Annotated in this window: 54 protein-coding genes and 1 tRNA gene (2 of these 55 cut by a window edge); 24 read left to right on the forward strand and 31 right to left on the reverse strand. The window is 65.9% G+C overall.

Annotated elements, in window-relative coordinates:
- Window positions 1–1104, forward strand: the 3' portion of a protein-coding gene (locus QXZ94_RS11410; RefSeq protein ID WP_315720482.1) for a tetratricopeptide repeat protein. It extends 744 nt beyond the left edge of the window; the window shows 1104 of its 1848 coding nt (coding positions 745–1848); its start codon lies beyond the left edge, outside the window; the stop codon is at window positions 1102–1104.
- Here the strand turns inward: QXZ94_RS11410 and QXZ94_RS11415 are convergent.
- Window positions 1101–1889, reverse strand: a complete 789-nt coding sequence (locus tag QXZ94_RS11415) for a YdcF family protein (RefSeq protein WP_315726204.1) — start codon at window positions 1887–1889, stop codon at window positions 1101–1103. The genes QXZ94_RS11410 and QXZ94_RS11415 overlap by 4 nt on opposite strands.
- A gap of 130 nt (window positions 1890–2019) precedes the next feature.
- On the opposite strand from QXZ94_RS11415, the gene QXZ94_RS11420 reads away from it, so the two are divergent.
- From QXZ94_RS11420 to QXZ94_RS11430, 3 genes are all read left to right on the forward strand, one after another.
- Window positions 2020–2961 (forward strand): acetamidase/formamidase family protein, encoded by a 942-nt coding sequence (locus QXZ94_RS11420; RefSeq protein WP_315720483.1) that lies wholly within the window; start codon window positions 2020–2022, stop codon window positions 2959–2961.
- Window positions 2962–3958: 997 nt separating this feature from the next.
- Complete coding sequence (locus tag QXZ94_RS11425; protein ID WP_006614936.1) at window positions 3959–4156, forward strand: hypothetical protein; 198 nt, start codon at window positions 3959–3961, stop codon at window positions 4154–4156.
- 83 nt (window positions 4157–4239) lie between these two features.
- Window positions 4240–4719 (forward strand): GcrA family cell cycle regulator, encoded by a 480-nt coding sequence (locus QXZ94_RS11430; RefSeq protein WP_172109694.1) that lies wholly within the window; start codon window positions 4240–4242, stop codon window positions 4717–4719.
- A 376-nt stretch (window positions 4720–5095) separates the two neighbouring features.
- On the opposite strand, the gene QXZ94_RS11435 is transcribed toward QXZ94_RS11430, so the two are convergent.
- Complete coding sequence (locus QXZ94_RS11435) at window positions 5096–6064, reverse strand: SDR family NAD(P)-dependent oxidoreductase (protein WP_315720484.1); 969 nt, start codon at window positions 6062–6064, stop codon at window positions 5096–5098.
- A 225-nt stretch (window positions 6065–6289) separates the two neighbouring features.
- On the opposite strand from QXZ94_RS11435, the gene QXZ94_RS11440 reads away from it, so the two are divergent.
- The 8 genes from QXZ94_RS11440 to QXZ94_RS11475 all read left to right on the forward strand — a co-directional run bounded on the left by QXZ94_RS11440 (window position 6290) and on the right by QXZ94_RS11475 (window position 16318).
- Complete coding sequence (locus tag QXZ94_RS11440; RefSeq protein ID WP_315720485.1) at window positions 6290–6445, forward strand: hypothetical protein; 156 nt, start codon at window positions 6290–6292, stop codon at window positions 6443–6445.
- Between the two features lie 497 nt (window positions 6446–6942).
- Window positions 6943–8052, forward strand: coding sequence for a BMP family ABC transporter substrate-binding protein (locus tag QXZ94_RS11445; protein ID WP_315720486.1), 1110 nt, complete (start codon window positions 6943–6945; stop codon window positions 8050–8052).
- Entirely contained in the window at window positions 8049–9158 is a 1110-nt protein-coding gene (locus tag QXZ94_RS11450; RefSeq protein ID WP_315720487.1) for an ABC transporter permease, read from the forward strand. The genes QXZ94_RS11445 and QXZ94_RS11450 overlap by 4 nt, the downstream gene beginning before the upstream one ends.
- 3 nt (window positions 9159–9161) lie before the next feature.
- Entirely contained in the window at window positions 9162–10088 is a 927-nt protein-coding gene (locus tag QXZ94_RS11455) for an ABC transporter permease (RefSeq protein ID WP_315720488.1), read from the forward strand.
- Window positions 10089–10287: 199 nt separating this feature from the next.
- Complete coding sequence (locus QXZ94_RS11460) at window positions 10288–10971, forward strand: isochorismatase family cysteine hydrolase (RefSeq protein ID WP_315720489.1); 684 nt, start codon at window positions 10288–10290, stop codon at window positions 10969–10971.
- A gap of 50 nt (window positions 10972–11021) precedes the next feature.
- Entirely contained in the window at window positions 11022–12497 is a 1476-nt protein-coding gene (locus QXZ94_RS11465) for an ABC transporter ATP-binding protein (RefSeq protein WP_315726206.1), read from the forward strand.
- A gap of 550 nt (window positions 12498–13047) precedes the next feature.
- Entirely contained in the window at window positions 13048–14643 is a 1596-nt protein-coding gene (locus tag QXZ94_RS11470; RefSeq protein WP_315726207.1) for an oleate hydratase, read from the forward strand.
- A 115-nt stretch (window positions 14644–14758) separates the two neighbouring features.
- On the forward strand, window positions 14759–16318 hold the full coding sequence (locus QXZ94_RS11475; RefSeq protein WP_315720491.1) for an oleate hydratase: 1560 nt from the start codon (window positions 14759–14761) through the stop codon (window positions 16316–16318).
- A 519-nt stretch (window positions 16319–16837) separates the two neighbouring features.
- Here the strand turns inward: QXZ94_RS11475 and QXZ94_RS11480 are convergent.
- Complete coding sequence (locus QXZ94_RS11480) at window positions 16838–17719, reverse strand: AraC family transcriptional regulator (RefSeq protein ID WP_315720492.1); 882 nt, start codon at window positions 17717–17719, stop codon at window positions 16838–16840.
- A gap of 110 nt (window positions 17720–17829) precedes the next feature.
- Window positions 17830–18705: a class I SAM-dependent methyltransferase gene (locus QXZ94_RS11485; protein ID WP_315720493.1), complete on the reverse strand. Its 876-nt coding sequence runs from the start codon at window positions 18703–18705 to the stop codon at window positions 17830–17832.
- A gap of 236 nt (window positions 18706–18941) precedes the next feature.
- Between QXZ94_RS11485 and QXZ94_RS11490 the strand changes: the two genes are divergently transcribed.
- Complete coding sequence (locus QXZ94_RS11490) at window positions 18942–19094, forward strand: hypothetical protein (protein WP_315720494.1); 153 nt, start codon at window positions 18942–18944, stop codon at window positions 19092–19094.
- Window positions 19095–19146: 52 nt separating this feature from the next.
- Here the strand turns inward: QXZ94_RS11490 and QXZ94_RS11495 are convergent.
- From QXZ94_RS11495 to QXZ94_RS11525, 7 genes are all read right to left on the reverse strand, one after another.
- Window positions 19147–19224 (reverse strand) — tRNA-Pro (locus QXZ94_RS11495).
- Between the two features lie 233 nt (window positions 19225–19457).
- Window positions 19458–20021, reverse strand: coding sequence for a MerR family transcriptional regulator (locus QXZ94_RS11500; protein WP_315720495.1), 564 nt, complete (start codon window positions 20019–20021; stop codon window positions 19458–19460).
- A 114-nt stretch (window positions 20022–20135) separates the two neighbouring features.
- Entirely contained in the window at window positions 20136–20492 is a 357-nt protein-coding gene (locus tag QXZ94_RS11505) for an integration host factor subunit alpha (protein WP_172109709.1), read from the reverse strand.
- Between the two features lie 134 nt (window positions 20493–20626).
- Complete coding sequence (locus QXZ94_RS11510) at window positions 20627–21601, reverse strand: beta-ketoacyl-ACP synthase III (protein WP_172109710.1); 975 nt, start codon at window positions 21599–21601, stop codon at window positions 20627–20629.
- Window positions 21598–22659, reverse strand: coding sequence for a phosphate acyltransferase PlsX (plsX, locus tag QXZ94_RS11515; protein ID WP_315720496.1), 1062 nt, complete (start codon window positions 22657–22659; stop codon window positions 21598–21600). Before plsX ends, QXZ94_RS11510 begins: the two co-directional genes overlap by 4 nt.
- A gap of 340 nt (window positions 22660–22999) precedes the next feature.
- Window positions 23000–23623: a DUF177 domain-containing protein gene (locus QXZ94_RS11520; protein WP_315720497.1), complete on the reverse strand. Its 624-nt coding sequence runs from the start codon at window positions 23621–23623 to the stop codon at window positions 23000–23002.
- Window positions 23624–23628: 5 nt separating this feature from the next.
- The gene (locus QXZ94_RS11525) at window positions 23629–24165 is read right to left on the reverse strand and encodes a ubiquinol-cytochrome C chaperone family protein (RefSeq protein ID WP_315720498.1); all 537 of its coding nucleotides are present in this window, start codon (window positions 24163–24165) and stop codon (window positions 23629–23631) included.
- Window positions 24166–24295: 130 nt separating this feature from the next.
- Between QXZ94_RS11525 and QXZ94_RS11530 the strand changes: the two genes are divergently transcribed.
- The 3 genes from QXZ94_RS11530 (at window position 24296) to QXZ94_RS11540 (ending at window position 27229) form a co-directional block, all read left to right on the forward strand.
- Window positions 24296–24757 (forward strand): outer membrane protein assembly factor BamE, encoded by a 462-nt coding sequence (locus QXZ94_RS11530; protein ID WP_172109714.1) that lies wholly within the window; start codon window positions 24296–24298, stop codon window positions 24755–24757.
- Between the two features lie 156 nt (window positions 24758–24913).
- Window positions 24914–25921 carry a tripartite tricarboxylate transporter substrate binding protein gene (locus QXZ94_RS11535; RefSeq protein WP_315720499.1) on the forward strand — a complete coding sequence of 336 codons (1008 nt, stop codon included), beginning with the start codon at window positions 24914–24916 and terminating at the stop codon, window positions 25919–25921.
- Between the two features lie 225 nt (window positions 25922–26146).
- On the forward strand, window positions 26147–27229 hold the full coding sequence (locus QXZ94_RS11540; protein WP_315720500.1) for a DUF2336 domain-containing protein: 1083 nt from the start codon (window positions 26147–26149) through the stop codon (window positions 27227–27229).
- A gap of 77 nt (window positions 27230–27306) precedes the next feature.
- Here the strand turns inward: QXZ94_RS11540 and QXZ94_RS11545 are convergent, their stop codons facing one another.
- From QXZ94_RS11545 to QXZ94_RS11605, 13 genes are all read right to left on the reverse strand, one after another.
- A complete protein-coding gene (locus QXZ94_RS11545; RefSeq protein ID WP_315720501.1) occupies window positions 27307–29427 on the reverse strand; it encodes a sodium-translocating pyrophosphatase in 2121 nt (706 codons plus the stop codon).
- Between the two features lie 202 nt (window positions 29428–29629).
- Complete coding sequence (gene thiL, locus QXZ94_RS11550) at window positions 29630–30622, reverse strand: thiamine-phosphate kinase (RefSeq protein ID WP_315720502.1); 993 nt, start codon at window positions 30620–30622, stop codon at window positions 29630–29632.
- A gap of 188 nt (window positions 30623–30810) precedes the next feature.
- Window positions 30811–31317 (reverse strand): transcription antitermination factor NusB, encoded by a 507-nt coding sequence (nusB, locus tag QXZ94_RS11555; RefSeq protein WP_315720503.1) that lies wholly within the window; start codon window positions 31315–31317, stop codon window positions 30811–30813.
- A gap of 1 nt (window position 31318) precedes the next feature.
- The gene (ribH, locus tag QXZ94_RS11560) at window positions 31319–31810 is read right to left on the reverse strand and encodes a 6,7-dimethyl-8-ribityllumazine synthase (RefSeq protein WP_315720504.1); all 492 of its coding nucleotides are present in this window, start codon (window positions 31808–31810) and stop codon (window positions 31319–31321) included.
- A 184-nt stretch (window positions 31811–31994) separates the two neighbouring features.
- Window positions 31995–32603, reverse strand: coding sequence for a riboflavin synthase (locus QXZ94_RS11565; RefSeq protein WP_315720505.1), 609 nt, complete (start codon window positions 32601–32603; stop codon window positions 31995–31997).
- A complete protein-coding gene (gene ribD, locus QXZ94_RS11570) occupies window positions 32603–33754 on the reverse strand; it encodes a bifunctional diaminohydroxyphosphoribosylaminopyrimidine deaminase/5-amino-6-(5-phosphoribosylamino)uracil reductase RibD (protein WP_315720506.1) in 1152 nt (383 codons plus the stop codon). Before ribD ends, QXZ94_RS11565 begins: the two co-directional genes overlap by 1 nt.
- The gene (gene nrdR / locus QXZ94_RS11575) at window positions 33751–34236 is read right to left on the reverse strand and encodes a transcriptional regulator NrdR (RefSeq protein WP_011927287.1); all 486 of its coding nucleotides are present in this window, start codon (window positions 34234–34236) and stop codon (window positions 33751–33753) included. Before nrdR ends, ribD begins: the two co-directional genes overlap by 4 nt.
- A 14-nt stretch (window positions 34237–34250) precedes the next feature.
- Window positions 34251–35555 (reverse strand): serine hydroxymethyltransferase, encoded by a 1305-nt coding sequence (gene glyA / locus QXZ94_RS11580; RefSeq protein WP_172109723.1) that lies wholly within the window; start codon window positions 35553–35555, stop codon window positions 34251–34253.
- Between the two features lie 185 nt (window positions 35556–35740).
- The gene (locus tag QXZ94_RS11585) at window positions 35741–36223 is read right to left on the reverse strand and encodes a hypothetical protein (protein WP_315720507.1); all 483 of its coding nucleotides are present in this window, start codon (window positions 36221–36223) and stop codon (window positions 35741–35743) included.
- A gap of 107 nt (window positions 36224–36330) precedes the next feature.
- Window positions 36331–36552: a hypothetical protein gene (locus QXZ94_RS11590; protein ID WP_006612770.1), complete on the reverse strand. Its 222-nt coding sequence runs from the start codon at window positions 36550–36552 to the stop codon at window positions 36331–36333.
- 18 nt (window positions 36553–36570) lie between these two features.
- Window positions 36571–36795, reverse strand: coding sequence for a hypothetical protein (locus tag QXZ94_RS11595; protein WP_315720508.1), 225 nt, complete (start codon window positions 36793–36795; stop codon window positions 36571–36573).
- A 200-nt stretch (window positions 36796–36995) separates the two neighbouring features.
- Window positions 36996–37508 (reverse strand): transcriptional regulator LdtR, encoded by a 513-nt coding sequence (ldtR, locus tag QXZ94_RS11600; protein WP_008962376.1) that lies wholly within the window; start codon window positions 37506–37508, stop codon window positions 36996–36998.
- Between the two features lie 359 nt (window positions 37509–37867).
- Window positions 37868–38335 (reverse strand): DUF6163 family protein, encoded by a 468-nt coding sequence (locus tag QXZ94_RS11605; protein ID WP_172109725.1) that lies wholly within the window; start codon window positions 38333–38335, stop codon window positions 37868–37870.
- A 243-nt stretch (window positions 38336–38578) separates the two neighbouring features.
- On the opposite strand from QXZ94_RS11605, the gene hemB reads away from it, so the two are divergent.
- The 3 genes from hemB to QXZ94_RS11620 all read left to right on the forward strand — a co-directional run bounded on the left by hemB (window position 38579) and on the right by QXZ94_RS11620 (window position 41216).
- Window positions 38579–39640, forward strand: coding sequence for a porphobilinogen synthase (gene hemB, locus QXZ94_RS11610; protein WP_315720509.1), 1062 nt, complete (start codon window positions 38579–38581; stop codon window positions 39638–39640).
- 162 nt (window positions 39641–39802) lie between these two features.
- Window positions 39803–40351: an RDD family protein gene (locus tag QXZ94_RS11615; RefSeq protein ID WP_315720510.1), complete on the forward strand. Its 549-nt coding sequence runs from the start codon at window positions 39803–39805 to the stop codon at window positions 40349–40351.
- Between the two features lie 88 nt (window positions 40352–40439).
- Window positions 40440–41216 (forward strand): arginyltransferase, encoded by a 777-nt coding sequence (locus QXZ94_RS11620; protein WP_315720511.1) that lies wholly within the window; start codon window positions 40440–40442, stop codon window positions 41214–41216.
- 87 nt (window positions 41217–41303) lie between these two features.
- On the opposite strand, the gene QXZ94_RS11625 is transcribed toward QXZ94_RS11620, so the two are convergent.
- Window positions 41304–42686, reverse strand: coding sequence for an Nramp family divalent metal transporter (locus tag QXZ94_RS11625; protein ID WP_315720512.1), 1383 nt, complete (start codon window positions 42684–42686; stop codon window positions 41304–41306).
- A gap of 680 nt (window positions 42687–43366) precedes the next feature.
- Between QXZ94_RS11625 and QXZ94_RS11630 the strand changes: the two genes are divergently transcribed.
- Window positions 43367–44593, forward strand: coding sequence for an MFS transporter (locus QXZ94_RS11630; RefSeq protein WP_315720513.1), 1227 nt, complete (start codon window positions 43367–43369; stop codon window positions 44591–44593).
- Here QXZ94_RS11630 and QXZ94_RS11635 read toward each other — a convergent pair.
- The 4 genes from QXZ94_RS11635 to dmeF are packed head-to-tail and all read right to left on the reverse strand — an operon-like array spanning window position 44590 to window position 47810.
- Complete coding sequence (locus QXZ94_RS11635; RefSeq protein ID WP_315720514.1) at window positions 44590–45024, reverse strand: universal stress protein; 435 nt, start codon at window positions 45022–45024, stop codon at window positions 44590–44592. The two genes, QXZ94_RS11630 and QXZ94_RS11635, sit on opposite strands and share 4 nt — an antisense overlap.
- A 60-nt stretch (window positions 45025–45084) precedes the next feature.
- Complete coding sequence (locus tag QXZ94_RS11640) at window positions 45085–46359, reverse strand: adenylate/guanylate cyclase domain-containing protein (RefSeq protein WP_315720515.1); 1275 nt, start codon at window positions 46357–46359, stop codon at window positions 45085–45087.
- Between the two features lie 20 nt (window positions 46360–46379).
- Window positions 46380–46784: an arsenate reductase (glutaredoxin) gene (gene arsC, locus QXZ94_RS11645; RefSeq protein WP_315720516.1), complete on the reverse strand. Its 405-nt coding sequence runs from the start codon at window positions 46782–46784 to the stop codon at window positions 46380–46382.
- Window positions 46785–46820: 36 nt separating this feature from the next.
- The gene (gene dmeF, locus QXZ94_RS11650) at window positions 46821–47810 is read right to left on the reverse strand and encodes a CDF family Co(II)/Ni(II) efflux transporter DmeF (RefSeq protein ID WP_315720517.1); all 990 of its coding nucleotides are present in this window, start codon (window positions 47808–47810) and stop codon (window positions 46821–46823) included.
- A 210-nt stretch (window positions 47811–48020) separates the two neighbouring features.
- Here dmeF and QXZ94_RS11655 point away from each other — a divergent pair, with 210 nt between their 5' ends.
- Window positions 48021–48842 (forward strand): sulfurtransferase/chromate resistance protein, encoded by an 822-nt coding sequence (locus QXZ94_RS11655; protein ID WP_315720518.1) that lies wholly within the window; start codon window positions 48021–48023, stop codon window positions 48840–48842.
- Window positions 48839–50230, forward strand: a complete 1392-nt coding sequence (chrA, locus tag QXZ94_RS11660; RefSeq protein ID WP_315720519.1) for a chromate efflux transporter — start codon at window positions 48839–48841, stop codon at window positions 50228–50230. Before QXZ94_RS11655 ends, chrA begins: the two co-directional genes overlap by 4 nt.
- A 12-nt stretch (window positions 50231–50242) precedes the next feature.
- On the opposite strand, the gene QXZ94_RS11665 is transcribed toward chrA, so the two are convergent.
- Both QXZ94_RS11665 and parC read right to left on the reverse strand, forming a co-directional pair.
- Window positions 50243–51205, reverse strand: a complete 963-nt coding sequence (locus tag QXZ94_RS11665; RefSeq protein WP_315720520.1) for a cation diffusion facilitator family transporter — start codon at window positions 51203–51205, stop codon at window positions 50243–50245.
- Between the two features lie 266 nt (window positions 51206–51471).
- Window positions 51472–53724: a DNA topoisomerase IV subunit A gene (parC, locus tag QXZ94_RS11670; RefSeq protein ID WP_315720521.1), complete on the reverse strand. Its 2253-nt coding sequence runs from the start codon at window positions 53722–53724 to the stop codon at window positions 51472–51474.
- 1052 nt (window positions 53725–54776) lie between these two features.
- On the opposite strand from parC, the gene QXZ94_RS11675 reads away from it, so the two are divergent.
- Both QXZ94_RS11675 and QXZ94_RS11680 read left to right on the forward strand, forming a co-directional pair.
- A complete protein-coding gene (locus QXZ94_RS11675; RefSeq protein ID WP_172114050.1) occupies window positions 54777–54995 on the forward strand; it encodes a hypothetical protein in 219 nt (72 codons plus the stop codon).
- A gap of 317 nt (window positions 54996–55312) precedes the next feature.
- Window positions 55313–56354: the 5' portion of an ABC transporter substrate-binding protein gene (locus QXZ94_RS11680; protein ID WP_315720522.1), read on the forward strand. Its footprint extends 170 nt past the window's final position; the window shows 1042 of its 1212 coding nt (coding positions 1–1042); the start codon lies at window positions 55313–55315; its stop codon lies beyond the right edge, outside the window.

The following is a 56354-nucleotide window of genomic DNA, read 5'->3' on the forward strand; positions in this document are numbered from 1 at the left end:
GTCTGGTTCGACAGGGCATTGGCGCTGCGACCGGACTTCGTCGACGTACTGCACAACAAGGGCTTCGCGCTGCTGCAAGCACTGCGTTTCGAGGAGGCGATCGCGGTCTACCGCAAGATCCTTGCGCTCGAACCGGACAACGCCAAAGCAGAATGGCAGCTCGCCCATATCGAGCTGCAATGCGGCGACTATGCCGCCGGCTGGGCGCACCGCGAGGCGCGCTGGAACATGCCGGATTTCTCGCCCGACTATCCGCGCTTCACGCAGCCAAAATGGTTGGGCCAGGAGGATATCTCCGGCAAGACCATCCTGGTCGAGGAGGACGAAGGCTTCGGCGACAACATCCAGTTCGCGCGCTATCTGCCGATGGTCGCGGCGCGCGGCGCCAAGGTGATCCTGGTCGTCCGCGAGCCGCTGCGGCGGCTGATGGCCGGCATCGACGGCGTGTCGCAGTGCCTCGCCTTCACGCCGGACCTGCAGCGGCCGGCCTTCGACATGCATTGTCCGATCATGAGCCTGCCGCTCGCCTTCGGCACCACGCTCGACACCATCCCACCGGCCAACTATCTGCCCCCGCCGCCGGCCGATCGCGTCGCCGCCTGGGAGCAGCGGCTCGGTGGGCACGACCGGCTGCGCGTCGGCCTCGTCTGGTCCGGCAATCCGCACCAGGCCAACGACGGCAACCGCTCGATGCCGCTGTCGACGCTGCTGCCGCTGCTCGATGTCGCGGCGGATTTCATCAGCCTGCAAAAAGAGCTGCGGCCAGCGGACCGGGCGCTGCTCGCGCAGCAGAGCCGCATCCGCGACCTCACGGCTGATCTGGCCGACTTTGCCGAAACGGCGGCCCTCATGTCCTGTCTCGACGTGGTCGTCACCGTCTGCACCAGCACCGCGCATCTCGCCGCGACGCTCGGACGGCCGACCTGGATCATGCTGCCGCACCTCGCCGACTGGCGCTGGCTCAGGGATCGCGACGACAGCCCGTGGTATCCGAGCGCGCGGCTGTTCCGCCAGGACGCCGGTCGCAGCTTCGAGCCGGTCGTGCACGCCGTGCGCACCGAGCTGGCGGCGATGATCACCGGCTTCAACAAGACGACGGCCTAGGTCGGTCCCGGAAACAGATCGTCGGTGCGACCGCGCAGGCGGTAGGCCAAGAGCCCGACCCATTCGCGCACGGCGATGTCGGCGCGCCGCAGGCCGAGCAGCGAGATGCCGTCGAATTCGAGCACGCGGCCGACGCGCCAGTCGACCGGATAGGGCTCGACCGGAAAGCCCGCTTTCCGGAACAGCCCGACCGAGCGCGGCATGTGATAGGCTGAGGTCACCAGCAGCCAGCGCTCGCCCGGCTTCGGCGCAATCATCCCCTTGGAGAAGATCGCGTTCTCGTAGGTGTTGCGCGATTGCCGCTCCAGCAGCAGGCGCTCCTTGGGCACGCCGAGGCTCTCCAGGATTTCTGCGCCGACGTCGGCCTCTTTGGCCTCGGTCGCGATCAGGTTGGCGCTGCCGCCCGTGAACAGGATTCGCGCATTCGGATAGCGCCGCGCCAGCACCGCGGCCTGGATCACCCGGTCGGCGCCCGCCACCGTCACCGGCATGCCGTACATCACCGAGAGGTCGGAGTCGACGGGACCGCCGAGCACGATGATGCCGTCCGGCGCGCCCTTCGCCGGGTCCCATTTCGGAAACCGGCTCTCCAGCGGAGAGAGCATCAGGCTGCCGAGCGGCGTCAGGCCGACGATCGCCAGCAGCAGCATGGCCGTGACGACCAGCCTGCGCCCCAGCACGGTGAACCGCGTCGGCATCAGGATGGCGCCGACGAGGCCCAGCGCAATCATGAAATTGGTCGGCAGTGCCAGCAGGCCGAGCGTCTTCGACAGCACAAAGAACATTGCGAGCTCCGGCGCGGGGTGAGAGGCCACGGCCGTCCTCATACACGACAGCCGCCATGCGTCGCCATCTCTCTGCGGCGGGCTTTGAATGCGCTATGGTCGTGGCCGAACCGGAGAGAATGAGAGGACCATGGCCCATCACCATCTGCACGCCAGCCCCGAGACCTGCCATTGGGGCTTCTTCGAATCCCGGCTGAAGCCGGTGCTCACGGTCGACAGCGGTGACGAGGTCACGATCGACTCGATCAGCGGCGGGCCCGACGTGGTGCCCGATACCAGCAAATTCCACGTGCCGCCGGAACTGTTCGACGTTCACGCCCGCAGTGAGCGCATGGTGCCCGGCCACATCCTGACGGGGCCGATCGCGGTCCATGGCGCCGAGGTCGGTGACGTGCTGGAGGTCGACATCCTCGACGTGCAGCTGCGCCAGGACTGGGGCTACAATTTCATCCGTCCGCTGGCCGGCACCCTGCCCGACGATTTCCACGAGAGCCGGCTGATGAACATCCCGCTCGACCGGGAGCGCATGGTCGGCAAGATGCCGTGGGGGCTGGAGCTGCCGCTGGCGCCGTTCTTCGGCGTGATGGGCGTAGCGCCGCCGCCGGCCTGGGGCCGCATCACCTCGCTGATCCCGCGCGCGATGGGCGGCAATCTCGACAACAAGGAGCTTAGGCCCGGCGCGAAGCTCTATCTGCCGGTGTTCGTGCCGGGCGCGCTGTTCTCCTGCGGCGACGGCCATGGCGTGCAGGGCGATGGCGAGGTCTGCGTCACCGCGATCGAGACCGCGCTTCAGGGCCGCTTTCGTCTCACCGTGCGCAAGGATCTCAAATTCGACTATCCGCGCGCCGAGACCGCCACGCATTACATGACGATGGCGATGGACCCGGATCTCGACCAGTGCGTGGTGCGCGCGCTGCGCGACATGATCGTGCTGCTCGGCGAGAAGCGCAATCTGTCGCGCGAGGACGCCTATACGCTGTGCAGCCTCGCGGCCGACCTGCGGGTGACCCAGACCGTCAACGGCTCCAAGGGCATTCATTGCATGATCGCGAAGTCGGTCGTGCACGGGTGAGGTCGTCGTGGGCCGCGCTCGCGCGGCTCGCTCCATTGTCGTCGCCCGGCTTGACCGGGCGACCCAGTACTCCGCGGCCATGGTGGGTCCTCGATAGGCCGCGGCGTACTGGATCCCCGCCTGCGCGGGGATGACGATCGAATGTGACGCGCCCTCGCTTATCCCAACAGACAAGCGTTTTCATCCTCGCGCGCCGCTCGCGCCGAGTCATGCCGCTCATCTCACCCTCACGAAGTTCGGAGGGCGCAGGGAAGGCCAGGCGTCGGCTGACGCCTGCGGCCCGCCTGCGAGAAAAAATGCAGGCGGCAGGTACCACAGGTGCAGCCGGACAACGCCCGGCCTTCCCTGCGCGATGGTCTTCACGCTTATACGCAGTCTGCCTGGTGCGCCGGGCTTGTTGGCCACCATTGCCCGCGCGGCGCGCAAGCGCCGTCACGAACGTAGCACCAGCATCGGGGTGCCAGCACGCTGCGACTTCACGTCCGCGCCGAACCGTTCGTCCGCGCATCCTCTCGGACGCGCTGCGGCTCGCTCGCGGCCATCGCTCCCCGCCTCGCGTGTCGTGACGATCGCGCGCAACGCCCCTTCCGAATGAGGCGGGATGCGTGCAATAGAGCATGATTTCCGGAAAAGCGAAAGCGTTATTTTCTGGATTATAGAAATTTGACCCGGCGTGGCGCCGCGGCGAGCCGTCCCATGGCTGCTGGGCGGGAGGACCGTCGCGCAGGGCGCGGTCGGACGGCCCGGACCGATGTCCGGAAGGAGTCCCGACAGTTGCGCCGCGAATCCTCTCCACCCGCTCGTGCACCGTACCATTCCGGGCCCGGACTCGCCGAGCGCGCGGAGAGTCACCGCCGCGACCCGCCCGATTCGTCAGATTTCCATAAAATTCAATAGTTTAACCACTTATCCCCAGGACGCTGTACAACCTATTGGATTCCTAATAGAGTCTAAAAAGTTACTTTTCTGTACACCGGTTACGGACTAGCTTTTAGGCATGGCGACGGAAAAAGCCGAAACTGACCGCATCCCCGTAACCCTGGCCCTGGCAACCATTGGCTATCTCGAAAAGCTCGTGAAACAGGGCACCCACGGCACCAGCGTTCCGGGTGTCTGCAGAACGTTGATTGAAGAAGGCATCCGGCTCGCCATCAAGGACGGGCTGCTGTCGATTCGCGACAACGGACGGGCGTAACAGGGACACGACACGCGGAGACAGTTTCGGTGCGGCCGTCGGCCAGGACGATCCAGGACGGATCAAACTTGGAAGCGACAACAATGCCCGCCGAACGACAGACCCAACCCACCTGGACCGAGGAACGCCTCCGGGCCCTGAAGCAGCACTTTGAAGCCGGGCTGACCTGCCGCGAGATCGCCGCCGAGCTCGGCGTCAGCCGCAATGCCGTGATCGGCAAGATCTCCCGCCTCGCGCTGACGCGCGACAATGGCGGCGACTCCAGGCGCGTGGTGCGCGCCGAGACCACCCGCGACGGCGCGCGCCGCCCGGTGCCGAAACTGCGCCGCCGCATCCTGCGCGCGGTGAGCAACGATCCGCCGCCGATCATGGTCGAGGAGCCGCCCGCCGGCCCCGTCGAGAACGGCTGCTCGCTGTTCGAACTCTCCAAGGAACGCTGCCGCTGGCCGATCTCGACGCCCGGCGCGGATGATTTCTGCTTCTGCGGCTCGAAGCCGATCGAGGGTTTGCCGTATTGCCCGAGCCACACGCGGATGGCGTATCGGGTGGCGTCGTCGCGGTAGATATCCCGTTTAGCGCAAACCTCGATCACGATCGGTCCTGGGGCGCCCCTTCACTGTTTGCTCGGTCGCCGCGTTCTGCGGGGACGGTGCGGCGGTCTCGTCTCCCCTCCCCTCCAGGGCAGGGCTATCGCATATGGTCAATCTAGGTGTGTCGCGAAACCGTCTCCACATCGTCATGCCCGGGCTCCGTCCCGGGCATCCATGTCGTTCTCAGCATGCTGGACGACGTGGATGGCCGGGACAAGCCCGGCCATGACGACGCGGAGGGAGATGGGCGCAAAACATCGATCGCGATATGCGATAGCCCTGCCCGCAAGGGGGAGGGGAGCTCACTGTCCGCGCCGTACGAGCGATGTCCACAACTAACAGGTATTCCCTACCCCAGCTTCCACCCCGCCTCCTGCGCGAAGCGCTGGAAGAATTCCGGCTCGTAGGCCTGCTCCGGCGACTGCCGCACGCGCATGTCCAGGAGCTTCGCATCCTCCCCGACCAGGATGCGCCACTGCTCGGCTTTCACGCCGTCGAGGATGATCTTCGCCGCCTGCGCGGCCGTGGTCGGCGCGTCCTCGAGGAAGCTGCGGGCGCGTTCGCGGGCGGCGTTCTGGATGTCGGCATCGCTCATCGCTGACACGTCGATGCCCATGCCCTTCATGCGCTGGCGGGCCTGGGCGAGCTCGGTCTCGCTGAGCTCGTCCGACTCGCCGCCGCTCTGGACCTTGCGCGAGTTCGAGACGATCGACGTGCCGATATGGCCGGGCATGACCACCGAGCATTTGATGTGCGGAGCGTTGAGGCGGAGGTCGTTGATCAGCGCTTCGGTAAAACCCTTCACCGCAAATTTCGCGGCGCTGTAGGCGGTGTGCGAGACGCCCATGCCGACCGAGGCCCAGAAGCCGTTGACGCTGGACGTGTTGACGATGTGGGCTTCGTCGGCCTTCAGCAGCATCGGCAGGAAGGTGCGGACGCCGAGATAGACGCCGCCCCAGCAGATGTTGAAGGTGCGCTCCCACTGCTCCCGGGAGTTGGTGAACAGGCTGCCGCCGCCGCCGATGCCGGCATTGTTGAACAGCAGATGGATCTTGTCGGTCGCCTGCTGCTCGATGAGCTCATCGCGGAAACGCTGCAGCTGCGCCTCGATCGAGACGTCGGCGACGTGGGTGGTGACGCGCAGGCCCTGCGGCAGTCCCTCCGACTCGCACAGCCGCTTGGTCTCGGCCATCGCCTCGGCCGAGACGTCGCACATCGCGACGTTGCAGCCCTCAGCGACGAGCTGGCGCGCCAGCTCGCGGCCCATGCCCGTGCCGCCTCCGGTGATCACAGCGATCCTGCCGGCGAAATCCTTCATCGACGTCTGTCCTTCCCTGCTGCGGGTCGGCCGCGGCCGTCCCGGCGACTTGCTCGTTCTCTTCTCGGAACGCGGGGATGAGCTTAGGGCGTTTGGCGCGCCTGACCAGAGCCGATGTCGACGATCTCCGTTGCAGCGCGGAAGCGAAACATTTCACGCCCGGGTTGAACCCGCGCGGCAGCGCTCCGACTTATTCCGTGGGGAGGCAGGCTCGAGGAGGTTCGCATGGCGTACCAACAGGGGCACTGGCAGGACGAGAGCTGGCGCGACACGATGGTCGATCCGGCCGGTCCCGGCGACGGCGCCTATGTCACCGGCTGGACCATCTCAGGGCTCGCCGTGATCGGCACCATCGTCGCCGTCTGGCTGCTCGGCATCTGATCGGCGCGACGCGCATCGTCATGACGTGACAGAAGGCCTCGCCAAGCATGGCGTGTGGACACGTGCGCGCCGCTGCTTCCTCCGTCATTGCGAGCGCAGCGGAGCAATCCAGGGCTCTTGACGGGACTCTGGATTGCTTCGTCGCTACGCTCCTCGCAATGACGTGGAGAGAGCAGACCCGTTTCCCGTCTCCGGACCAAGTTCTCACAACCGCGTTTCAGAACGCGCGCTGACCGCAGAGGTCTCGCTACGGCAGTCTCGCTCCGCCGAACTTGTTGCATACAATTGAAGTCGATTGATTAAAAATTAGGCCACATTTCGTTCGCAGCAATCGTTGCCCAATTCGCAGCCAATCACAAAGCAGTGGTCCGTCAGTGGCTTAGGTTTCCTGCCGGGCCAAAAGCCCCTGGCACGAAGCTTGCGATCCCCGCCGAGGCTGCGCCGTGCCGGCGAAGCCGAGAGGCGCGGGCACGATAGCCCGCCGAGGGAGCACACCAATGGACTTTGGCAGGATTTCACGACGGCATCTGTTGCAGGGTGGCGCGGCGCTGACGCTCGGCGCAGCCGCGGGCCTGCGGCCGGCCTTCGCGGCGGAGACGACGATCGGCTTCATCTATGTCGGCTCGCGCGACGACTACGGCTACAACCAGGCGCATGCGCAGGGCGCGGCGGCGCTGAAGAAGCTGCCGGGGCTGAAGGTGATCGAAGAGGAGAAGGTGCCGGAGACCGACGCAGTCGAGAAGACGATCGAGTCGATGATCAATCTCGACGGCGCCACGCTGCTGTTCCCGACCTCGTTCGGCTACTACAATCCGCACATGATCAAGATGGCCAACAAGTACCCGAAGCTGCGCTTCGAGCACTGCGGCGGCCTGTGGAGCGAGAAGGACCCGAAGAACGCCGGCTCCTATTTCGGCTACATCGACGAGGCGCAGTACATCGCCGGCATCGTCGCGGGCTACACCAGCAAGAGCGGCAAGCTCGGCTTCGTCGCCGCCAAGCCGATCCCGCAGGTGCTGCGCAACATCAACGCCTTCACGCTCGGCGCCCAACTCGCCAATCCCAAGGCCACCACCCAGGTGATCTTCACCGGCGACTGGTCGATGCCGGTCAAGGAGGCCGAGGCGACCAACAGCCTGATCGACCAGGGCGTCGACGTGCTGACCTGCCATGTCGACGGTCCGAAGACGATGGTCGAGAACGCCGCGCGCCGCGGCGCCTTCGTCACGGGTTATCACGTCAACCAGTCGCCGCTGGCACCGAAGGCCTATCTGACCGGCGCCGAGTGGAACTGGGAGGCGCTGTATCCGAAGTTCGTCAAGATGCTGGCCGCGGGTGAGAGCATTCCGAACTTCTATCGCGGCGGCTTGAAGGAAGAGCTGGTCAAGGTGTCGCCCTATGGCGAGGCCGTCTCGGAAGCTGCGCGCAAGCATGCCGACGAGATCAAGGCCAAGTTTCTCGGCGACGGCTATACGATCTTCAAGGGCCCGATCAAGGACAACAAGGGCAACACCGTGATCACCGCGGGCACCGAGCGCGGCCAGAAGGATCCCGAGCTCGAGAAGATGGACTATCTGGTCGAGGGCGTGATCGGAGCCACGTCGTGACCACGGAGGCGGCCGATCCGGTTGATGCGGCCGCCATCGCGCCGGCCGCCGACGCAGGCTTCCTGCAGCGTTACGGCGCGAGCATTGAATACATCCTCATTCCGGGCGCGGCGCTGGTCGCCGCGCTCCTGGTGTTCGGCGGGTTCGTGGCGCTGTTCGGCAAGAACCCGCTCGATCTCTATTGGTACATGTATTACGGCGCGTTCGGCACCTGGTTCTCCTGGCAGAACACGCTGAGCCGCGCCGCGCCGCTCATTCTCACCGCGCTGTGCACCGCCCTGCCCGCGCAATTGGGCATGGTGATCATCGGCGGCGAAGGTGCGCTGTTGATCGGTGCGCTGTCCGCCACATCAGCGGCGCTGGCGCTGCAAGGGATGCCGCCGCTCGTCGTGCAGATCGCCATGGTGATCGCCGGCATGACCGGCGGAGGATTGTGGATTCTGCTGTCCGGTGGCCTGCGTCAGTATCGTGGCGTCAACGAGACCATCTCCAGCCTGCTGCTGGTCTACATCGCGCTCGCGATCCTCAACCATCTCGTCGAAGGCGTGATGCGCGACCCGGCGAGCCTCAACAAGCCGTCGACGCGCGAGATCGGCGCCGCCAACATGATCGGGACCATCCCGGGCACCGACGTACATTGGGGCCTGGTGTTCGGGCTGATCCTGGCGGTCGCGTCCTACGTGCTGATCTATCACACCACGTTCGGGTTCGCCGCGCGCGTGGCGGGGGGCAACATCCGCGCCGCGAAGATCGTCGGTCTCTCCGTCGGCAAGCTGATCCTCACCGTGTGCTTCCTCGCCGGCGCCTGCGCCGGGCTCGCCGGGATGGTCGAGGTCGCCGCGGTGCAGGGCCGCACCAATGCGAACCTCGCGGTCGGCTACGGCTTCACCGGCATCCTCGTGGCATTTCTGGCGCGGCAGAATCCGCTGGCGATCATCCCCGTGGCGATCCTGCTCGGCGGCATCAACGCCTCCGGCGGCCTGCTGCAGCGCCGGCTCGGCCTGCCCGATGCCTCCGTGCTGGTGCTGCAGGGGATCATCTTCATCTCGGTGCTGGCGAGCGACGCGCTCTACGGGCGTATCGGCTTCCTCAAGGGAAAGTCCTGAGACATGGCTGACGGCAACATTGGACTCTGGACCGTCCCGCTCGCGGTGCTCGGGGGCGCCATCCGCGTCTCCACGCCGTTCCTGTTTGTCAGCTTGGGCGAATGCATCACCGAGCGCTCCGGCCGCATCAATCTCGGCCTCGAGGGCACGCTGGTGATGGGCGCGATGAGCGCCTATGGCATCTCCTATCTGTCGGGCTCGCCCTGGCTCGGGGTGCTCGCCGCAGGCCTCACCGGCGCGCTGCTCGGGGCGCTGCATGCCGGCATCTGCTCGCTGCCGCGCGTCAACGACGTCGCGGTGGGCATTTCGCTGATGCTGTTCGGCACCGGGCTCGCCTTCTTCCTCGGCAAGCCGCTGATCGAGCCGACCGCGGCGCGGCTGCCGGCCATCGATTTCGGCTGGTGGAGCGACGTGCCGCAGGTGCGCGCCGCGCTGCGCATCAACGTGCTGTTCCTGCTCGGCGTCGCGCTGGCGCCGATCCTGTTCTGGGCGTTCAAGACCACGCGCTGGGGTCTCCTGATCCGCACCGCCGGCGAGAGCGCCGATGCGGCACGCGCGATGGGCCACTCCGTGCTGATGATCCGGCTGCGTGCGACCATGGCCGGCGGCTTCCTCGCCGGCATCGGCGGCTCGTTCCTGTCGCTGTTCTATCCCGGCAGCTGGAACGAGGGCCTGTCATCAGGACAAGGCATCACCGCGGTCGCGCTCGTGATCTTCGCGCGCTGGGACCCGATGCTGTGCCTGTGGGCCTCGCTCGCCTTCGGCGGCGCCGCAGCGCTCGGACCGGCGCTGCAGTCGGTCGGCGTCACCTCCGGCTATCATCTGTTCAACGCCGCGCCCTACATCCTGACGCTGCTGATCATGATCATCACCTGCTCGCCCAAGCGCACGCTGAGTGGCGCGCCGGCCGAGCTGTCGATCACGCGGTGATATCAGTGGGCAGGCTGAAGATGTTGAAGCAGGCAATCTTGCTGCGGCCATCCTTCGAGACGGCCGCCTTTGGCGGCCTCCTCAGGATGAGGAGTCTTTGCGCGGCGACCGGCCAACCAAACCCTCATGGTGAGGAGCGTCGCCCTTGCGACGCGTCTCGAACCATGAGGCCCCAACACACGCTAACGGGAGCCTCAGCATGACAACGCGCACCATCCGCTCCGAGCCCTACGCCTGGCCCTATAACGGCGATCTGCGCCCCGAGAACACCGCGCTGATCGTCATCGACATGCAGACCGATTTCTGCGGCGTCGGCGGCTATGTCGACAAGATGGGCTATGATCTGTCGCTGACCCGTGCCCCCATCGAGCCGATCAAGAAGCTGCTGACGGTGATGCGGGCGCAAGGCTTCCTGATCATCCACACCCGCGAGGGCCATCGCACCGATCTCTCCGATCTGCCCGCCAACAAGCGCTGGCGCTCGCAGCAGATCGGCGCCGGGATCGGCGATCCCGGACCGTGCGGCCGCATCCTGGTGCGCGGCGAGCCCGGCTGGGAGATCATCCCGGATCTGGCTCCTCTGCCTGGCGAAATCATCATCGACAAGCCCGGCAAGGGCTCGTTCTGCGCCACTGATCTGGAGCTGATCCTGCGCCTCAAGGGCATCCAGAACATCGTGCTCACGGGCATCACCACCGACGTCTGCGTCCACACCACGATGCGCGAGGGCAATGATCGCGGCTTCGAATGCGTGCTGCTGTCGGACTGTTGCGGCGCCACCGATCAAAGCAATCACGACCACGCGCTGAAGATGATCAAGATGCAGGGCGGCGTGTTCGGCGCGGTCGCAACCTCCTCCGCGCTGATCGAGGCGCTGTCGTGATCGGCGACGATCCGACACCAACGGGCGCGTTCGGCGTCGAGGCCATCGCGATGACGATGCGCTTCGGCGCGTTCACCGCGCTCGACAATGTCGAGCTCAAGGTCAAGCCCGGCTCGTTCCACGCGCTGCTCGGCGAGAACGGCGCCGGCAAGTCGACGCTGGTCAAATGCATCATGGGCTACTACCGGCCGACCGAGGGCGACGTGCTGATCGCCGAGCGCGAGCGCGCGATCAGCAACCCGAAGGACGCCCACGCGCTCGGCCTCGGCATGGTCTATCAGCATTTTACTCTCGTGCCGGCGATGACCGTGGCCGAGAACCTGGTGCTGGCGCGCGACGATGTGCCGGCGGTGGTGAATTGGCCTAAGGAGAAGCAGCAGCTGGAGGCGTTCCTGTCGCGCATGCCGTTCCGCGTGCCGCTCGACGCAAAGGTCTCTGACATTTCGGCCGGCGAGCGGCAGAAATGCGAGATCCTCAAGCAGCTCTATCTCAAGCGCCGCTTCCTGATCCTGGACGAGCCGACCTCGGTGCTGACGCCGGGCGAGGCCGACGAGGTGCTGGGCATGCTGCGCAAGATGGTCGAGGCCGGCGAGCTGACCATCCTGATGATCACGCACAAATTCCGCGAGGTGATGGCGTTCGCCGACGAGGTCACCATCCTCCGACGCGGCAAGCTCGCGGGCCGCGGCAAGGTCTCCGAGCTGACGCCCGATGACATGGCGCGGATGATGATCGGCGCCGAGCAGCTGACGGTGCAGCCGTCGCGCACCGGCGAGGCCGGCAAGGTCAGGCTCGAAGTCGAAAAGCTGGTCGCGCGCGACGACGCCGGCGGCCTCGCCGTGCACGATCTTTCGCTCACCGTGCGCGCCGGCGAGATCGTCGGCATCGCCGGCGTCTCCGGCAACGGCCAGCGCCAGCTGGTCGAGGTGCTCGCCGGCCAGCGCGAGGCCGAGAGCGGCGCGGTCCTCGTGTCGGGCGCGCCCTATTCCGCGAGCCGCGAGGAGATGCGGCGGCACAAGATGTCGCTGCTGCCCGAGGAGCCCTTGAAGAACGCCTGTGTCGGCGGCATGAGCGTCGCCGACAACATCGCGCTGCGCGAGTTCGACCGCGCCCCGTTCGCCAGCGGCGGCTGGTGGCTGAACAAATCCGCCTTCCGCAAGGACGCCACCAGCAAGATCAACCGCTACAAGATCAAGACCCGCACGCCGGATACGCCGATCTCGGCGCTCTCGGGCGGCAACGTGCAGCGCGCCGTGCTGGCGCGCGAGCTCGGCCACGACGTCGAGGTCCTGATCGCCGCCAATCCCTGCTTCGGCCTCGACTTCGCGGCGGTGGCGCAGATCCACGCCGAGATCATGGCCGCCCGCAACCGCGGCGCCGCGGTGCTGCTGGTCAGCGAGGATCTCGACGAGTTGCTGGAGCTGTCCGACCGGCTGGTCGTGATGTTCCACGGCCAGCTGGTCTACGAGACTCGCGCCGGCGAGGCCGACCTGACTGAGATCGGCCGGCATATGGCGGGGCATTGAGGGCGAGGTTGATGCCTGGCGAGAAGCAACGTCCTCAGGCTCTCGCGCTGCTATTGGCATGGCTCGCTCTCCGCGTCATTGCGAGCGCAGCGGTAACTGCCCAGCTCGCGCAACGACCAACGGTGTCGTCCCGGCCTTGAGCCGGGACCCATACTCCGCGGCCGTCGTGATGGCCGCGATGTGAACGACGCGCCTGCCCCGAACTATACCCTGTGGCTCTGGGTCCCGGCTCGAGGCCGGGACGACAGCAGAGCTTGCCGCTCCTGCATTCGCAGTCTCACATCATGTGAGCGCGCGAAGCCATCGCCTCACCGTCATTGCGAGCTCAGCGGCGCAGCGAAGCAATCCAGAGTCCTCACACCATCCTGGATTGCTTCGCTGCGCTCGCAATGACAACGGAAAGACTGGCGCGTGCCCATGCCGGGACATTGCGCCGCCCCCGGGCAAACGACCTCAGCGTGTTGACGACTAATTCATCCCGCTGCGGTAAATTGCGCTCCGGCGGGCTTTGTTTGGCCGGTGACCGGCCGCGCCTGCCGGCATTTTTCCTATTTTCCTTCAAACCTTTAAACAGCAGGTCGACATCATGAAGGCCTATTTCATCGGCGGTGGCATCGGTTCACTCTCAGGCGCAGCATTCATGATCCGCGACGGCGGCGTGGCCGGGCGCGACATCACTTTGTTCGAGAAACGCCTGCCCTATGGCGGCAGTCTCGACGGCGCCAGGCTTGCGGACGGCTCCTACTCGATGCGCGGCGGGCGCATGCTGACGACAGAGCAATACGAGTGCACGTGGGATCTGCTGTCGACGATCCCGAGCGCTTCGCAGCCGTCCGAGAACATCCTCAGCGAAACCGAGATGTTCAACAAGCTGCACGTCACGCATGCGCAGGCGCGGCTGGTCGACCGCAACCGGCACAAGGTCGACGTCTCCACCATGGGCTTCTCGATGGAGGACCGCATCGAGATGACCAGGCTCACCGAAACCCCGGAGGACAAGCTCGGCAACTCGCTGATCTCCGACTGGCTGTCGCCGCCGTTCTTCACCACGAATTTCTGGCTGATGTGGCAGACGGCGTTCGCGTTCCAGCCGTGGCACAGCGCGGTCGAATTCAGGCGCTACATGCGCCGCTTCATGAACGAATTCCCGACGATGAATACGCTCGGCGGCGTCAAGCGCACGGTCTACAATCAGAACGACTCGATCGTGAAGCCGCTGATGCGCTGGCTCGAGGAGCACGGCGTCAACTTCGTCGGCGGCGCCGATGTCACCGACATCGCGCTCGTCACGGAGAACGGCAGGCATCGCGCCACGCGGCTCGACCTGACGCAGAACGGCGCCAGCCGCAGCATCGATCTCGCCCCCGACGATCTCGTGTTCTACACGGCGGGCTCGATGACCGATGCGACCAGCCTCGGCAGCCACGACAGCCCGCCGAAGCAATTGACCAAGGAGGACAGCCGCGGCTGGGCGTTGTGGGAGAAGCTCGCCGCCGACCGGCCCGAGTTCGGCAATCCCGCGATCTTCAACTCCAACATCCCGGAATCCAGCTTCGAATCCTTCACGGTCACCTGCCGCAATCCGCGCTTCTTCGATGCGATGCAGAACTTCAGCGGCAATGTCGCCGGCACCGGCGCCCTCGTGTCCTTCACCGACTCCAACTGGCTGATGTCGATCGTGCTGTACACTCAACCCTATTTTCCGGACCAGCCGGAGGGCATCCAGATCTTCTGGGGCTATGGACTCTACCCCGACCGCGTCGGCAATTTTGTGCCCAAGCCGATGTCGGAATGCAGCGGCGCCGAGATCCTGAAGGAGCTGTGCGGGCATCTGCGCTTCCCGCTCACCGTGTTCGACGAGGCCACCTGCGTGCCGTGCTGGATGCCGTACATCATGAGCGAGTTCATGCCGCGCAGCATGGGCGACCGGCCGCTGCCGGTGCCGGCCAATTCGCAGAACCTCGCCTTCATCGGCCAGTTCGTCGAGCTGCCGGAGGATGCCGTGTTCACCATCGAATATTCGGTGCGCGGGGCCATGCACGCGGTGTATCAGCTCATGAAGATCGATCGCGCCATTCCGCCGGTCACACCGTGGGACAAATCGCTGAAGGTGCTGGCGCAGGCCGCCATCAAATCCTTCGCCTGACCTCGCGCGCGAGATCGTGATCGTCAGTGTCTCGCCGCGGTTGATCTGAATCAGTTCCGTCGGGACACACGGCCGCTAATCCCCGGATCGGTACAGACGATCCGGGTGAACCATCATGAAGGCCTATTTCATCGGCAGCGGCATCGGCGCGCTGGCTGGCGCCGCATTCCTGATCCGCGACGGCGGCGTGGCAGGACACGACATCACGATTTTCGAAAAGCATCTGCCGTTCGGCGGCAGCCTCGACGGCACGCAACTGCCCGACGGCTCGTTCTCGCTGCGCGGCGGCCGCATGCTGACGACCGACCACTACGAATGCACGTGGGACCTGCTCTCGACCATTCCCGGCGCGAGCGATCCCAGCCGCACCGTGCGCGACGAAACCATCGCCTTCAACAGGGACCACGTCGCGCATTCGCAGGCGCGCCTCGTCGATCGCAACCGGCACAAGATCGACGTGTCCACGATGGGATTCTCGATGCAGGACCGGCTCGAGCTGGTCAGGCTGACGGAGGCGTCCGAGGAAAAGCTCGGCAAGTCCCGCATCACCGACTGGCTGTCGCCGCCGTTCTTCACCACGAACTTCTGGTACATGTGGCAGACGACGTTTGCGTTCCAGCCGTGGCACAGCGCGGTCGAGTTCAAGCGCTATCTGCATCGCTTCATGAACGAGTTTCCGCGCATCGAGACCTTGGCCGGCGTCAAGCGCACCGTGTTCAATCAGTACGATGCGATCGTGGTGCCGCTCGTCAAATGGCTCGAGGGTCACGGCGTCCATTTCGCCGGCGGCGTGGATGTCACCGACATCGCGATCGAGACGGAGGGCGGCAAGCACGTCGTGAAGCGCCTTGTGCTCGATCGCAGCGGCAGGCCGGAGACGATCGCACTTTCGAGCGACGACCTGGTCTTCCTGCAGAACGGCTCGATGACGGACGCGACCAGCCTCGGCACCCAGGATGCGCCGCCGCCGCGGCTCAGCAAGCAGGACAGCCAGGGCTGGGCGCTGTGGGAGAAGATCGCGAGGGGGCGTCCGGAGTTCGGCAATCCCGCCGCGTTCAACTCATCAATCCCGGAATCCTGCTGGGAGTCCTTCACCGTCACCTGCCGCAATCCGCGCTTCTTCGACGCGATGGAGACGTTCAGCGGCAACGCGGCCGGCACCGGCGGGCTCGTCACCTTCACCGAGTCCAACTGGTTGATGTCGATCGTGCTGTATCACCAGCCGCATTTCGCCGGTCAACCTGACGATGTGCAGGTGTTCTGGGGCTATGCGCTGCATCCCGACCGCATCGGCAATTTCGTTGGGAAGGCGATGGCCGATTGCGGCGGCGCCGACATTCTCAAGGAGCTCTGCGGTCACCTCAACTTCGATCTGGCGGTGTTCGAAGCGGCGACCTGCGTGCCCTGCCGCCTGCCTTACATCACCAGCATGTTCATGCCGCGAAGCAGGAGCGACCGCCCGCTGCCGGTGCCGGCGAATTCGAAGAACCTCGCTTTCGTCAGCCAGTTCGTCGAGATCCCCGACGACGTCGTGTTCACGGTGGAATATTCGGTGCGCGCGGCGCAGATGGCGGTCTATCAGCTGCTCGGCATCACCCGGGCGATTCCGCCGATCACGCGCCATGACAAATCGTTCCGCGTGCTGATCGAAACCGTGGAGAAGGCGTTCGCGTAGAACCGGAGCGCTCCTCTCGCATCCGCAAAAACAAGCGCGCCCGGATCAGGCTTGATCCGGGCGCGCCTTGCAGGACATGAGACGCCGGTGCGTCTCTATGCATCATTCCGTGAACTTATCAGTAGCCGAGCAGCGCGAGACCCACCCAGCCGACGGCGAATAGCGACACCACCGACGTTGCAGCGGCGAAAACGGACAGCGAAACTTTCAAAGTCCTGAGGACCATACGCGCCTCCTTGAACGACAATGAGCAGCACATCGAGGTGAACCCCGACGTCCGTCTGAAATTTCCTGAAAACCCGACTCTGCGGCGAGTCGAACACCAAGTTGGTGCGCGCGTGCGCGCAAAGGTTCAATGCCAGGGTGTGGGCCCCGGCTTCTCCGGCGCATCAACGCGAAGGCACCGGCCCCGGTTCCGCGGATGGAACTGGAACCTTTCAAAAGTGCGCCGGCACTGGTCGAAACGGATCGACGAAGAGGCCCGCCGCAGGTCTTCAGACGGACGGGCCGCCTCGAACGCTATTTCAACGGTAGGAACAGGTCAGCCACCGTCTCGTGCTCTGGAACCTCCGGGAAGAAGCTCAGCCGCTGGCAATAGATCGGGAAGTCACGGGCCTCCTCGCCGCTGGCCGGAAGCCAGTCGCGATAGAGAAAGAGGGCGGCCGGCTCCAGATTGTGGGTGTTGCCGACGACGCGGAGCACGGCGCAGCGTCCGCCGGGGATTTCGCCGACCTTGACGTCCTCGCCATGCGCCGCGATCGGCTGGTCCGTCCCGACACAGAGGTCCACGCTGTAATCCGCAGGCGATGCCGGACGACGCTCGGAGCGCCAGACATTGAAGGTCGGGCTGGTCCTGGGGTGCAGGCCGGCGGTCTTGCGCCACGCGATGAAGCGCTGGATCGTGGCGCCGAGCGTCGCCGGATCGCCGCGGTGCTCGATGATGGCCACGCGCGTGGCAGACACGTCGCGCACCGTGACGTCATGGGCGGTGAAGGTTTTCTGCATCAGCTTGCTCCTCGCATCGTCGAAAGGCCCGAAGGCCGCAAGCCACGGCTCCCAGTCGGGAGACTTCCGAAACGACGACGGCGTCTGCCCGAACCGTTGCCGAAAGGCGCGGGCGAAGGCATCCGGTGCGTCGTAGCCGGCATCCATCGCGACATCGGTGACGCTCCGGGCATCGCTGTAGGCCAGCTGGTAGGACGCACGCTTCATGCGGGCGAGCTGGATGTAGCGATGCACGGACAGACCGAAGGTCGCGGTGAACTGCCGGTGGAAGTGATATTTCGAGTAGGCTGCGATGCCGCTCAGCGTATCGAGATCCAGATCATCGTCGAGGTGCCGGTCAATGTGATCGAGCACCCGTTGCATCCGGGCATGGTGGTTTCGCAGCGCCGCCTTCATCGTTCCGAGCTCCGTGGCAGCACAAGCTAATCGCGCCCGGATATCGCGCGCTCGACCGATCTTGCGGCGTTGTCGAGGGTGCAGAGCGCGCCGGTGGTCTCCGGCCCGTGTCAGGGATCGACGGCGGTCACGGTCCAGAACGAAGCGGGCACCATCACGCCGTGCGCCTTGGCGTACCGCCCGAGCGCCTTTCTCACCGCCGATGTCGCGGCCTCCGCCGCCTCGGTCGGTTGCCCGGCGACGGTGCGGCCGGCGGGCCCGATCGCGAGCGCCGTCTGCACGGCGGCATCGAGACCGCCGCCGGCGCCGAGATCCAGCGTGACGTCGCAGCGCTCGAGGCGGACGCGGCGCAGCCCCGCGTCGGTCAGCACCTTCTCCACCCACTCGGCCGCGCCAAACGCAAAATCGTCCGGCGCGTGCGGCCGCAGACCCGGCAGCTTCGGCACGTGATCATAGGCCGCCTGCAGCGGCTCCAGCGCCCATGGGTTGTCGCGCAGCTCACCCCAGCAGGCGAATGCGACCCGCCCCTCGGAGCGCAGGGCCGTGCGAATGTTCAGCACGGCGCGCACGGGATCGGCGAAATACATCACGCCGAGACGCGAGATCACCAGATCGGCACTCGCGGCCTTGAAGTGATGCACCATGGTATCGGCCTGCACGAAGCTGACGGGCGCCTCGGCCGGCGCCTGCTCATGTGCCGCGGTCAACATGGCGGCGGAGACGTCGAGGCCGAGCACGCTGCCGCCCGGGCCGACCTGGTCCGCCGCGGCGATCAGCGTGGCGCCGCAGCCGCAGCCGATGTCGAGCACCCGCTCGTTCGGCTGAATGGCCGCCCGCTCCAGCAGCGCGTCCTGCACCGGCGCCAGCATCGCATCCAGCTCCGCCCGCCGCGCCACCCAACGCTCGCCGCCCGCGCCGTTCCAGAAGGCGATCTGCTCGGCGTTCTCGAAATGGCCAAAAGAGGTATCGACGACGGCGGCGTCCATGAGGAACTCGACAGCAATGACAGAAACGAAAATGGCCTCTGACGCGAGCCAGCGCACCGGGAGCCGCCGCGGAGTTTAAGCAGCCGTCAGCACGTTGAAAAGCCAGTGTCGCTGAGAGCATGCGCGCGTTGATCGCTCCAACGCGTTTGGCGTCTTGCTGCTGTCTCGCGAGATCATCTTGCCAAGCGGCTTCTCTCCACGCCTTGATCACGCCCCGTCAGCCCGACCAGACAGGCTTGGTCGGCTCAATCGGCTTCCGCTCGGTCAGCCTGCCTTCGTCAGCCTCGCGCTCATCTTTAACGGAAGGTCAGCCGCTGCTTCTGGAAATGGAGGCCGATGGTTTGCTCGAAACCGTCAACCTGCTGAGGCCTTACGTCGAATTGCTCTGATCGCCGCTCGGGACAAAGCGAACTCCAACGAGCCAGATCGCATCTCGAAAAATGGTCGGAGCGGCGGGATTCGAACCCACGACCCCTAGTCCCCCAGACTAGTGCGCTAACCGGGCTGCGCCACGCTCCGATGGCCGATCCTGTAGCCGTGATCGGGATGGGATGCAAGGTACGGCGGGTGGGTTTTGCGGGGGCGATCGAGAGAGCGAAGGTTGGGGACCCCCACCCCCGCCCCCTCCCCGCAAGGGGGAGGGGAGCGCAGCCAGCTTGTGGCGCGATCTATGCCCCGAAACCTTGGGATCTGGGGTGAACCAAGGCGATGCGCGAAGCGAATGAATCCGGCCGCTGGCCCGTGGAGCCTCCTCAGACCTCCTTCATCGCGCGGTCGAGCAGCGCGCGGCAGTCGACGAGCTCCTTGAGCACGCCTTCGAGCTTTTCGCGCTCCTCCGGCTTCATGCCGGCACGGGTGGGCGGGCCGACACGGAAGGTGTCGAGAATGTCGTCCTCGGTGTCGACGAAGCGGAAATCGATGCCCTCCTCCTCGGAGGCCTCCTCCTCTTCATCCTCCGATTCGACCTCCTCCTCGCTGAGCGGCTCCTCCTCCATCATCGCCTGGCCGAGGGTCTCCTCGAGCGCGCCGAAGGAGACGGCCGCGGAGGTATCCGCCAGCCCCTGGACCGACTTGACGCCGTGCTCCTTCAGGATGCGCTGCACGCCCTTGATCGTGTAGCCTTCGCTGTAGAGCAGACGGCGGATGCCCTTGAGAAGATCGACGTCGTCGGGCCGGTAATAGCGCCGGCCGCCGCTCCGCTTCATCGGCTTGATCTGGGCGAACCGCGTCTCCCAAAACCGCAGCACGTGCTGCGGGATGTCGAGCTCCTGCGCGACCTCGCTGATCGTCCGAAACGCATCGGGCGCCTTGTCCAAATGCCCGTTCCCCTTCGATCGTGCTGCCAAGAAACGCGACGACTACGCTGACGATATTGGACGAATTGAACGCATGCGACGCCGACTCCGGCCCTCAGGCCACGCCGAACGGCCCTATTCCGGCTCGGCGCCGAACTCGGCGCTGGCCTCGCCGTTCATCTTGCCGGAGGCCGGCTGGCCGTTGATGCGCTGCTTCAGGATCGCCGACGGCTTGAACACCATGACCCGCCGGGGCGAGATCGGCACCTCGGTGCCGGTCTTGGGGTTACGTCCGATGCGCTGCCCCTTCTTGCGCACCATGAACGACCCGAACGACGACAGCTTCACCGTCTCGCCGCGCTCCAGGCAGTCGGTGATCTCCTTCAAGACCAGCTCGACGAACGCAGACGACTCCGTCCGCGACAGTCCGACCTTTTGGTAGACGGCCTCGCAGAGATCGACGCGTGTAACTGTTTTTCCGGTTCCCGCCATCGCCTGCCCCACACTCACGGCGAATAATTCGGCCCGGAAATTAAGAGGTTAAGCGGCGATGGTCAACAGCAGCGTGAACGGAACTGCATGCCGCAGCGCAGGTCGTCCCAAGCAATCTCGTCCGGCGGAATGGCTCACCAGCGCACCAGCGCCGAGCCCCAGGTGAAGCCGCCGCCCATGGCCTCGAGCAGAACGAGGTCGCCCTTCTTGATGCGGCCGTCCTTGACGGCGACGTCGAGGGCCAGCGGAATCGAGGCAGCCGAGGTATTTCCGTGCCGATCGACCGTCAGGACCACCTTTTCGGGGGCGATGTGCAGCTTATGTGCGGAGGCGTCGATGATTCGCTTGTTGGCCTGGTGCGGCACGAACCAGTCGATGGTCTCGGCCGACTGGCCGGTGGCCTCGAAGGCATCGACGATCACGTCGGTGATCATGCCGACGGCATGCTTGAACACTTCGCGGCCTTCCATCCGGAGATGGCCGACCGTCTGGGTCGAGGACGGACCGCCGTCGACATAGAGCTTGGATTTGTGGCGGCCGTCGGAGCGCAGATGGGTGGTCAGCACGCCGCGGCCGGCGGCGCCCTCGCCCTGCTGCTGCGCGTCCAGCACCAGCGCACCGGCGCCGTCGCCGAACAGCACGCAGGTGGTGCGGTCGTTCCAGTCGAGGATGCGCGAAAAGGTCTCCGCGCCGATCACCAGCGCCCGCTTGAACGATCCGCTGCGCAGGAAATTGTCGGCGGTCGCCAGCGCATAGACGAAGCCGGAGCACACCGCCTGCAGGTCGAAGGCCGCGCCATGATTGATGCCGAGCCCGTTCTGCACGGCCACCGCGGTGGCCGGAAAGGTGTTGTCCGGGGTCGAGGTGCCCAGCACGATCAGGTCGATCGATTGCGGATCGACGTCGGCTGCGGCGAGCGCGGCGCGGGCGGCATTGATCGCGAGATGCGACGTGAACTCGCCGTCGGCTGCGACATGGCGCTCACGGATGCCGGTGCGCTGAACGATCCACTCGTCGGAGGTCTCGATGCGGCTTGCCAGCTCGGCATTGGTCACGACCCGCTGCGGGAGATAGGAGCCACAGCCGAGCACGACCGAACGAATTGTCACGAGACAGCCTCCTGGGCGACCGGTTCGGACGCCAATGCGCCGCCGTCGCGATTGAGTGTTTGAGTGATCTTGGTCAGGAGATCGTAGCGGGCCATCTCATAGCCAACCCGCACGGCCGAGGCAAAGCCCTCGGCATCGGTTCCGCCATGGCTCTTGACCACGATGCCCTTGAGCCCGAGCACCACGCTGCCATTGGACTTGCGCGGGTCGAGCCGGGCGCGCAGCGCGGCAAAGGCGCCGCGCGCGAAAAGATAGCCGATCCGGGCCATAAGGCTGGCCTGGATGGCGCCGCGCAGGAATTCCGCGACCTGGCGCGCCGTCCCCTCGGCCGCCTTCAGCGCGATGTTGCCGCTGAAGCCTTCGGTCACGACCACGTCGGCCGCGCCCTTGCCGATGCCGTCGCCCTCGACGAAGCCGATATAATCGAGCTGCGGCAGGTTCATCGCGCGCAACTGCTCGGCCGCCTCGCGGATCTCCTCGTGGCCCTTGATCTCCTCGACGCCGATGTTGAGCAGGCCGACGGTCGGCCTGGGCTTGTTGAACAGCACGCTCGCCAATGCGCCGCCCATCACCGACAGCGCCACCAGATGGCGGGCGTCGCCGCCGATCGTCGCGCCGAGGTCGAGCACGACCGATTCGCCGCGCATCGTCGGCCAGATCGCCGCCAGCGCCGGCCGGTCGATGCCATCGAGGGTGCGCAGGCAGAACCGCGCCATTGCCACCAGCGCGCCGGTATTGCCGGCGGAGATCGCGACGTCCGCCTCGCCCTTCTTGACGGCCTCGATCGCCATCCACATCGAGGAGGTTTTCCGGCCGCGCCGCAGCGCCTGGCTGGGCTTGTCCTCCATGCTGACGGCGACGTCGGTGTGAACGACGCGCGAGACCGCCTTCAGCCGCGGAAGCCGGTCGAGCTCGGGAGCAATCTTGGCACTGTCACCGAACAGCAGAAACTCCGCGTCCGGATGGCGGCTCAGCGCAATCGCAGCTCCGGGAATGACGACGGCCGCGCCGAAATCCCCGCCCATGGCGTCCAGCGCGATTCGAACCTTTTGAGGCATGACGTCCCGGAAACCTGATCTCGAGCTTGATCTCGTGTTGGCCTTGACTCGCTTGGCCTTGCTTAGCCGTGTTTTGGTGGTCGTTCAGAGGCACTGCACGGCCAGGGGAGAGTTGAGGCACAATCCCACAGCCGCCGAGCATTTTCGTCGCACCCCGACCCGGCGCGACAATAGCGTCTCTCCGTGTCGAAACAACCTCCCGGAGGCGATGGATTTTGCAACCGCGGCGGCGCAAGGGGCGGGAGACGGATCGATCTTTGCCATCGAAATCAGCAACTTGAGCCGAATTCGGGAGGCTTCGTGACAGGACGGGAGCGCGGCCGGCCTGCACATTCAGACATCAATCCTCACCCGTTTTCTTCGCTTTGGCCGGGCCGGACGTTGCGCCGCCGGGGGATTTCAACGCCTTCAGCGCCGCAAACGGGTGATCCTCCGGGTCGGCGGCCTCGGCCGGCTGCTCGAACGCCGCGCCCGGCTTGCGCGGATAGGGGTCAATCCCCAGGAACAGCGCATCGGCGGCCAGCCGCCCGAGATCGATTTGGCCATTGACGATCGGCTCGGGCGGATCGGCCGTATCGACCTCGCTGTTCGGGTCGTCCTCGACGAACTCGGCCAGTTCCGGAATGTCTTCCGGCGGTGCGAACATCTGGTCGATCGGCTCGTCGATCTCGGTCTCGATCGGATCGAGCGTCACCACGCAGGTCTGGCCGATCCGGGCGCGCACCCGGCCCTCGACGTGCACCTTGCCGTCGCGCTTCTGGACCACGTCGAACGCGGCATGCGCCGACATCACCTCGCGCAGTTCACCCATCGCGGCGAGCGCGCTTCGTGTGGCCGCATCCGCCTCGATCTCGCGATGAAGCCCGGCGTCCGGGATCTGCGCCACGATCACCGGCGCGGCTCGCCAGGGATCTTTTGCCGGATCGCGGCCCGGGTCGCGGGAAATGTCTCTGTCTCTGCTCATGTCGTTCAGTCCTGCTGCACCGGACGCGGGAAGCTCCAGGTCGCGCCGAGCAGCTTGTTGTCGTCGAGGGTGGCGAGGTGCGCCGCCGCCCGTCCCGCATAGGCGGCAAGTTCCGCCGCGCTGTCCGGATGCTCTCCGTTCAAGATATTCTTCTGCAGCGCCTCCGCCAGCCGGGCCTCGCTTTCCGACCAGGCGAGATCATAGGCGGCAGTGCGGCCGTAGAAGGCCTCGCCGAATTTCTGCATGCGCTTGGGCACGGTGAGGTCGCCAACCCCCATCTCGCGCAGATTGTCGTCCATGTCGGCGCAGAACCGGTCGAACAGCGCCTGCGACAGGTCCGCACCGACCCCGCGCAGCCGGCGCAGCACCAGCCAGAGGTGCAGAATCAGCAGGTCGAACCGTCCCTCGACCGTGTCGGGGACATTTAAGTGTCTATAAAACAACGGTTCTCGGGTTTGCGCCACGATCGTGCCATAGATCGGCTCGATGGTCCCGCGCGGGGACGGTCGCAATTTCCTGAGATGGTTGAATGGCCAGAGCATGAAGGTTCCGCGGCTGAGTTTTCCCGACCCGGTTCGGACGGCATGTTGCAATCCGCAAGTTTGCCCGGTACGTCAACGCCCTGCCCGACGCAAGGGGACGGGATCCGATCTTGAGAAGATGACCCAGACAATGCGAACGACTGCCAGCCTGCTCACCCGTGGCCTCCGTACCCGTCTGCGCACCGCCGGCGCCATCGCGCTGACCTGTCTGGCGCTCGCCGCCTGCACCGGCGAGCAGTTCCAGAAGGGCTACATCATGCCGCCCGGCGCGCTGGAGCAGATCCCGATCGGGGCCAGCCAGGATCAGGTGCTGATCGTGATGGGCACGCCATCGACCGTCGCCACGCTCGACGGCGAGGTGTTCTACTACATCTCGCAGCGCGCCGAGCGCCCCGTCGCCTTCATGAACCAGAAGGTGGTCGATCAGCGCGTGATCGCGGTCTATTTCGACAAGAACCGCCAGGTCCGCCGGCTCGCCAATTACGGCATGAAGGACGGCAAGATCTTCGACTTCGTCAGCCGCACCACGGCGACCTCCGGCCAGGAGCTCAGCTACCTGACGCCGCTGTTCAAGCTGCTCAGCTTCAACTGATCCAAAGTCGATCGCCGTCGTCCGGAATATGATTCCGGGCCACGGCACAAAGTGCGCTCGCTGCGCTGATTGGCGCAGCATGCGCGTGATCCATGCGCTTGCGCTGGCGCAGCAACCTTCCCTACCCTGCGACAAAACAAGAGCAGGGAGGAATCATTGGCTCATCGCACCGCGCTATCGCGCCGCAAGCTTCTCACGGGCGCCGCCGCGCTCTCGACCGCCGCCATTCTGCCGCGCACGAGTCTCGCCGACTGGCGCCCCACCGAGACGGTGAAGCTGATCGTGCCGGCCGCGCCCGGCGGCAGCACCGACGTGATGGGCCGGCTGCTCGCGGCGCATCTGCAGACGGCGTGGGGACAATCGGCCGTGGTCGAGAATCGCTCCGGCGGCGGCGGCACCATCGGCACCGCCGAGGTCGCACGCAACACCAAGGGCGACGGCTCCACCATCCTCATCGGCAATCCCGGCCCGAACGCGATCGCCTATTCCATCTTCCGCAACCTCGCCTACAAGCCGGATCAGCTGCAGGCGGTGTCCAACATGATCCGCATCCCGAACATCGTCTCGGCGCATCCCTCGACCGGCATCAAGTCGATTCCCGAGCTCATCGCCTATCTCAAAGCCAATCCCGACAAGCTGAACTACGGCTCCTCCGGCGTCGGCCAGAGCCCGCACCTCACCGGCGCATGGTTCCTGCAGCTCACGGGATTGAAGATGACGCACATCCCGTTCCGCGGCGCCGGCCCGGCGCTGCAGGCCGCGCTCGCCGGCGACATTCAGATCCTGTTCGACAATCTGTTTCCATCGCTACCGCAGATCCAGGACGGCAAGCTGACCGGGCTCTGCGTGACGACGCCGGAGCGCAGCGCCAATGCACCTGACCTGCCGACCATGCGCGAGAGCGCGCCGGAGCTGGCCAAGTTCGACGTCTCGTCCTGGTTCGGCGTCTTCCTGCCCAAGGCCTGCCCGCCCGAGATCGTCACCGCGCTGAACTCGCAGGTCAAGGCGATGCTGGAGCGCGAGGACATCCGCAAGAACATCGCGGCCATGGGCGCGCGGGCCGACTACGGCACGCCGCAGCAATTCGGCGACTTCGTGCAGGCAGAGACGAGCAAGTTCGCGTCCATCATCCAAAAGGAAGGCCTGCAGATGGACGCGCAGTGACCGGCACGCCGGATCCCGCCGGCTGCGATCCAGCATGCAGTAGCCCGATACAGTCCATGGTGTAACGGCACCTTAAGCGAGGTGGTGCGATAGATGGCGGCCGCGTGTCTTTGATCTGGTTTTTGGATACCGTCAGCGGATGCCGGGCCTCTTCCCTCCAAAGAGGCGGCCCGGTGACCGTCCGAAGGGCAGGCGCCGGCGATGTCCATCGCATGAGCCCGCGTCTTGCAAAATAGCGTCCTGCATCAGCTCGAAGACATTCTTGCCAGCCGCTACGTCTCGCGGCGCGCGGAAATCCTGGAACGCGTGGCCGACCTGTTCGTGGTCGGCTCGGGCAAGTTCAACGAAGAGCATGTCGATCTGTTCGACCACGTGCTGTTCAAGCTGCTCGATAACGTGGCGATCGCCGCGCGCGCGGAGCTCGGCAGCCGGCTCGCGGTGCTTCCCGATGCGCCGCCGCGCCTGATCAAGCACCTGGCTGCGGATGAAACGATTGCGGTTGCCGGTCCGGTGCTGCGCCAGAGCGACCGGCTTGATGAGACTACGCTGGTCGCGGCCGCACAGACCCGTGGCCAGGAGCATCTGCTTGCCATCTCCGGCCGCAAGACCCTGACCGAATCCGTCACCGACGTGCTGGTCGATCGCGGCGACCAGGCCGTTGTTTCGAACACCGCGAACAATGACGGCGCCCGCTTCTCAAATCACGGCTTCTCCGGCCTCGTGACCAAGGCCTCCGATGATCCGGGCCTGGCGCTGAAGCTCTGGAGCCGCCCCGACAGCCCGCGCGAAGTGCTGGTCCGCCTGTTCGTCGAAGCCTCTGATGCCGTGCGCAACCAACTCGCCAGTGCCGACGCGGCGCGCTCCGAGATCGTCGAGCTCGCCGTCGCCCAAGCGTCGGGCCATCTGCAGGCCGCGGCGCGGACGCGCTCGAACGATTTTGATCATGCCAAGGCCTATGTCGAGCAGCTCCACGCCACCGGCCAACTGCACGAGGCCCAGCTGCACGGCTTTGCCAAGGAAGGCAGCTTCGACAAGGTCACGCTGGCGCTGTCCCTGATGTGCAAGCTGCCGCTCGATCTGGTCGAGCGCGCCTTCGTCCGCAAGCAGCCGGACCAGCTCCTGGTGATCGCCAAGGCGCTCGACCTGTCCTGGGTGACGACGACGACGCTGCTGTTCATGCAGGCGCATGTCAGCGGCAGCGCGCGCCCGCAGCTCGATCAGCACCTGGCGAGCTTCACGCAAATGCAGCCGCGCATGGCGCAGAGCATGCTGCAAAGCTATCGGACACGACAGCGCGCGGCGGAATAGTCATTCTCAACAACGAACCGAGTTCATATGAAAGCCCCGCGGCTCGCGCCGCGGGGCTTTTTTTCGACCATGACACCTCAGTGCGCGAGGATCGCCAGCAGCAGCAGGGCCACGATGTTGGTGATCTTGATCATCGGGTTCACGGCGGGGCCCGCCGTGTCCTTGTAGGGATCGCCGACGGTGTCACCGGTCACGGCCGCCTTGTGGGCATCCGAGCCCTTGCCGCCGAAATGGCCGTCCTCGATGTACTTCTTGGCGTTGTCCCAGGCGCCGCCGCCCGAGGTCATCGAGATCGCCACGAAGAGGCCGGTGACGATGACGCCGAGCAGCATGGCGCCGACCGCCGAGAACGCCGCCGACTTGCCGGCCGCACCACCGCCCGCGATCGCGTAGATCAGGAAGTAGACGACGATCGGCGACAGCACCGGCAGCAGCGAGGGGATGATCATCTCCTTGATCGCCGCCTTGGTCAGCAGGTCGACCGCCTTGCCGTAATCCGGCTTGTCGGTGCCCTGCATGATGCCCGGCTTCTCGCGGAACTGCCGCCGCACCTCCTCGACGATCGCGCCGGCGGCACGGCCGACGGCGGTCATGCCCATCGCGCCGAACAGATACGGCAGCAGGCCGCCGAACAGCAGGCCGACCACGACGTAGGGGTTGTTCAGCGAGAAGTCCGGCTTGATCCCCGCGAAATAAGGATGCTTCGCGGAGTCGGCGATGAAGAACTGCAGGTCCTGATTATAGGCCGCGAACAGCACCAGCGCACCGAGACCGGCGGAGCCGATCGCGTAACCCTTGGTGACGGCCTTCGTGGTATTGCCGACGGCATCGAGCGCGTCGGTGGACTTGCGCACCTCCTTCGGCAGTCCGGCCATCTCGGCGATGCCGCCGGCATTGTCGGTGACCGGACCGAAGGCGTCGAGCGCGACGATCATGCCGGCGAGCGCCAGCATCGTGGTGGTCGCGATCGCGATGCCGAACAGGCCGGCGAGGCTGTAGGTGACCAGGATGCCGGCGATGATGACGATCGCAGGCAGGGCCGTTGCCTCCATCGAGATCGCGAGGCCCTGGATCACGTTGGTGCCGTGGCCGGTCACCGAGGCCGACGCGATCGACTTCACCGGACGAAAGTCGGTGCCGGTGTAGTATTCGGTGATCCAGATGATCAGGCCGGTGACGACGAGGCCGACGACGCCGCAGACGAACAAAGCGGTGCCGGTGTAGTCGACGCCGTCGAGCTTGCCGAAGCCGATCAGCCAGCCGATCGCCACCGCGACGCCGGCGAGCGACAAGACGCCGGTCGCGATCAGACCCTTGTAGAGCGCGCCCATGATCGACTGGCTGGCGCCGAGCTTGACGAAGAACGTGCCGGCGATCGAGGTGATGATGCAGATGCCGCCGATGGCGAGCGGCAGCGTCATCATGTTGGCGAGCAGCGACGACTTGGCGAAGAAGATAGCGGCCAGCACCATGGTGGCGACCGCGGTCACCGCGTAGGTTTCGAACAGGTCGGCGGCCATGCCGGCGCAGTCGCCGACATTGTCGCCGACGTTGTCGGCGATGGTCGCGGGGTTGCGCGGATCATCCTCGGGGATGCCGGCCTCGACCTTGCCGACGAGGTCACCGCCAACGTCGGCGCCCTTGGTGAAGATGCCGCCGCCGAGACGGGCGAAGATGGAGATCAGCGAGGCGCCGAAGCCGAGCGCGACCAGCGCATCGATCACGGTGCGGCTGTCGGGCGCGAGCTTCATGAAGCCGGTGAGGATGCCGAAGTAGATGGTGACGCCGAGCAGCGCGAGACCGGCGACCAGCAGGCCCGTGATCGCGCCGGCCTTGAAGGCGAGCTCGAGGCCGCCGGCGAGCGAAGTGGTTGCGGCCTGCGCGGTGCGGACGTTGGCGCGCACTGAGACGTTCATGCCGATGAAGCCGGCGGCGCCGGAGAGGATCGCGCCGATCGCAAAGCCGATCGCGACGAGCATACCGAGGAAATACGCAAGGAGCACGAAGATCACGACGCCGACTAACCCGATCGTCGTGTATTGGCGGCGGAGATAGGCCTGAGCGCCCTCGGCCACGGCCGCTGCGATTTCCTGCATGCGCGCATTGCCGGCGTCCGCACTGAGCACCGATTGTGTGGCCCAGATCGCATAGACGATCGACAGCGCTCCGCAGAGCACGATCACCCATAAAGCTGACATTTAGTTTCCTCGGCTCTTTGCTTTTCTAACTACGTCACGCCGCGATGGTGCGACGCACGCCCCCTGTCAGGCCGCTCCGGGCGGAGCCGCCTCGAACGTCATGGACCTTGCCAAAATCGCCATGATGACGCAACGCCGCGACGCCTGAACCGCTCCAAATTCAGACGCTTCTTTGGTCGCAATGTGCGGTTGCGAACAGATGTCAGAAGTGACTGAAGGACAGGCGCGTCAGCGCAACTGGACGGCCCTGCCCGTCCAGGAAGCGCGGCGGATGCGATCCTTCGGCGATGGCGCCGAGTTCGGTCAGGTCCACACCGGCCGTCGTAGCTGCAGCGCGGAATGCTTCGCATTGCGCTGCGGGAACGGTGCAGAGGATCTCGTAGTCGTCGCCGCCCGAGATCAGCGTTTCCAGTTGGACCGATCCGGCAGCGAGAAGCTGTGCAGCTGCTGATGAGATCGGAACACGTGACAGATCGATGTCGGCGCTCACGGAAGAGGCAGCACAAAGCTTGGTCAGGTCGCCGGCCAGGCCATCAGAGACGTCCATCGACGCTGTCGCGTAGTCCCTCACCGCCGCCGCCAGCTCGCAGCGCGGCTGCGGCAGGCGATAGCGGCCGATCAGCATATCCCGCGCGGCGGGATCGGCATTCGGCGCGCCCGCCTCTGCTCTGCCCTGAAGAATGCGCAGGCCGAGCGCAGCATCGCCGATCGTGCCCGTGACCATCACCCGGTCGCCGGCACCCGCTCCAAAGCGGTGGACCATCCGGCCCCGGGGGATACGCCCCCACGCGGTGATCGAGATCATGACAGGTCCCGGCGTGGACACGGTGTCGCCGCCGAGCAGCGGGCAGCCGAACGTCGCGGCGTCCTCGCCGAGACCGCCGGCGAAGGCGGCGAGCCAAGCTTCATCTGTCCGGCGCAGCGCCAGGGTCAGCAGGAAGCCAGCCGGCACCGCGCCCTTGGCCGCGAGATCGGACAGGTTCACCCGCAGCGCCTTGCGCGCGACCGTATCGGGCGGATCGTCCGGGAGGTAGTGAACGCCCTCGACGATGGCGTCGGTGTTGACGACGAGGTCGTCGCCCGAGGCCGGGATGATGGCGGCGTCGTCGACAAGGCCGAACGCGCCGGGGTCGGTCGCCAGCGGCTTGAAGTAGCGGGCGATGAGGGAGTCCTCGCCGGACGGAGTTTGGGTCATCGGGGCCCTCCCTGCACTCCGCTGTCATCGCCCGGCTTGACCGGGCGATCCAGTACGCCGCGGCCCCTCGGTATCCCCCCGACGTCTCTGGAATACTGGATCACCCGCTTTCGCGGGTGATGACAGTTGAGCAAGCACGCTGGCACCGCGCCGGTTCGCAACAGCCCTGCTGCGGCCCGGCTCACCACCTACCTCGGCCCCATCTCGTCGCCGCGATACTGGCGGGCGAGTTGCTCCAGCACGGCATTGACCATGCCGGTCTCGTCGCGCTCGACGAAGGCATGGGCGATGTCGACATATTCGGACACGACGACGCGGGCCGGAATGTCCTTGCGCCGCTCCAGCTCATAGGCGCCGGCGCGCAGCACCGCGCGCAGGATCGCGTCGATCCGCTGCAGCGGCCAGCCACGCTCCAGCGCGGTATCGAGCACCGGATCGATCTTGGTCTGGTCGCGCACCACGCCGGAGACGATGTCGCGGAAGAACGCGGCCTCGGCGGGCAGATACTGCTCGCCCTCGACCTCGTTGCCGAGCCAGTGGCTCTCGAATTCGGCCAGGACGTCGTTGATCCCGGCGCCGGCGATATCCATCTGGTAGAGCGCCTGGACAGCGGCGAGACGCGCGGCGCCGCGGCGGTTGGCCTTGCGGTCGTTGTTGGCGCGGATCGGGCCCTTGAAGGGTTTGTTCTCGGCCATGTCAGCCTCGCGCCAGGCGGCGTTTGATGCGCAGCACGGCCAGCGCAGCCCGCGCGGCATCGCCGCCCTTGTTCATCTCGGACACGCGGGCGCGCGCCCACGCCTGGTCCTCATTGTTGACCGTCAGGATGCCGTTGCCGAGCGGCAGGCCGCGGGCGACCGAGAGGTCCATCAGCGCCCGCGAAGATTCCTGCGAGACGATCTCGAAATGGATGGTGTCGCCTCGGATGACGCAACCGAGCGCGATCGCGAGATCATAGGGCTTGCCGGTCTTGGCCGCCGCATCCAGCGCGATCGCGATCGTCGCCGGGATCTCCAGCGAGCCGGTGACAGTGAGGACGTCGTAGCTCACACCGGCCGCCTTCAACTCGGCGGTGGCGCCCTCGAGCATCGCGTCCTGGATGTCGTCGTAGAAGCGCGCCTCGACGATCAGCGCGCGAGCGCCGGTGATGTCGGTCTGGTCTTTCAGCGGCGCGCGCCGTGCGTCTGCCATGGTTCGGTTTCCATTGTCTTCAGCTGCCTCGCCCTTGAGGGAGCGGCCAATGGGCCGCATCGCGAAGGACGAGATGAAATTGGCCTCATGCTGCGAACCGGCGCAGCAGCGCCGCCTCGCCATGAGGGCTGGCCTTGTAGGCGCGAGCGCCGGCAAAGCCAAGACGGAAAGCCTCGCTTGGAGGCTACTTCATTTCCGTGAGGCGCGCGGCGTAGCGCGCCATCAGGTCGACCTCGATATTGACCTCGCTGCCGGCCTGCCAGGATGACAGCGTGGTGACGCTCAGCGTATGCGGAATGATCAGGACCGAGAAGGTCAGATCGTCGACGGTGTTGACCGTCAGCGACACGCCATCGAGGGTGATCGAGCCCTTGGTGGCGATGAAGCGGGCCAGTTCGCGGCTCGTCTTGAACACGAACCGCGCCATGTCCGGCAGGTTCTCGCGGCTGACGATGGTCGCGATGCCGTCGACATGGCCGGAGACGATGTGACCGCCGAGCTCGTCGCCGATCTTCAGCGCCCGCTCCAGGTTAAGCTTCGAGCCGACGCGCCAGTGCCTGGCCGTCGTCAGCGCCAGCGTCTCCGCGGCGGCATCGACCTCGAACCAGGTCTTCCCGTCGGCGACACCCGACTGCACAACCGTAAGGCAGACGCCGTTGTTGGCGATCGACGCGCCATCGGCAATCGTGGCCTGATCATAGCTGCAGGCGATCCGCAGCCGGTGCAGCTTGCCCTCGGTCCGCGGCGTCAGGCTGACGATCTCGCCGATGTCGGTGACGATGCCGGTGAACATTACACGCGCTCGTAAATCGTAAGGGTGTCGGGATCGAGCGTCTCGCTAGCACGAACGCGATAGGCCGGCGACTGCGTGATTGCGGTCAGCGGCAATGCATCCAGCGCAGCAATCCCGTCGGCGCCGATCGTGCCGGGACCGCGCAGGAGCCAGATCTCGTCGACGAGGCCGCTCGCCATGAAGGATGACGCGACGCGGCTGCCGCCCTCGATCATCAGGCGGGTGATGCCCTTCTCGGCGAGCGCCTTGAGCACCGCGGGCGGCTCCAGCGCCGATGGCTCGGCCTGCGGCGGCACACGGATGACCTGGGCACCGGCAGCACCGAGCTTGGTCGCCGCCGCGGGCTCCGCTAGCGCGGACGCGACCATCCAGAGCGGCGTGGTTCGCGCCGACTGCACCAAACGGCTGGTCATGGGCAGCCGCAGCATCGGATCGAGCACGACGCGCACCGGCGAGCGGAGATCCATCCCCGGGAGCCGGCAGGTCAGCAGCGGATCATCGGCAATCGCGGTGCGCACGCCGATCAGGATCGCGTCGCTCTGGGCGCGCAACAGATGCACGCGCGTCCGTGCGGCCGCGCCCGTGATCGCCACAGGCGTGCTGCCGCTGGCTGCGATCTTGTCGTCGGCCGAGACGGCGAGCTTCAGGATCACATGCGGCCGGCCATCACGGATACGGCGGAAATGGCCGGCATGGTCGCGCTTGGCGTCGGCCGAACAGAGACCGACCTCGACCTGGATGCCGGCGGCACGCAGCTTCGCATGCCCCTGCCCCGCGACCTCGGGATTGGGGTCCTCGATCGCGGACACGACGCGGCTGATGCCGGCGGCGATCACCGCGTCGACGCAAGGCGGCGACTTGCCGAAATGCGAGCACGGCTCCAGGGTCACATAGAGCGTGGCACCCTTGGCCGCCGCACCCGCCCGCCGGATCGCCTCCGGCTCGGCGTGCGGACGCCCGCCCGGCTGGGTCCAGCCACGGCCAATGATGATGCCATCCTTGACCACCACTGCGCCGACGGCCGGGTTCGGCCAGGTGCGACCCTGCCCACGCCGGCCAAGCGCCAGCGCCAGCTGCATGAAGCGGCGGTCGGCGTCCTTTTGCGCCTTCAGCTTTTCACCGACCTGATCGACCAGGACCCGGAAGATCATTTGCGGACCGGCGCCAGCCGCGGGGTCTCGTCCTCGGCCGAGAGCTCGCCGAGCACGGCCTCGAAATCCTTGGCCTCGCGGAAATTGCGATAGACCGAGGCGAAGCGGACATAGGCGACGTCGTCGAGGTCGCGCAGATGCTCCATCACGATCTCGCCGATCGCCTCCGAGGACACCTCCGATTCACCGCCGCTCTCGAGCTCGCGCACGATCGCCGACACCATCTTCTCGACGCGCTCCGGATCGACCGAGCGCTTGCGCAAGGAAATCTGCACCGAGCGCATCAGCTTGTCGCGGTCGAACGGCACGCGGCGGCCGTTGCGCTTGATGACGGTGAGTTCGCGCAGCTGCACCCGCTCGAAGGTCGTGAAGCGGAAGTTGCAGGTGACGCAGACCCGCCGCCGCCGGATCACCGAGGAGTCCTCGGTGGGGCGGGAGTCCTTCACCTGCGTATCGAGGCTGTTGCAGCTCGGGCAGCGCATTGTGGCTTCAAGCCTTACTGATAGATCGGGAACCGGTCGGTCAATGCCTTCACCTTGTCCTTGACCGCGGCTTCCACCAGCGGCGCACTGCCTTCCGAGGACTGCGCAATCGCGTTCAGCACCTCGGCGATCAGGCTGCCGACCTGCTGGAATTCCGCGACGCCGAAGCCGCGGGTGGTCGCCGCCGGGGTGCCGAGACGAAGGCCCGAGGTGACGAACGGCTTCTCGGGGTCGAACGGGATGCCGTTTTTGTTGCAGGTGATGCCGGCGCGGACCAGCGCCTTCTCCGAGACGTTGCCCTTCAGCCCCTTCGGCCGGAGGTCGACCAGCATCAGGTGGTTGTCGGTGCCGCCGGAGACGATATCGAAACCCTGGGCGCGCAGCGATTCCGCCAGCGCCTTCGCGTTCTCGACGATGTTCTTCGCGTAGACCTTGAACTCCGGCCGCAGCGCCTCGGCGAACGCCACCGCCTTGGCCGCGATGACGTGCATCAGCGGGCCGCCCTGCAATCCGGGGAAGATCGCCGAGTTCAGCTTCTTGGTGAACTGCTCGTCGTTCCAAAGGATCAGGCCGCCGCGCGGGCCGCGCAGCGATTTGTGGGTCGTGGTGGTGACGATGTGAGCGTGCGGCACCGGCGAGGCATGCGCGCCGCCGGCGACGAGGCCGGCGAAGTGGGCCATGTCGACCAGCAGGTAGGCGCCGACGCTGTCGGCGATCTCGCGGAAGCGCTTGAAGTCCCAGGGGCGCGAATAGGCGCTGCCGCCGGCGATGATCAGCTTCGGCTTCACTTCCTCAGCCTGTTTGGCCACCGCATCCATGTCGATCAGGTGGTCGTCGCGGCGCACGGTGTAGTGCGCGGCCTTGAACCACTTGCCGGACATGTTGACCGGCGAGCCGTGGGTCAGATGGCCACCGGCAGCGAGGTCGAGGCCCATGAAGGTGTCGCCGGGCTGCAAGAGCGCCAGGAACACCGCCTGGTTCATCTGGCTGCCGGAGTTCGGCTGGACGTTGGCGAAATTGGCGCCGAACAGCTTCTTGGCGCGGTCGATCGCGAGGTTCTCGGCGACGTCGACCCATTCGCAGCCGCCATAGTAGCGCGCGCCCGGATAGCCCTCGGCGTATTTGTTGGTCATGACCGAGCCCTGGGCCTCCAGGACCGCCCGGCTGACGATGTTTTCCGAGGCGATCAGCTCGATTTCGTGCCGTTGCCGACCGAGCTCACCCTTGATGGCGGCGGCGATCTCGGGATCGGCCTCGGCCAGGGTGGCGGAGAAGAAAGAATCGACTGACGAGGCGGGCTTGGCGCTGGAAGCGGTCATCGGCGGAATATCTCCACGTCCGCAAGGCCTTGAGGGGCCGGCGGTCGGTTCAGTGAAGGCGGTCGGAAAAGACCCCTGCCCTTACCATACGGGCGGCGGCAGGCCAAGGGACAGGTCAAGCGGTTGCGGGTCAAACCGGATATTTGCGCCAGATATGGTGGACGGCCGCTGGAACAAGCCCCTGCTCACGCCCCGCCGCAGGAGTGCCAGCTCTCCGACATCTGCCAGGTCTCGTTGGTCCGCAGGTTGGTCGCCTTGTAGATCCGCCCCCGATCGTCGCCGGGAGGACACTTCTTCGGTTTCCAGACCGTGCAGAGACGGACGGGGTCGCCCAGCTTGGAATGGGCCACGCCGGCATTCCACTCTGCGTCGATCTGCTCGGCACCGTTCTGATACTGAACGTAGGTGCCAGAATCCATCAGCGGCTCACCGTCCTCGTCGCGCTTTTCGCCGCTTTTGAACGGTGTCGGCGATAGCGGCTCGTCGAACCGATCGGCGATTCTCGTAATCGTCGTCTCTGCGCAGGCCCCAACTTTCGCTAGGGCTTTGCGACTGTTCGGTCCCTTCGGAGAGGCAACCGGCTCGGCCGTACTCGTAGAGACGACCAGCTCCCCGCAAACCAACACCATGACTGCGGTAGTCAGTATCATTCGGGACAGCAAAAGCATCGACGGCTCCCCCCCAAAAAAACAACCTGCATGAAACCAGACGGTCTCATACAGGTTGCCGGTATCATGAGGCAAGCGCCAAGCGCGAGCATCTTGCGCCAGGGTCATCAGAGCCCGGTGTAGCCCGCCTTCACCGGATCGACGCGGCCGTCGAGCTGGCGCAGATAGGTCAGGCCGCACACGGTGAGACGATGCGGGTCACGCTCGCCAGCTTCGAACAAGGTCTGGATGTAGGCGCTGACCTTGCGCCGCGCTTCCTCGCTGGCCGCCGCAGTGCGGTTCGCCAGCAGGTCGTAAGTGTGCATGATCCGATCGATGGCGGCTTCCATATCATCCCCTCTTGATGGTCAGGCCGCAGAGGCCATCTCGAACATCGAGATCGCCTTGTTCGCGAGCCTGAGCTTGTTGAATTCTCCGCGGTGGATCAGCTGCACGATGATGTCGACGAGCTGTTCGTTCGGCGTGATCGTGTCCGGCAGCACACCTGACAGGCGCAGATAGTTGGCCGCGATCGCGTAGGAGTCGGCGACCACCTCCACGTTCATCACCTGCATTCCGCGATCGTGCAGCATGATCCAACCTCCGGCGGGGACAAGTCGTGGAGGCCTGGTTGGTTCCAGCTCGAAGCGGAAGTTTCTCGCAACAGCGAATAGGAACACCAAAAGAAAAAGCGCCGGCCCCAAGCGGGACCGACGCAAGGTCGAACTCAGACGGCTGTCCGGTCTTGATCTCCGCGTTGGGAGGCCGGCTCAACCGAAACGATGTGCGCGTGTCAGAGCCGATACAAAATCTGATCGGTCCAGAACCGCTCGAGGCGATGCAGCGACTTGTTCAGCGTGGAGAACTCCTCGCTCGAAATGCCGCCGACCTGCTCCACGGTCTTGACGTGCTTCTGATACAGCGAGTCGACGATGCGGCGGATCTCCTGGCCCTGCGGGGTCAGGCGGATGCGGACCGAGCGGCGATCGACGCGCGAGCGCTGGTGATCGAGGAAGCCGAGCTCGACGAGCTTCTTCAGGTTGTAGGAGACGTTGGAGCCGAGATAGTAGCCGCGCGTGCGCAGCTCGCCCGCGGTCAGTTCCTTGTCGCCGATGTTATAGAGCAAGAGCGCCTGGACCGAGTTGATGTCGGAACGACCGCGACGGTCGAACTCGTCCTTGATGACGTCGAGCAGGCGGCGATGCAGCCGCTCCACCAGAGTCAGGGCTTCCAGATAGAGCGACTGGACGGTGCCGCCCTGACCCGGCGCAGCAGTCTCCACGGCCGTCGCAACGGCTTTCATCATGACACTTCCCCTGTCGTCGTTTTTGTCGACTTATTCGACGAAACTTGTGTCCCGTCTGATAGAGCGAACTTAAGGGGCGTGCTTTGAAGATCGCCTTAAATAAGAGCATAAAGAGAGAATGAATCGCGGAGAGTGAATCGTCTTTTAATTCAGTAATTACAGAGGCTTTTGCAAGAGTCCGTTGACGGTCGATGCCCGATGTTCGCGGTTCGTTTCATCCCGCTGTCGCATTCCAAAACAGCTACGGCTTGCACGCTAAGGTGTCTGTAACAGCTGTGGCAAACGCTCTTAAGGTGTTCGAAACATTACCCGCAATGCGTTGAAAGGATTTACGCCGGGCAACGATTGGAACGCACCACCTATGGTGGTCGCTCGCGCGCAGCCATCCAGGCCAATACGAGATAGGCGGCAAGCATGACCGCCTCGCCGGCAACCACCACCAGATTGCCACCATAGATGCCCGGGAACATCAGCTCGATCACCGCCATCGAGACCACCGTGGTGAGCCACACCACCGCACCCCACGGCGTTGCCAGCCAAAGGCCCACGGCGGCGACCAGCTCGATCACCGCGAAATAGACCGTTGCGGCCTGCCAGGCCATGGCCTGGTTCTCGAATGCATCGTCCTCCCCACCGATGAAGCCGGTCACCTGCGCCCAGTGATAGAGTCCCTTGACGATCGACAGCATCGCCATGACGCGCAGGAACAGCACGAGCCGTCGCGTCCAGACATTCTCGTCACCCTCGCGCCGATCTGAGGACATGGCGGCAATGGACATGGCGGCGTTGTCGCGCGCCAGGTCTCGCGCCGAGGGGATCTCAGGCATGGCGGCTCAGGCAGATCGGGCAGGTCTTCATCGAAAACATCGGGCCTCTCAAGACCAGGAGGATGGCGATTCTTGGCCGCTTCTTGGCCATCCCGCACCGTGAAATCAACCGGGCCGGAAATCAACCCTGGCCCGCTTGCGTCAGGTCAAGTGACGGGCGGCGGACGAAGTGCTACAGATTGTTGGAATTACAACAAATCAAAATCCTCCGGCTCGCCGGCCAGCTCAAGGAGCCAGCACCCCATGGCGATCAAATTCGGGCGCCCGATCGATCTGCGCGACGTCGCGCGCAACCCCGCCGCGGGAACACCGCCGGTGCTCGATCTGACCATCCGGCCGCGGCGCAACCGCAAGGCCGAATGGGCGCGCCGGATGGTGCGCGAGAACGTGCTGACGACCGACGACCTGATCTGGCCGCTGTTCGTCGTGCAAGGCGACCGCACCCGCAGCACGGTGGCCTCGATGCCGGGCGTCGAGCGGCTGAGCGTCGACGAGATCGTCCGCGATGCCGAGCGCGCCGCCAAGCTGGACATCCCCTGCATCGCGCTATTCCCCTACACCGAGCCGTCGCTGCGCGACGAGCACGGCTCGGAGGCATGCAACCCGGACAATCTGGTCTGCCAGGCCGTGCGCGCCATCAAGAAGGAGTTTCCGGACATCGGCGTGCTCTGCGACGTCGCGCTGGACCCGTTCACCAGTCACGGCCATGACGGTCTGATCCGGGACGGCCGCATTCTCAACGACGAGACCGTCGCGGTCCTGGTGCGTCAGGCCCTGGTCCAGGCCGAAGCCGGCTGCGACATCATCGCGCCGTCCGACATGATGGACGGCCGGGTCGGCGCCATCCGCCAGGCGCTGGACCAGTCGGGCTTCCTCGACGTGCAGATCATGGCCTACGCGGCCAAATACGCCTCAGCCTTCTATGGCCCGTTCCGTGACGCGATCGGCTCGGCCAAGACGCTGACCGGCGACAAGCGCACCTATCAGATGGACAGTGCCAACAGCGACGAGGCGCTGCGCGAGGTCGAGCTCGACATCGCCGAGGGCGCGGACATGGTGATGGTCAAGCCGGGCATGCCCTATCTCGACGTCGTCAGGCGGGTGAAGGACACGTTCGCCATGCCGACCTTCGCCTACCAGGTCTCGGGCGAATATGCGATGATCGCGGCGGCCGCCAACAATGGCTGGATCGACGGCGACCGGGCGATGATGGAGAGCCTGCTCGCCTTCAAGCGCGCCGGGGCCGACGGCGTCCTGACCTATTTCGCGCCTCAGGCCGCCGAGCGGCTGCGCCGCCACGGCTGAGCGGACCCGACGCGCTGCGCGGTTTCGACGCCCGGGCGTGCGGCGCTCCGCGCGACAAATCGCGAAAACGCCGGAAATTTGCCGCGCGCGTTGCAGGGATCGCCCCTTGCAAGCGCGCGCGCTGTTCCCATGTCCTGGTTGCCAATTCGGGAGGGTCCATCGATGGCGTCTGCGAGCCCCGGCAACGACGGCGGCTGGTCCAGCGGCGGGGCGAGCCCGCGGCCGCATGCCTATGATCCCACTCAGCAGCCGGAGCTGTTTCGCGGCGTGCTGACGCGGCGGATGATTGCGTTCTTGATCGACCTCCTGGTGCTTGCGGTCCCCGTCATCCTGGCCGTGATCTTCATTGCCGTGTTCGGCGTGGTCACGCTCGGCCTCGGCTGGGCGCTGTTCTGGCTGGTCTCGCCAGCCTCGGTGATCTGGGCGATCGTCTACTACGGCGCGACCATCGGCGGGCCGAACTCGGCAACGATCGGCATGCGGGTCATGGATCTGGAGCTGCGAACCTGGTACGGCGCGCCCGGCTACTTTGTGCTCGGTGCCGTGCATGCGGTGTGCTTCTGGATCTCGGTATCGGCGCTGTCGCCCTTCATCCTGCTGATCGGATTGTTCAACGGACGCCGCCGGCTGCTGCACGATTACGTGCTCGGCACGGTCGTCATCAATACGTCCGTCCGCTCGCAGCTCGCCCAACCGGCTCGGACGTGGTGAGACCGCAGGTGACCCACCAAAACCGATTGACCGGCCGGCTTCGGAGCGCAATTCTGTTGTTGACCGCCTCGGAGGCTCACGACGTTCCTTGACCCAGCACTCGCGTGACACCCCGCAATTCTACCTGACCGCGCCGTCGCCCTGCCCGTATCTGCCGGGCCGGCAGGAACGCAAGGTGTTCACGCATCTGGTCGGCGACAAGGCGACCGATCTCAACGACCTCCTCACCCATGGCGGCTTCCGCCGCAGCCAGTCGATCGCCTACCGGCCGGCCTGCGACCAGTGCCGGGCCTGCGTATCGGTCCGCGTGATCGCCAACGAATTCCGTCCCTCGCGCAACTTCCGCAAGGTGCTGGCGCGCAATTCCGACCTGGTCGGCGAGCAGCGCAGCGCGGTACCGACGTCCGAGCAATATTCGATCTTCCGCGGCTATCTCGATCAGCGCCATCGTCATGGCGGCATGGCCGACATGACGGTGCTCGACTACGCGATGATGGTCGAGGACAGCCATGTCGAAACGCGAATCATCGAATATCGCCGCCGCAACCTGAGCAACGGTCCAAACGCCAGGGGGGGCGAGCTGGTCGCGGTCGCCCTGACCGACGTGCTCAGCGACGGCCTGTCGATGGTGTACTCGTTCTTCGACCCGTCCGAGACCACGCGCTCGCTCGGCACCTTCATGATCCTCGACCACATCGCGCGGGCGCGGCGCCAGGGACTGCCTTACGTCTATCTCGGCTACTGGATCGAAGGCTCGAAGAAGATGGACTACAAGAGCCGCTATCTGCCGCAGCAGCGGCTTGCAGCGGCCGGCTGGCTCCGTGTGGATGCCGAAGGCGACACCGCGCCAGAGCCGCAGGAGTGAAAGAGGGCGAATGGCGAAGAGGGAGTAGCAAATAGCGCGCTTCCAGCTTCGCCTATTCGCTACTCCCTCTTCGCCATTGGCCTCACATCATCCGGTGGCCAGATCCCACACCAGCTTGGCGTTGAGGGCGATGATCACGACCGCGATCAGGGCCGCAATCGCCGTGAGCCAGCGTGGCGCCACGAACTGTCCCATCTTCGCTCGGCTCGCGGTGAGCAGGACCAGCGGCACGATCGCGAACGGCAACTGCAGGCTGAGCACGACCTGACTGAGAATCAGCAGCTGCCCGGTGGCCTTTTCGCCGGCCCAGATCGTCACCACCACCGCCGGCACGATGGCAATCATGCGGGTGATCAGGCGGCGCAGCCATGGCGCGATGCGCCAATGGAGAAATCCTTCCATCACGATCTGACCTGACAAGGTCGCTGTGATCGTCGAATTGAGGCCGCAGCACAGCAGCGCGATCGCAAACAATGTCGGAGCCAGCGTCGATCCCAGCAAGGGAGCCAGGAACGAATGCGCCTGATCGAGTTCGGCGACGTCGAGCTGCCCCGTTCGGTGGAACGTCGCCGCCGCCAGAATCAGAATCGAGGCATTGATGGTCAACGCCAGACACAGCGCGATCGTGGAGTCGATCGTGGAAAGCGTGATCGCCTCGCGCTTCTCCGCGGGACTGTCGCCATAGCCGCGGGTCTGCACCAGTCCCGAATGGAGGTACAGATTGTGCGGCATCACCGTGGCGCCGAGAATGCCGAGCGCGAGATAGAGCATCTCCGGATTGGCAATCAGCTGGCTGCTCGGCACGAAGCCCTTGATCACCAGAGCCCAGTCCGGCTGCGCCATGGCGATCTGGATCGCAAAGCAGAGCGCGATGATGCCGAGCAGTGCGACCACGAACGCCTCGATCCAGCGAAAGCCGAACGCCTGCAGCGCCAGGATCAGGAAGACGTCGAGGGCGGTCACACAGACACCGATCGACAGCGGCAGCCCGAACAGCAGGCTGAGACCAATCGCCGTGCCGATGACCTCGGCGAGGTCGGTCGCGGTAATCGCGATCTCCGCCGACAGCCATAGCGGCACCGAGACCCAGCGCGGGGTCGAGTCGCGACAGGCCTGGGCCAGGTCGCGGCCGGTGGCGACGCCGAGCCGGGTGCACAGCGACTGCAGCACGATTGCCATCAGGTTGGACAGCAGCGCGACCGAGAGCAGCACGTAGCCGAACTTGGCCCCGCCCGCGAGCGACGTGGCCCAATTGCCGGGGTCCATGTAGCCGACCGCGACCAGATAGCCGGGTCCGAGGAACGCCAGCAGCTTTCGCCAGAGCGATCCCTTGGTTGCGGTGCGAACCGTGGCGAACATGTCGCCCAGAGACGGCTCCCCGCGCTCGCCGCGCCATCCCGCCGTCATCGGGCGGTCGCTCGGCGGAACCATGGCATGCAGCTGCGAAAGGTCTGACGATTTTGCGTCCATGCCGTCATCCTGAACGAAGCCGACCTTTAATGCAACTTATTTGCAAGAGCAAATTGTGGCAGATCCTGGAATTATTCCGATACCGTTTAATCATCGGGCGAGACCGCCTCTGCCACGTCGTCGCCTGCCTGAAACGCGCGCGAATCGGCGACAGGCCGCCTGCCCACGGATGAGGTCCAACATGCTGTCTGCCCAACTCAGTTCCGAACTCACCTGCGCCCTGCAAGATCTGTGACGGTCCCCGCAACTGCTACGGCGTTGTCGACATGAACCGGCCCTGCCAACCCTCGCATGCGCTCCTCTGTCCGGTGTGCCGATGGCGCCGCGCAGCTTGCCGCCTTCCGTTCACGGACGCGTTCAACGACTGGAGCATCGGGTCGTTCAGGAGCCACACCTCCAACGATGGCGATGAAGCCGTGGATCCAGACTATCGGATCAATCGTCCCGCTGACAATGCGGCGGCGGTGGCCGCTGCTGGACGCCGTACGAAGCCGACATGCGCGTGCTCGACTTCGGCGTGCTCTTGCACCAGCCCGCGGCCGCACGGATCTCCCGAGGCCGCCCTACGATCCGATGATGCCCGGCGGCCCGGAAGCGGCCTCCGGCGCGATCGGAAAGCGGGTGGGCGCGCGGATGCTTTCGCGCCGATGATGCTGGCTCATCACATCAGGTTCCTCGCCATGCCCTCTCCACCCGCCCTGCCCACAAGCTTCCATCGCCTCGCCTGGTCGAACCTGTCGGCGCAATCGGCCGAGCAGATCGCGCTGGCTGCGGCGCCGATCGTAGCGGTGCTTGCCCTCGGCGTCGGCGAGGGCGAGACCGGGCTGCTGCAGACCGCGCTCACCGCGCCGTTCGTGCTGTTCGCCATTCCTGCCGGCCTGCTCGCCGACCGTATGCCGCGGCGGCTGCTCATGGCCGCAGCGGAGGCGCTGCGCGCGCTGGCGCTGCTCGCGATCCTCGTGGCGTTTGCGAGCGGCGTGCTCACGCTGCCGCTGCTCGCTGCGCTCGGGTTCGCGGCCGTGTGCGGCACCGTCGTCTTCAGCGTGGCGGCACCGGCGCTGGTGCCAAGCCTGGTCGTACCGGCCCGGCTGGCCACTGCGAATGCGCGGATCGAGCTCGCCCGCACGGTTGCCTTTGCCGGCGGCCCCGCACTGGGCGGCATGCTGGTCGGCTGGATCGGCGGCGCGCCGGCATTCGGTGTGGCCGCAGCCTTGTCGCTGATCGCGGCACTCTGCCTTGCCGGCATCGCCGAGCCTAGCCGTGCGCCGGTGCCCCGCCGCCATCCGCTCGCCGACATCCGCGAGGGCGCAACGTTCGTGCTGCACCATGCGCTGCTGCGGCCGGTATTCGTGACACAGTTCATCTTCAACACCGCGCACTTCCTGCTGCTTGCCGTGTTCGTTCCCTATGCAGTGCACCGGCTCGGCCTGTCGGCGGGCGGTGTGGGCACGGTGCTGTCGATGTTCGGAATCGGCATGGTCTGCGGCGCGCTGCTGGCAACGCGGATCCTGCGGCGTCTGCCGTTCGGCACCGTGATCGGGCTCGGTCCGGTCACCGGCTTCGCCGCCGCGCTGGTCATGGCGCTGACGACGTTCGTCCCCTCTCCTCTGCTCGCGGCGCTGAGCTTCTTCATGCTCGGGGCCGGGCCGATCCTCTGGGTGATCTCGACCACCACGCTGCGGCAATCGGTGACACCGGCCGGGCTGCTCGGGCGCGTCTCGGCCATCAACATCCTCAGCTACGGCGCGCGGCCGCTGGGCTCGCTGCTCGGCGCCGTCGTCGGCGGGCGCTACGGCGCCGACGTCTGTCTCTATCTCGTCGCCGCGATCTTCGGGCTTCAGGCGCTGGTGATCCTGACCTCGCCCGCCGTCGCGATCGCGCGACAGCCGGAGCCGCAGCCGGCCTAGCGATAGACGAGAATGGGCACGGTCGAATGCGTCAGCACCTTCAGCGTCTCGCTGCCCAGGATGGCCGAGACGCCGCGCAGCCCGTGCGAAGCCATCAGCACCAGGTCGCAGCCCTCGTTGCGCGCCGTCTCGACGATCGCCTCATAGGGCTTGTCATGCTCGACGCAGAGCGTGGCGCAGGCAACGCCGGCCTGCTCCGCATCCGCCTTCACGTGGTCGAGATATTTTGCGGTCTGATCCGCCACCAGCGACTTGTACTGCGCCAGCGCCTTGGTGGCGGCGTGCGGATCGACGACCAGCGAATGCAGCGGCGTCGACACCACCAACGCCGTGATCCTTGCGCCCGTCGCCTTCGCCAGCGCGACGCCGTGCTTGATCGCGGCCTTCGACAGGTCCGAACCATCCGTCGGCAACAAGATATGCGTGTACATGAGCGTCATCTCCCCGACCGATGATGGGGCAGACTCGCATCTTCCGGGCATTGACGTGGGTCAAGGGTGCGACATCTCGTCAGCGAGGTAGCTCTCGTAGGCCCGCGCCGCCGACGGGCTCGCTGCGATCTCCGGATCGAGCGTGTAGAGATCCTGCGCACGGCCGATGCCGCGCAGTGCATAGCGACCCGTCGAGACCAGGTAGCGGCGCCCCTCCTCGTCGAGGCCCGCGCAAAACTCCGAGGAGGCCAGCAGCTCGCGATCGACCGAGCGGCACATCGAGGCGATGCGGCTGACCTCGTTGACCGCCGGGCCCACCACGGTGAAATCGAGCCGGTCGTCGCTGCCGATATTGCCGTAGAACACCTCGCCGAGATGCAGGCCGACATAGGCCGAGGTCACCGGCCGTCCCTCGCCAGCCCGCCGCGCATTGAGCCTGGCGATGTTGAGGCGGAAGCGATGCTCCGCGCGCAGCGCAGCCTGCCGCGCCGCGCCCATGTCGCCGCCGGTGAAGATCGCCAGCACGCCGTCGCCGATCAGCTTCAGCACGTCACCGCCGGAATCGTAGATCGCGTCGATCGACGCCTCCGCATAATCGTTGAGCAGCGGAATGATCTCGTCCGGTGAGATGCTCTCGGAGATCGCGGTGGAGCCGCGCAGGTCGGAGAACCAGAGCACGGCATTGATACGCTCGGTGACACCGCGGGAGATCCGCCCGCGCAGCACCTGCTCAGACGCATCGCGGCCGAGATAGACGCGCCCCAGGGTGCGCACGATGTCGACCTGCTGCGCCGACTTGATCGCGAGCGCGAGCAGCGGAATGAGATCGCGCAAGGCGGCCATCTGCGGCGCGGTGAAACCGCCGTCGCGCCGCGTCAGCCAGTACGAATAGAAGCAATCCATCTGGCCCAGCGTGCCGGCCTCGCCGAACTGGTGGACGAAGGCGAGGAAATGCCGGTGCCCCTTGGCCGACAGATCATGGATCATCGTGAAGTCGAGATGGGCGCAATCGGTCAGGTCGATGCTGAACTCGTCATGGCCCTTCTCCAGCATGTGGTGAAACACCGAGCGCCGCCAGTTCTGCGCGGCCTCGCCGTCATTGCTGGAGCCATATTCGAAGCTGTCGGACTCGTTGCTGGCGGACTCGTTCCAGCGAAAGCCGCGCCCCTCGAAGATCGGGTGCAGGGTATCGATGAAGGTGAGCCCGCGCGACAGCTCCAGGCCGGCCTCGCGGCAGCGCTCGCAGAAGCCACGGAGAATGTCGTTCTCCGGCAACCCCGTCAGGCTCTGGGCGACGAGCCAATTGGTCAGATCAAGTCGGGCCGTGATGTCCATGCTTCCAACTCACCAACGCGTCAGGCCGGCCGGCACACCACCTCGCCGTCCTCCTTGGTGAAGGAAGCGACGGGATGCTCGAGCAGGTCGAGCACGAGCTCGGACGGCCGGCACAGCCGCGCGCCCTTGCCGGTCACCACGATCGGCCGGTTGATCAGGATCGGATGCGAGAGCATCGCCTCGATCAGCTGGTCGTCGCTCCATTTGGGATCATCGAGCCCCAGCTCGGCATAGGGCGTCCCCTTCTCACGCAGGACGTCGCGCACCTTGACGCCCATCGCATTGATGAGCGCGATCAGCTGTTCGCGGCTTGGGGGCGTCTTCAGATATTCGATCACATCCGGCTCCTCGCCCGAGGCGCGGATCATCGCCAGCGTGTTGCGGGACGTGCCGCAGGCGGGATTGTGATAGATCGTCACGGTCATCGGGGCAGTTCCTCGATCTCGATCGCAGGGCATCTCTCAGGCATGCAGGCCGTGCTCCACCTCGACGGTGACATGGCTCAGCCCGTGCAGGTCCCTCAGCCGCTGCTTGTACATCGCCGGCGCCAGCGGGGCATGGGAGACGATCGACACGACGACGGCCCGATGGCCGGGCCCGACCTGCCAGAGATGCAGGTCGGTGACGCGGTCGCCGCCCGCTTGCAGCCGCGCCCGGATCGTGGCCTCCAGCCGCCGGTCGGCATTGGCGTCGAGCAGCACCGCACCGGCGTCGCGGATCAGGCCGTAGGCCCAGCTGGCAATGACGGCGCTGCCGACGAGGCCGACCGCGGCGTCCGCCCAACTCCAGCCGAGAACCTTGCCGATCAGAAGCGCGCCGATGGCGAGCAGCGAGGTCGCGGCGTCCGCCAGCACGTGCAGATAGGCTGCGCGCAGATTGTTGTCGTGGTGACCATGACCATGATCATGGTGATGATGATGGCCATGGTGGTGATCGCGCTCGCCGTGATCATCGTGGTGATCATCGCCGTGGTGGCGGCCATGATGGTGGTGCTGGTGGGAGTCCGCCAGCAGCCAGGCGCTGACGAGATTGACCAGAAGACCGAGGACCGCAACCGCGATGGCCTCGCCATAGGCGATCGGCTCCGGGTTGAGCAGCCGGACGAGGCTCTCATAGGCGACCTGGATCGCAATGATCAGCAATATGAGCGCGCTCGAGAACGCCGCGAGCTCGCCGAACTTGCCGGTGCCGAAAGTGAAGGACGGGTTGCGGGCGTGACGGCGGGCAAACAGATAGGCGAGGCCGGCAATCCCGAGCGCGGCCGCATGCGTGCCCATGTGCCAGCCATCGGCGAGGAGCGCCATCGACCCGAACAGCGAGCCGGCGGCGATCTCGCCGGCCATCATCACCAGGGTCAGGCCGACGACGAACCATGTCCGGCGCTCGTTGCGCTCGTGCCCGGCGCCGAGGAAGACGTGATCATGCGCCCAATGGTCCGCTTGCGATGACATCGGCCGTTCTCCTCGCTTCACCCGCATCCGCCTCGGCGCGCCCCGCGGGGCGCGATATGCACGTTACCACAGAGCGAAGCGAGCGCCCTGCAGCATGATTGACAGGACCAACCGGTTCCGCTGTAATGCTCCGCATGGGGACTTCGCGATCTCCCCACGAGGCGACATGCCCAAGCATCGCGTCCCGCCATTCCGGCACGAGGACGCATCATGTCATCCTTCGCATCGATTTCTCCTGACAGGCTCAGCCGATTGATCGGAACCCCGGATCGCCCGGTGCTGATCGACGTTCGCACCGCTGATGATTTTTCCGCAGATCCGCGGCTGGTGCCCGGCTCCATCCGGCGCTGCGCCGAGGACGCTCCGCAATGGAGCCAGGACTTCACCGGCCGTGCCGTGATCGTCGTTTGCCAGCGCGGCGCCAAGCTCTCGCACGGGGCCGCCGCATGGCTGCGCGTCGCCGGCGCGCCGGCCGAGTCGCTGGAGGGCGGCTTCGAGGCGTGGAAGGCCGCGGGTCTGCCGCTGGTCCCCGTCGACAAGCTGCCGCAGCAGCACGACCCGGCAGGACGCACGGTCTGGGTGACCCGCGCCCGGCCGAAGATCGACCGCATTGCCTGCCCCTGGCTGATCCGCCGCTTCGTCGACCCGCAGGCCGTGTTTCTCTACGTCGCGCCCTCCGAAGTCACCGCGGTGGCGGAGCGCTTCAAGGCCATGCCATTCGACATCGAGAACACGTTCTGGAGTCATCGCGGCGAGCTCTGCACCTTCGACGTCATGGTCGAGGAGTTCGGCTTGACCACGCCGGCCCTGCAGCGGCTGGCCACCATCGTGCGCGCCGCCGACACCGCACGTCTCGATCTCAGTCCCGAAGCGCCGGGCTTGCTCGCTGCCTCGCTCGGGCTGTCGCGCATTCATGATGACGATCTCACCCAGCTCGAGGCTGGCCTCGGGCTTTACGACGCCTTCTATCGTTGGTGCCGCGACGCGACCAGCGAGACGCACAACTGGCCGACCAACAAGGTGAAGCCATGACAGACATGGTCTCATCGCCGAGCCCCACCGCGGCTGATGCCGCCCATGGCGTCAGCTTGACCGAGGCGTTCCGGGTCTGGCTGCGCGTCGCCCTGCTGTCGTTCGGCGGTCCGGCCGGCCAGATCGCCGTGATGCACAGGATCATCGTCGACGAGAAGCGCTGGGTGAGCGAGAGCCGCTTCCTCCACGCCCTCAACTATTGCATGCTGCTGCCTGGCCCCGAAGCACAGCAGCTCGCGACCTATATCGGCTGGCTGATGCATCGGACCGCGGGCGGCCTGATGGCCGGCGGGCTGTTCATCCTGCCGGGCATCATCGCGATCATGGCGCTGAGCTGGATCTATGCCGCATTCGGCCACATCTGGTTCGTCGAGGCGCTGTTCTTCGGGCTGAAGGCGGCCGTGCTGGCGATCGTGATCCAGGCGGTGGTGCGCGTCGGCAGCCGGGCGCTGCGCAACAATGTCATGATCGGCATCGCCGCCGTGGCGTTCATCGCGATCTTCTTCTTCGCGGTGCCGTTTCCGCTGATCATCATCGCCGCCGGCGTGATCGGCTATCTCGGTGCACGCGCTGGACGCTCCGAGTTCGCCGCAGCCGGACACGGAGCCGGCTCCAACGGCGATGGCGACAGCGCGCTCGGCGAGATCCTGCCCGAGCATGCCAAGCCGAATGCGCGGCGCACGATCATCACGGCGCTGGTCTGGCTCGCGCTGTGGCTCGTGCCGGTCGCGGCACTGCTGGCGGCGCTCGGCCCTGCCAATACGTTCAGCCAGATCGCGCTGTTCTTCAGCAAGATGGCGATGGTGACGTTCGGCGGCGCCTATGCGGTGCTCGCCTATGTCGGACAGCAGGCGGTCGAGCACTACCATTGGCTCGCCCCTGCCGAGATGCTGGATGGGCTGGGCATGGCCGAGACCACGCCAGGGCCGCTGATCATGGTGCTGCAATTCGTCGGCTTCATCGCCGCCGCGCGCGATCCCGGATCGCTGTCGCCGCTGATCGCCGGCACGCTGGGCGGCCTGCTGGCCACCTGGGTGACGTTCGCGCCGTGCTTCCTGTGGATCTTCGTCGGCGCGCCGTATATCGAGCGGCTGCGCGGCAACAAAGGGCTCTCGGGGGCGCTCGGTGCGATCACCGCGGCCGTCGTCGGCGTGATCCTCAATTTGTCGATCTGGTTTGCGCTGCATACGCTGTTTCGCCAGACCGTGGCCGTCGGCGGCTTCGGCCTCGATTTCGATGCGCCGGTGCTCTCGAGCGTCGACGGCGGCGCACTCATCCTCTCGCTCGCTGCGGCTGTCGGCGTGCTCCGCCTCAAGCTCGGCATGCTCTCGGTGCTCGCCGCCGCGTGTGCCGCCGGAGTGCTGCTCAGACTGGCGGGGTGGAGCTGACGCATCGCCGGCTCACACCACGTCGGCCGGGGCCAGCTTACAGGCGCAGCCGTCGGTTTCGATCTGCAGCGTCGGATGCTGGATGTTGAAGCGGTGGGACAGCCCGGCGCAGACCCGATGCAGGAATGCATCGTCGGTGCCGCCGGGGCACACCAGGTGCGCGGTCAGTGCGGTCTCGTTGGTGCTCATGGCCCAGATGTGGAGATCGTGCACCTCGCTGACGCCGTCGAGCGAGGCGAGATAGTCGCGCACCTCCGGCAGCGCGATGTCGCGCGGCACGGCATCGAGTGCGAGATTGACGCTGTCACGGGCGAGCTCCCAGCCGCTGAGCAGCACCACGAGCGCGATGACGAGGCTGACGACGGGATCGACCCATAGCCAGCCGGTCCAGATCGTGATCAACGCCGCGACGACGACGCCGAACGACACGGCGGCATCGGCCGCCATGTGCAGGTAGGCGCCGCGGATGTTGAGGTCAGTGTCGCGGCCGCGCATGAACAGCAGCGCGGTCGCGCCATTGACGACGATGCCGAGGGCCGCGACCGACAGCACGGTGACGCCCGCGACCTCGCCCGGATGACGCAGGCGATCGAACGCTTCGACGGCGATGCCGCCGACCACCAGCAGCAAGAGGCCGGCATTGATCAGCGCCGCCAGGATCGAGGCGCGGCGATAACCGTAGGTGTGGCGGTCGGTCGGCCGGCGTCCCGCCAACCACAGCGCGCCCCAGGCCAGGAGCAGCGACATCACGTCGGAGAGATTGTGGATCGCGTCGGAGATCAGCGCCAGTGAGTTGGCGGCGTAGCCGAACACGAGCTCGGCGATGACGAAGGCGGTGTTGAGCGAGACGCCGATCGCGAAGGCCGCGCCGAAGCTGGCGGGGGCGTGGCTATGGCCGGCATGGCCGTGGGAGTGGGAATGCGCGTGATCGTGGGAGTGATCGTGGTCGTCGTGATGGGAATGCGACTGCGCCATACGACCTAATACCCGCTGCTGATGACCGCTCTCGATGTCGTCCCGGCGAACGCCGGGACCCATAACCACCGTCGGAGATTGGTTGGCACGCGCGTGGTTCCAGCCTGCCCCATCCCGCGTCCTGTGGTTATGGGTCCCGGGTCGGCGCCCCACGCGTTGCGCGCGCGGGGCTTGCCCGGGACGACGACCTTAATTGTTGGTCCGGCTGATGCCTCTTCCAACAATCGTGCGAAGTCAAAACTTGAAGCATCTCACGCCCGCTCGCCTCACTCGATCGGCCGGTTGAACTTGTTCGACTTCGGCAGGCCCTGCGCGATGCGGCCGGCGTCGGCGCGGTTGCCGCGATAGTCGGCCAGTTCCTTCCAGCTCAGGCCCTGATCGCGGCCGGCGGAGTCCTTCCAGGCGAGGCCCTGCTTCTGCTCGAAGGTCGTGACGTCGGACAGCTGCGCGCTGGTGTATTTCTGCAGCCGCACGCCGCGGCCGCGCGCCATCTCCGGCACCTGGTCGAGGCCGAACACCACCATCTTGTGGTTGGTGCCGATCACCGCGACCTGATCGCCGGTGACCGTGCAGATCGCGCGCGCCTCGGCGGGGGCCGTCACGTTCAGCACCTGCTTGCCCTTGCGGGTGTTGCTGACGCAATCCTCTTCCTTGACGACGAAGCCCTGACCGTCCGAGGCGGCAATCAGGAACTTGCGCTCGCCCTTGGTGACGAACATCGAGACGATCGAGGCGTCCTGGTCGAGGTCGATGAACATGCGGATCGGCTCGCCATGGCCGCGGCCGCCCGGCAGCTTGCCGACGTCGAGCGAGTAGAACTTGCCGTTGGTCGCGAACAGCAGCACCTTGGAGGTGTTCTCGGCAAAGAACCATTGGCCGAGCTGGTCGTCGGTCTTGAACTGCAGGTTCGACAGATCGGCGACGTGGCCCTTGAGCGTGCGCACCCAGCCCTTGTCGGAGACGACCACCGTGACCGGCTCGCGCTCGATGAAGGCCTCCTCGATCGCCGCGAGATCATGCTCCGGCGCGTCGGCGAAATTGGTGCGGCGCTTGCCGAGCGGCGTCTTCGGCCCGAACAGGTCGCGCACGGTCTTGACCTGCTCGCCGACCTTGGCCCACTGCAGCTGCTCGGAGCCGAGCAGCTCGTTGATACCCTTCAGCTCGCCGCGCAGGTTCTTGTCCTCGGTGCGGATCTCCATTTCCTCGAGCTTGCGCAGAGAGCGCAGGCGCATGTTGAGGATGGCCTCGGCCTGCACCTCGGTGAGCTTGAAGGTCTTCATCAGGACCGGCTTCGGCTCATCCTCGGTGCGGATGATCCGGATCACCTCGTCGATGTTGAGAAAGGCGATCAGATAGCCGCCGAGGATCTCCAGCCGGTTCTCGATCTGCTTCTTGCGATAGTTCGAGCGCCGCAGCAGCACGTCGCGCAGATGATCGAGCCATTCGCGCAGGCACTCGGCGAGCCCCACCACCTTCGGGATCTTGCCCTTGACCAGCACGTTGAGGTTCAGCGGAATCTTGCTCTCGAGATCGGTGAGCCGGAACAGCGATTCCATCATCAGCGCGGGATCGACGTTCTTCGACTTCGGCTCGATGACCAGCCGCACGTCCTCGGCGGATTCATCGCGGACATCGCCGACCAGCGGCAGCTTCTTCTCGTTGAGCAGCTCGGCGATCTTTTCGACCAGCCGCGACTTCTGCACCAGATACGGAATCTCGGTGATGACCACCACCCAGGTGCCGCGGTTGCCCTCTTCCTGCTTCCACTTGGCGCGGACGCGGAACGAGCCGCGACCGGTGGTGTAGGCCTCGATGATCTGCTCCTTCGAGTCGATCACGGTGCCGCCGGTCGGGAAGTCCGGGCCCTTCACCCAGCGCAGCAGCGCGCGCGACTTGGCGTCGGGCTTCTCGATCAGATGCAGCGCGGCGTCGCACAGCTCGGCGGCGTTGTGCGGCGGGATCGAGGTCGCCATGCCCACGGCGATGCCCTGCGCACCGTTGGCCAGCAGGTTCGGGAAGCCGCCGGGCAGCACCACCGGCTCCTTGGACTGGCCGTCATAGTTCGGCCGAAACTCGACGCCGTCCTCGTCGATGCCTTCGAGCAGCAGCCGCGCGACATCGGTCATGCGCGCTTCGGTGTAGCGATAGGCGGCGGCGTTATCGCCATCGATGTTGCCGAAATTGCCCTGGCCGTCGACCAGCGGATAGCGCGAGGAGAAATCCTGCGCGAGGCGCACCATTGCGTCGTAGATCGCCTGGTCGCCATGCGGATGGAACGAGCCCATCACGTCGCCGACGATCTTGGCGGACTTCTTGAACGCCGTGCCGGGATCGAGCCGCAGCAGCCGCATGCCGTAGAGGATGCGCCGGTGCACCGGCTTGAGGCCGTCACGCGCGTCGGGCAGGGCGCGATGCATGATGGTCGAGAGCGCGTAAGCGAGATAGCGCTCCTCCAGCGCCTCGCGCAGTGCGACCTCATGGATCTCCGCCGGCTCCGGCGGAATCAGTGATTTTCCCATTAGCGTTGCGCTTTCAGTGGGTTAGCCCAAAGGCTTGAGCTGACGTGAACGATTTGGGAACACGCTTTATGCGATGACGCGGCGCGGCGCAATGACGGGGCGGCCGGGTTCCGCGGAGAATGAGCCGCATCCAGCGGCGAACCGGAGCGGTTGTTGCACATCTCCGACATGCCCCCTCCATTGGAACGCTCCCTAGAGGACGCGACCATACCGTCAGGCGCCTCTCGGCATTCGGTCGCCGCTTAGCCGACGCCATCTCCCCTTGCTCGTCATGGCCGGGCTTGTCCCGGCCATCCACGCGGCTCCGCATATGCCGCACGACGTGGATGCCCGGGACAAGCCCGGGCATGACGAGTTCTGGGCGACTGTTGCGCATCATCGCTTCATCACGTGCGTACAGACATACGGCTGCCTTCTCGCGGCACGTTCGGCGCCCGAGCTATCAAATCAAACCGCCCTCCAGTCGAAGGGCGCAGGGAAGGCCGGACCTCGACTGAGGTCCGTGGCCCGCCTGCGAGAAAGAATGCAGGCGGCAGGTACCACGGGTCAGCCGGACGACCCGGCCTTCCCTGCGCGATGGGTTGACGACTTATACGCAGTCTCCCTGGTGTCCGGGCTTGTAGCCACCATCGCCCGCGGGATGCACGAGGCATCGACCACGAACTTGACGCCAGCATCGGGGCGCCAGGACGCTGCGACTTCACCGTCCTGCCGGACTCGTTCGTCCGCGCGCAACCGACGCGCTGCGAGCCAGCAGGCCACCGCATCCCCACCTCGCGTGTCGTGACGATCGCGCGCAACGCCCCTCCGAGTGAGGCGGGATGGCCGGAAACATCGGCCTGATTTGCCCGACGACACAAGCCGGGACAGCTGCGGCAGATTGGCTCGACGGGCAGTTTGCGCATGGGAGATGCGCTTTTCTGCATATCCGAAACAGCCCCACGCCGGAACCGCCCTGCCCTACGGCGCGTTACCGAGCATCAAGTCATCGCTTATCCCAGCGTAACGCGTGATCGATTGTCAGCCGAAGCCCTTGCTGCGGACAGCCTCATATGAAGGACTTTTCAGACGCTGCCTTTTCTCCTGACGTGATTGCGCTGATGACGCAGGCACTGGACGGCGCGATCGCGGCCCTGCCCGAGCCGGTCAGTTCGACCCATGTCACCCTGCTCGCCGAATGCGTGCTGCGCGCCGCCAAGACCGGCGAACGCGATCCCGCCGTGATGCAACGGCTGGCGCTGCTCGAACTGCAGATCATGCCGCGCGTGTAGGACGGACTTCCTTACTATCAGCCCCACTCCGTCATTCCGGGGCAAGGCCGCAGGCCTTGAACCCGGAATCTCGAACTTGTCTGGCGGCCATCATCTCCGGATTCCGGGTTCAATCGTCAACGCGCGGACGCGCGTTGTCGATTGCCCCGGAATGACCGCGAGAAGCGGCCAAGTCGCGCCGCGGCCAGGACGCCTCGCAACACCGCAGGTGTCGTTGTGCCCTGCGCCAGCTTTATTCGTCATTGACAAATCGATTCGCCATTGCCTAACGTCCAGCCATCGCCGCCGATAGAGCGGACAAACCGGGGAGGATCTCCATGCGACGGCAGCTGCTCGCCTGCGCGTTTCTGGCAACGACGTCATTCATCGCGACCAACGCTGTCGCTCAGGTCTCCGACGACGTCGTCCGCATCGGCGTGCTGACCGACCTTTCCAGCTGGGGCCGCGACAACAGCGGACCGGGCTCGGTGGAAGCCGCGAAGATGGCGGTGGAGGAGTTCGGCCCCACCGTGCTCGGCAAGCCGATCGAGATCATCAGCGCCGATCACCAGATGAAGGCCGATGTCGGCACCACGGTCGCCCGCGACTGGTTCGACAACGGCAAGGTCGACGCCGTGGTCGACATTCCCAATTCCGGCATCGCGATCGCCGTGCACAACATGGTGCGCGAGCGCAACAAGATCGCGCTGCTGTCCGGCCCCGGCGCGAGCTCGCTGACCGACGAGCTGTGCAGCCCCAACACCGTGCACTTCACCTACGACACCTATGCGCTGTCCAAGGTGACGACCTCGGCGGTGATCGGCCAGGGCGGCAAGACCTGGTACTTCATCACCGCGGACTACGCGTTCGGCCAGCAGCTGGAGAAGGACGCCACGCGCTTCGTCAAGGAGCTCGGCGGCACCATTCTCGGCGGCGTCAAGCACCCGACCAACACCGCCGACTTCTCCTCGTTCGCCCTGCAGGCGCAGAGCTCGAAGGCCGACGTCGTCGCCTTCGCGAATGCCGGCCAGGACACCGACAACGCCATCAAGCAGTCAGGCGAGTTCGGCCTGGTCAAGGGCGGCCAGAAGCTGGTCGGCCTGTTGATGTTCGACACCGACGTGCACGCGATCGGGCTCGAGGCCGCGCAGGGCACCTACATGACGACGGCGTCGTACTGGGCCATGAACGACGCCACCCGCGCCTGGTCGAAGAAGTTCTTCGCCCGCGCCAAGGTGATGCCGACGATGATCCAGACCGGCGTCTACGGCTCGGTGCTGCACTATCTCAAGGCGATCAAGGCGGCCGGGACCGACGATCCGAAGGCTGTCATGGCGAAGATGCGCGAGCTGCCGATCGAGGATACGTTCGTGCACGGCG

This window comes from Bradyrhizobium sp. SZCCHNS2022 (assembly GCF_032377575.1).
Classification (GTDB): Bacteria; Pseudomonadota; Alphaproteobacteria; order Rhizobiales; family Xanthobacteraceae; genus Bradyrhizobium; species Bradyrhizobium aeschynomenes.

Bases quoted from the DNA above. Each gene is read 5' to 3' on its own strand.
- QXZ94_RS11415 (WP_315726204.1), bottom strand. From the start codon at position 1,889: ATGTTCTTTGTGCTGTCGAAGACGCTCGGCCTGCTGGCACTGCCGACC.
- QXZ94_RS11420 (WP_315720483.1), top strand. From the start codon at position 2,020: ATGGCCCATCACCATCTGCACGCCAGCCCCGAGACCTGCCATTGGGGC.
- QXZ94_RS11425 (WP_006614936.1), top strand. From the start codon at position 3,959: ATGGCGACGGAAAAAGCCGAAACTGACCGCATCCCCGTAACCCTGGCC.
- QXZ94_RS11430 (WP_172109694.1), top strand. From the start codon at position 4,240: ATGCCCGCCGAACGACAGACCCAACCCACCTGGACCGAGGAACGCCTC.
- QXZ94_RS11435 (WP_315720484.1), bottom strand. From the start codon at position 6,064: ATGAAGGATTTCGCCGGCAGGATCGCTGTGATCACCGGAGGCGGCACG.
- QXZ94_RS11440 (WP_315720485.1), top strand. From the start codon at position 6,290: ATGGCGTACCAACAGGGGCACTGGCAGGACGAGAGCTGGCGCGACACG.
- QXZ94_RS11445 (WP_315720486.1), top strand. From the start codon at position 6,943: ATGGACTTTGGCAGGATTTCACGACGGCATCTGTTGCAGGGTGGCGCG.
- QXZ94_RS11455 (WP_315720488.1), top strand. From the start codon at position 9,162: ATGGCTGACGGCAACATTGGACTCTGGACCGTCCCGCTCGCGGTGCTC.
- QXZ94_RS11460 (WP_315720489.1), top strand. From the start codon at position 10,288: ATGACAACGCGCACCATCCGCTCCGAGCCCTACGCCTGGCCCTATAAC.
- QXZ94_RS11465 (WP_315726206.1), top strand. From the start codon at position 11,022: ATGACGATGCGCTTCGGCGCGTTCACCGCGCTCGACAATGTCGAGCTC.
- QXZ94_RS11475 (WP_315720491.1), top strand. From the start codon at position 14,759: ATGAAGGCCTATTTCATCGGCAGCGGCATCGGCGCGCTGGCTGGCGCC.
- QXZ94_RS11480 (WP_315720492.1), bottom strand. From the start codon at position 17,719: ATGAAGGCGGCGCTGCGAAACCACCATGCCCGGATGCAACGGGTGCTC.
- QXZ94_RS11485 (WP_315720493.1), bottom strand. From the start codon at position 18,705: ATGGACGCCGCCGTCGTCGATACCTCTTTTGGCCATTTCGAGAACGCC.
- QXZ94_RS11505 (WP_172109709.1), bottom strand. From the start codon at position 20,492: ATGGCGGGAACCGGAAAAACAGTTACACGCGTCGATCTCTGCGAGGCC.
- plsX (WP_315720496.1), bottom strand. From the start codon at position 22,659: ATGCCTCAAAAGGTTCGAATCGCGCTGGACGCCATGGGCGGGGATTTC.
- QXZ94_RS11520 (WP_315720497.1), bottom strand. From the start codon at position 23,623: ATGAGCAGAGACAGAGACATTTCCCGCGACCCGGGCCGCGATCCGGCA.
- QXZ94_RS11525 (WP_315720498.1), bottom strand. From the start codon at position 24,165: ATGCTCTGGCCATTCAACCATCTCAGGAAATTGCGACCGTCCCCGCGC.
- QXZ94_RS11530 (WP_172109714.1), top strand. From the start codon at position 24,296: ATGCGAACGACTGCCAGCCTGCTCACCCGTGGCCTCCGTACCCGTCTG.
- QXZ94_RS11545 (WP_315720501.1), bottom strand. From the start codon at position 29,427: ATGTCAGCTTTATGGGTGATCGTGCTCTGCGGAGCGCTGTCGATCGTC.
- thiL (WP_315720502.1), bottom strand. From the start codon at position 30,622: ATGACCCAAACTCCGTCCGGCGAGGACTCCCTCATCGCCCGCTACTTC.
- nusB (WP_315720503.1), bottom strand. From the start codon at position 31,317: ATGGCCGAGAACAAACCCTTCAAGGGCCCGATCCGCGCCAACAACGAC.
- ribH (WP_315720504.1), bottom strand. From the start codon at position 31,810: ATGGCAGACGCACGGCGCGCGCCGCTGAAAGACCAGACCGACATCACC.
- QXZ94_RS11565 (WP_315720505.1), bottom strand. From the start codon at position 32,603: ATGTTCACCGGCATCGTCACCGACATCGGCGAGATCGTCAGCCTGACG.
- ribD (WP_315720506.1), bottom strand. From the start codon at position 33,754: ATGATCTTCCGGGTCCTGGTCGATCAGGTCGGTGAAAAGCTGAAGGCG.
- nrdR (WP_011927287.1), bottom strand. From the start codon at position 34,236: ATGCGCTGCCCGAGCTGCAACAGCCTCGATACGCAGGTGAAGGACTCC.
- glyA (WP_172109723.1), bottom strand. From the start codon at position 35,555: ATGACCGCTTCCAGCGCCAAGCCCGCCTCGTCAGTCGATTCTTTCTTC.
- QXZ94_RS11585 (WP_315720507.1), bottom strand. From the start codon at position 36,223: ATGCTTTTGCTGTCCCGAATGATACTGACTACCGCAGTCATGGTGTTG.
- QXZ94_RS11590 (WP_006612770.1), bottom strand. From the start codon at position 36,552: ATGGAAGCCGCCATCGATCGGATCATGCACACTTACGACCTGCTGGCG.
- QXZ94_RS11595 (WP_315720508.1), bottom strand. From the start codon at position 36,795: ATGCTGCACGATCGCGGAATGCAGGTGATGAACGTGGAGGTGGTCGCC.
- ldtR (WP_008962376.1), bottom strand. From the start codon at position 37,508: ATGATGAAAGCCGTTGCGACGGCCGTGGAGACTGCTGCGCCGGGTCAG.
- QXZ94_RS11605 (WP_172109725.1), bottom strand. From the start codon at position 38,335: ATGCCTGAGATCCCCTCGGCGCGAGACCTGGCGCGCGACAACGCCGCC.
- hemB (WP_315720509.1), top strand. From the start codon at position 38,579: ATGGCGATCAAATTCGGGCGCCCGATCGATCTGCGCGACGTCGCGCGC.
- QXZ94_RS11615 (WP_315720510.1), top strand. From the start codon at position 39,803: ATGGCGTCTGCGAGCCCCGGCAACGACGGCGGCTGGTCCAGCGGCGGG.
- QXZ94_RS11625 (WP_315720512.1), bottom strand. From the start codon at position 42,686: ATGGACGCAAAATCGTCAGACCTTTCGCAGCTGCATGCCATGGTTCCG.
- QXZ94_RS11630 (WP_315720513.1), top strand. From the start codon at position 43,367: ATGCCCTCTCCACCCGCCCTGCCCACAAGCTTCCATCGCCTCGCCTGG.
- QXZ94_RS11635 (WP_315720514.1), bottom strand. From the start codon at position 45,024: ATGTACACGCATATCTTGTTGCCGACGGATGGTTCGGACCTGTCGAAG.
- QXZ94_RS11640 (WP_315720515.1), bottom strand. From the start codon at position 46,359: ATGGACATCACGGCCCGACTTGATCTGACCAATTGGCTCGTCGCCCAG.
- arsC (WP_315720516.1), bottom strand. From the start codon at position 46,784: ATGACCGTGACGATCTATCACAATCCCGCCTGCGGCACGTCCCGCAAC.
- dmeF (WP_315720517.1), bottom strand. From the start codon at position 47,810: ATGTCATCGCAAGCGGACCATTGGGCGCATGATCACGTCTTCCTCGGC.
- QXZ94_RS11655 (WP_315720518.1), top strand. From the start codon at position 48,021: ATGTCATCCTTCGCATCGATTTCTCCTGACAGGCTCAGCCGATTGATC.
- chrA (WP_315720519.1), top strand. From the start codon at position 48,839: ATGACAGACATGGTCTCATCGCCGAGCCCCACCGCGGCTGATGCCGCC.
- QXZ94_RS11665 (WP_315720520.1), bottom strand. From the start codon at position 51,205: ATGGCGCAGTCGCATTCCCATCACGACGACCACGATCACTCCCACGAT.
- parC (WP_315720521.1), bottom strand. From the start codon at position 53,724: ATGGGAAAATCACTGATTCCGCCGGAGCCGGCGGAGATCCATGAGGTC.
- QXZ94_RS11675 (WP_172114050.1), top strand. From the start codon at position 54,777: ATGAAGGACTTTTCAGACGCTGCCTTTTCTCCTGACGTGATTGCGCTG.